Genomic DNA, 48,275 nt, shown 5'->3' on the forward strand with positions numbered 1-48,275 from the left:
GATCAGCTTTGGATGGTGCGTAATTGCACAAGCAATATTGAGCCTCCGCTTCATTCCTCCGGAGAAAGAGGCGGGCTTGTCGTGGCGCCGGTCAAGGAGCCCGACAAACTCCAGCGATTCTTCCACTCGCTCTTTCAGCAGTTTCCCGCGAAGCCCATAAAGTCTGGCAAAGAAAGCGATATTTTCTCCAGCCGTTAAATCCTCATAGATCGCCAGCTCCTGCGGGACAAGCCCAATCCGCCGCTTCACATCCAGGGTATGCTTCGAAACCTGCAAACCGTCGACCCATATTTCTCCCTGATCGATGGGGAGCAAACCGCTCAGCATCTTAATCAGCGTGCTCTTGCCCGCTCCATTCGGACCGAGAAGGCCGAACACCTCCCCCTCCGCAATCCGCAGGCTGACATGATCGATGGATACAAAGTTGTCGTACCTTTTCACTACTTGCTTGATTTCTACTGAACACATGTATATCACCCGTCTTTTCCTTGTTCCAGTTCCTGCATTATGTAATTTTATCTTATCGTCTATTTCGCTTGGGAAAAGGTATCTTATGTCATTGCTTCTCATGACGAAAGTCACAAGAAATTTGTGGTATAATCGATACGCCTGACGTTAACACAGAGAAGGAGCACCGGAATGGAAGCAGGATTACTGTCGTTACGCTTTATACTGCTGATCGCACCGGCCGTCGGCACGCTTTTTGTAGGAAGCGGCATTTTTTACCCCGAGTATACACTGTCGCTGCTCACTCTGATCGCCGTAGCCCAGCTTCGAATCAAATCGAGGCTTCCTGCGGCTGATGCGGCCACACTGGCCGAAACTGCACTTATCGCTTGGTTAAGTCATACCTATGGCGGACTTTACCCGCTTTGCATCTTTTCGACGTTATTTTCGCTTTATGTCCCAACCTCAACCATTACAAGCGGCATCCGGCTTCTGTTATGGAACCTGCTTCTCCCAGCTGCTTTGTTTTTTAGCGTCCTGCCTGCCCTGTCCGCTGTACATATCGCCTTGTTTATTTTGTATGGAGCATTTGCAGGGCTTCTCCTTTATTTGCAGCAAGCTGCAGGGCAAAAACGCCATACCGAAATACTTAACGACGAGCTAAGGCGCAAAGCCTACCAGCTGGAGGAAGCGCGTAAACGAACCGCCGAATTCGCCCGAGTCATTGAAGACGCCTCGCAGGCCGAGGAACGCAACCGGATTTCCCGCGATTTGCACGACGATCTGGGGCACCAGCTCATACGTACCAAGATGATGGCGGAGGCCGCCCTTCTTATCATGGACAAGCAGCCGGATAAGGGAATCGAGCTCTTGCGGGGCATCCGGGATCAGCTGACACAAAGCATGGATTCCCTGCGCAGCACGGTTCGGCGAATGAAGCCACGGGATGAGGAAATGAAATCGTATTCGATTCACCGCTTTTTCCAGGAAGCATCGATACAAACCGGGGTCGAATTCACCTACGAGATCAGCGGCACGCCTTATCCGTTATACCCCAGCCTTGAAATGGTGCTGTACCGCAACGCTCAGGAGTCCGTTACCAACGCAGTGCGCCACGGCGGTGCAACCGCAGTTCACGCTCACCTGCATTACGACAGTAAGCAGCTTATGTTGAGCGTAAGCAACAACGGCCGGATTCCCGACCCGAAACAAACCGCAGAAAGAGGGCTTGGACTATCCGGGATGGAGGAACGCGCCGAATTACTGGGGGGGAAGCTGCAGCTTGATTACGGGGAACGCTTCACTGTATCGACATGGCTTCCCAATTACGTCAACCGGGAGGAACAAAGATGATTCGAATACTGCTCGTCGATGACGACCCGCTTATACGGGAAAGCCTTCGTCTGCTGCTTGGCCATATGGAGCAGTTTGAAATTGCCGGTTCGGCCTCCGGCGGATATGAAGCGCTCGCTGTGCTGCAGCGCCTAGAGGAAGAAGGCCAGCCCGCCGACGTCGTGCTTCTAGATATTCGCATGCCTGAAGGCGACGGTGTGGAATGCACGAAACGCATTCGCGAGCGCTGGCCCCATGTCAAGGTGCTCATTCTGACTACCTTTGACGAGGACGAATATATCGTTGAGGCGCTAAAGAACGGCGCAGGCGGCTATATGCTGAAGAATACCTCGCCCGAGCGCATCGCCGAAGGAATTCGTACGGTTCATCAAGGCAGTATGCTCATCCACCCGGATGTGGCCAAAAAGGTATCCACCTTCTTCGCCCCGCAATCCCCGTCTTCCTCCTCAAATCCGGATGCGGTATTGGTGGAATACGGGTTAACCAAAGCGGAGCGGGCAATTGTTCACAAAATCGCCGAGGGACTTTCGAACCGTGAAATTGCACAGGAGCTGTTTTTAAGCGAGGGCACCGTAAAAAATTACTTAACGGAAATTCTAAGCAAGCTTTCCTTGCGCGATCGGACCCAGGTTGCTATCTTTTATTTAAAATTAAAATCATAACCTCATCATGAAAGGACAGAATCGCATGACTACGACATTCCAAGGATTTCACAACCAAGATTTCGAGGTGCTGGATTTGCCCGGATTAGACGCACGGATGGAGGGCATCCGCTCTGTCATTCAGCCGAAGTTCCAGCAGCTAGGAGAGCTGCTCAGCGGTGAGCTGAGCGCCATGGCCGGCGACGAAATGTTCGTCCACATCGCGAAACACGCACGCCGCACCGTTAACCCGCCTGCGGACACATGGATGGCGTTCTGTGGCAACAAGAGAGGCTACAAGCAGCATCCCCACTTCCAGATCGGTTTATGGAATGATCGGGTGTTTGCCTGGTTCGCCCTCATATACGAGCTGCCGGATAAGCGCCGCATGGCGGAAGCGCTGCTGGAGCAGGCCGACACCGTGCGCAGCCTGGTGCCTGAGCATTACTCCTTGTCGTTCGATCATATGAAAAAGGAAGATATCAAAGCGGGCACCCTCAGCAGCGAGGACTGGACCAAGGCGTTGGAGCGCTTCCGTGATGTGAAGAGCTGCGAGCTGCTCATCGGCCGCGTCTGGCCGGCAGACAGTGCAGAGCTTGCAAACGGCGAACAGCTTGCCGCTCAAATCCGCGCCACTTTCCAAACGCTGATGCCGCTGTACCAGATCACGCGCAGCATATAAAGATAAGTCAAGCTTATGGGCTTGGCCTCCTTATTTCCCATAAAAAAAAACCTGCCCCGCTCCGGCCATAAATAAAGCCAGATGCAAAAGGCAGGTTTTTTTGTGCAAGCAAACTAGCTCCTTATCCGCCGGCATTGCCGGTCCTTTGCAGCGAGCGGTCCAGCGTGACGAACCGCTGGAGAAGTATAATTGCGAGAAACGACACCATACCGCCAAATAGGAAAGGCAGTCCGATGTCCAAATGAAAAAGTGCGGTTCCCGTCAATGGGCCGGCAATACGGCCAAGGCTGTCCATCGACGAATTCAGTCCGCTTGCAACGCCTTGTCCAACGCTTGTTTTCTGTGTAATGAGCGATGTCACGCAGGGCCGGATCAGCGCATTGCCGATTCCGTATACCGATAGGAACAGCATCGCGGTCCACAAGTTATACGAAAATATAATGAGCAGGAAGCCGATCCCGGAAATAATTAGTCCGGCCAGTATGGCCTTCCACTCTCCGCCCTTTTTGACCATCCGTCGAACAACTCCGCCTTGAATTAACGCACCGACGATCCCGCTCGCTAAAAACATCCAGCCGATGTCAGTCGGTGTAGCTCCGAATCGTTTCGCTTGATAATATTGAAGCGTTGCTTCCATCGCCGCCAAAGAAAACGATACAAAAAACGATAATATGTACAAATACTTGAGCGAGCCTTCGAACGCCTTCCATCTCGAAACCTTCGGCTCATTAGCCCCCCGCCGCTTGTCCGGCGTGAGCGACTCCGGTAAATACGCGAAGGCAAACAGCAGCGTAAGGAACGCTAAGCCGGATGCCGCAAAAAATGGAACCTCGTTCCCGAATTGGCTCAGCAGCCCGCCGATCGCAGGGCCAAATATGAACCCCAGCCCGATCGACATCCCGACCAGCCCCATTCCTTTCGTGCGCTGATCTTCCGTGGTGATATCTGCTACATAAGCGACCGCGCAAGCGGTTGCCGCCCCGGAGAACAGGCCGCCCAATATGCGGGATACGTACATCAGCCAAAGCTGCCCTTCGGAAATACCGAATAAGAGAAAGCTGATGCTGAAACCGATTAAGCCCATCATAATAATCGGTCTTCTTCCGATCTTATCGGATAGTCCGCCCCAAAACGGCGAAAGCAAAAAGGATGCGAGCGAATATAACGAAAGCATCAATCCGAGATGCAGCGGTGCAGCTCCCGCGTCCTCGACCATAACCGGCACAACCGGAATGATGATCGCGAAGCCGATAAACAGCGTCATCAGCAGCACCATGATGACCCCGAGCTGTTTTCTCATGTGCGGCGAAGCCTCCCTATGGAATGAATTCGCTCTTATCTTACCACTACTTTTTTGTTATGGGAAATCATCCCGTGAAGCACAACGAGCACAGCCAGTACAGAGCCGCTCACAAGAAACGGCATGGCCGGTCCGAACACATCCCACAGCTTTCCCGAGACAATTGGACCGGTAATCATGCCCGCCCCTTCGATGGTCAAAATAAACCCCCACACCGTGCCTCGTTTCCGGTTTGGCACAACCGAGGCGATCATCGCGTTCCAGGACGGAATAATAAGCGCGTAGCCAAGCCCGATGAGCGCTACCGCTGCGTACAGCCATACCCCCATCCCTGCAAAAGGAAATGCCAGCATCGCAGCCGCAGCAAGCGGCAAGCCGACATGCAGAAAGCTTCTATGCCCATAACGGTCAACGAGCTTACCTACCGGAATTAATGCTCCCACCGTAATCGCACCGCCAAAAAGCAAAAATAAGCTGTACTGCTGCGGAGAAAGCTGCAGCACCTCTCTTGCATAAAGCGTAATAATCGGCGTTAAAATGCCCAGCGCAAACGTCTGCAGGAAAAGCGCCGGATAAAACCAGAAGCTCACCTGCAGCGACTTTGCCAGCTCTAAAAAGCCTTCCTTGCGGCCGCTCGCTTTCGCGCCTTCCGCTCCGGGATCCTGATGCCGCTGCACAATAGCAGGCTTGAAGAGCGGCAATCGTGCCGCAGATGAGCTTTTCCCGGCGTCTGCAGCGGTTTCCCGCTTCGGCAGGAACAAGGCGGCAAGCACCACCACCGTCATCATACCGATTAAGATTCGGAAAGCCTGCGTATAATCGTGTCCGTAAATAAAAAAATTAATGACAACGGGTCCCATTCCTGTACCAACCAGCCATGAAGTATAAATAACGCTCATGACGGTAGCCCTTGCCTTTTCCCCCGCTACCCCGGTAGCCCCTGCCATTACGCAAGGCCACAGCGGTGAAGTGCCTAGACCGAGGAGTGCCGACGCTGCAACCATCCAGACAATGTCGTCAAACAGCGCAAAAATCGCAACCGCTCCAAATGTCGCCACCACGCCAAGAAGCATAGTGAGCCGGTACCCCGCCTTATCGACCAGCCAGCCCGTCGGCGTACGCCCGACATTGTCGCCGATATACTGTAAAGACATGGCCCAACCGACCGCAAAGACGGACAGCCCGAGCACCGAGCTAAAATACACAGGCAGCACGGCGACCAGCAGTGCTCCCTTTACAAATTCCACCAAAAACATAATTAATAAGAGCAGCACCACAAACCGGGAAAACAGCACGTCTCTTAAACGAATCGCAGCTTTATTCAAGCTTCCCACCTCCCCTCCCCAGTATTGCCCGACATCATCCAAATTTTACTTGCATCGCCCTACTTTTTTCCCTATAATGTGTGAATTGTACGTTCATCAAAAACCAAAAGAAAGGCAGGGACACGCCGTGGATCAAACCCGCACACCTCTGTTTACCACATTAAAAGAGCATGCGAAGCGCAATCCGCTACAGTTTCACATTCCAGGTCATAAGAAGGGAGTCGGGATGGATCCAGAGTTCCGAGATTTTATCGGAGAAAAGGCGCTGTCTATCGACCTCATAAATATTGCTCCGCTGGACGATCTGCACCAGCCGACCGGCGTTATCGATGAGGCGCAGCGGCTTGCCGCAGAAGCCTTTGGCGCGGACTACACCTTCTTTTCCGTACAAGGAACGAGCGGCGCCATTCAGACAATGATCATGTCGGTTTGCGAGCCGGGAGACAAAATTCTCGTTCCGCGCAACGTGCACAAGTCGGTCATGTCCGCGATTATTTTTGCCGGCGCCAAGCCGATCTTTATTTCACCTGCGATGGACCCGAACCTGGGGATCGCCCACGGCATTACAACGAGATCCGTACGAAAGGCGCTTGAAAAGCATCCTGACGCCAAAGCTGTGCTCGTTATTAACCCAACGTATTTTGGCGTAAGCACCAATCTTCGTGAAATTGTTGAGCTTGCCCATGAGCATGATATTCCCGTGCTTGTCGACGAGGCGCATGGCGTGCACATTCATTTCCATGAGAAGCTTCCGGTATCGGCCATGCAAGCCGGAGCGGACATGGCCGCTACCAGCGTGCATAAGCTCGGAGGCTCGCTCACGCAAAGCTCCGTGCTGAACGTTCGCGCCGGCCGGGTCAATCCGAAGCGGGTGCAGTCGATTATCAGCATGCTGACGACGACTTCCACCTCCTATATTCTGCTGGCATCGCTTGACGCGGCCCGCCGCCAGCTTGCCCTGCACGGCAGAGAAATGGCGGAACGTGCGATCCAGCTTGCCCATTACGCGCGCAAAGAAATTAATGAAATCAATGGCTTGTACTGCTTCGGGGAAGATATTCTCGGTTCGGAGGCAACCTACGACTACGATCCGTCCAAACTGACCGTGCATGTGCGCAAACTTGGCTTAACGGGCTACGATGTCGAGAAGTATTTGCGCAAAGAACATAATATCGAAGTCGAAATGAGCGACTTGTATAACATTCTTTGTCTGATCACACCGGGTGACAATCAAGACACTGTAGACCGTCTGCTCGACGCACTGCGCCAGCTGTCATCCCTGCATTCCGGCAACGGAGATATTCCTGCGGTAAAGGTTAAAACTCCGAAAATCCCTTATTTATCCCTATATCCGCGCGATGCTTTTTACGCGGACACCGAGCTTATACCGTTAAAGCAGTCGGCGGGGCGCATCATCGCCGAATTTATTATGGTGTATCCTCCGGGTATTCCGATATTAATTCCTGGCGAAATCATCACGCAGGAAAACATCGATTACATTCAGGAGCATATTGACGTCGGCCTTCCGGTTCAAGGACCGGAGGATAAAACCATGCAGATGATTAAAGTCATTCAGGAAGAAGCGGCGATCTTCTAAACCCACAAACACAAAAAAACGCAGCGGCCAAATGGCTGCTGCGTTTTTAATTTCATAATCATCGCTTATTCGCTAAAGAAATCAATACAATTGGTTTATAGACATGGCACTATGGTGACGATCGTTAGTATTGCTCCTTCAAACCAAGATCGGGCAGCCTCTGCTGCATAAATACGGAAAGCTCTTGAGCCTCTTCTTTAGAAGAAATGGCAAATGACCGCTGCAAATGCTCCAAATCTACAACATCCTCCGCGGAAAGCAGTGAGGATCGACCGGTTTGCATGCAGACGACGAGAGGTTTGCCGAAAAAGTTGTCTGTGTGTACGATAGCGAAATCATATCGGGCCCGCTCGGAGATGTAGCCGATGAAGTTTACTTGCGTAGATTCTATTGTGTCATATAACCGTTCAAACATCGCGTCTACCTCCTATACGTAAATTTTCTGAAAATTTAAACTTAATACAATTACAACTATAACCGATTTCCATCTTTTTGACAACCTTCCCCCTTCGATTGTAAAACAAAATCTGAAATGTTATCATGATTTGTGGACCCGGATTCAGCTATTATTGATCCCCTAGGCAGGTGTATGTTATGAGTCAATCCGCATTTTTATATTTTGTTGAAGGCTCTTCCGTCGCTTCTCTGACCCTGGATGAGCTGAAAGACCAGCTGCTCCGCTATCAGGAGCAAACCCGTCTGACGGGCCAGCAGCTGGGTTGGGAATACGAGGATGCCGCTTTCCCCTACACGATCGAAACAAAGCCTGAGGCGGAAGGGCAATGGTTTTACTTGAAAGGTAAAAATCCGCTGTACAAATATATCGTTATGGGTGTAGGCACGAAGCAGGTAGACGAACAAGAGCGGAACTGCGTTCAGGTCGTTCTTCCGGCTGACAGCACACCGGGCGATAAGGCCAAAGCAAACGAGCTTTGTAAGTGGATGGCCCGGCATTTAAAATCCGAGCTGCACTTGTTTAACGGAAGAATTATGTACTTCAACCCCCGCAAATAAGGACGACCATATCCACAAAAAAATCCGATCCGCTTTCGCGGACCGGATTTTTTTACGCTTGCTCGCTTGCTAAAATTTCATCGTAGATCTTGGATACGCGATCCCATTCCTGATCGTCGTCGATCGAAACAAGATACGCATCACCGGCTTCTCCGTCTTCTTCAATCCGGAAAATCAAGCCGTCGGCCTCCGGGTCGTTACGGTCCAGCAGTACTGCGTACACCTTCTCCTCTGCTTCAAAGGTGTACACCATAATCATTTCACGGTCAACGCCCTCTTCGTCCGTGATGACAAAGACCTGCTCCTCGTCGCCGCACCCGCAATTCTCACCGTGCTCGTGATCGTGATCGTGCATCCTATACCCTCATTTCTTCAGTTTGGACTATTCGCCCATCGACATAATCGCTTTCTGCGATACAAGCGAATACGGTCCGTCTTTAGTTTGCTGCATGTAGAACTTAACCATGTACTTCCCCGTCTGTTTAAAGTCTAGACGAATCGTCGGAGTTGTATACCAGAAGTTGTCCTTCTGCTCCGTCAGCTCTTTACTCTTCGTCTCGACAACCTTGCCATTCGGGTCAACAATATCAACTTTAAAGGAATGAATGGAAGTTTTCAAGCTGTCTACTTGAGCAAAGACGACAAAATCGTATTTTCCAACCGAAACGTTGCCAAAGGGTCTCATGGAATCCTTAACAACCTCAAACAGTGACAAATGAACGTTAGGTTTATATACATGGACGGTGTTGTATGTAGGATCCATGTTTACAATGGCCTGTAAATAGTCCCGATTTGCGTTCATAGGCAGCATTGCGGTTCCATCGATATTTACGGCGGAAACACCCGCGTCCGTACCGTCAACAAAGAAGCCTAACCGTTTACCTGTAAACGTTTCTAGGGCATCATCTGCGAATACGGTTGCTGTACCGATGAAAGATAGTACAATGCCTGAAATCAGCAGCTTCTTGAGTTTCATCAGTCCATACCTCCAAATGTTGTATCGTATGGTTATACTCCTCACAAGAGGGATAGTTGCGCAGCCGGGGAAAAAAGTTAAAATAATTTTTGGCGTGAAATATTTCACCGCTAGATTGCTTTTGTTTTTCAAATAGAAATGGTAAATTTAATAGACCATGAAATGGAAGGACGTCGAAACCCCAGTGCGGATTGAAATGCTTGGTACAGGCAGCGCGTTTGCCAAACAATATGACAACAACAATGCTCTTGTTACCATAAACGGGTTCCGTCTTTTAGTTGATTGCGGCGTGACCGCTCCTCGTGTGCTCTATCAAATGAACATAGAATACCCTGAAATTGACGGGATCTTAATCACTCATTTGCATGCAGATCATGTTGGAGGACTTGAAGAGATCGCATTAAAAATGAAATATGTGCATCACCAAAAGCCGGTTCTGTTTATTACTAAACCGCTGGCTGAACAGCTATGGCAGTATACGCTTCGCGGCGGAATGGAAAATCCCGCAGAACAGTTATTTTCGCTGGATGATTTTTTTGAAATCCGTTATTTGGAAGAGGGCGTTGCAGCTGAGCTCTATCCTGGACTTACGGCTGAATTGATCCGAACCGAGCATATTGTCGGGAAGCTAAGCTATTCAATCTTGTTTAACAGCAAGCTTTTTTACAGCTCGGATACTTTGTTTAACCCCGAGCTCCTGCTTCATATGTACGAGGCGCGCGGATGTAAATACATTTTACATGATTGCCAATTATACGACCCGCCTGCTGTCCACTGTACATTAAGCCAGCTGCTTACACTGCCGGAAGAGCTGCAGCAAATCATATGGCTGTACCATTATGGGGACGTAAAGGATCAATTTATCGGTAAAACCGGCGCGATGCGCTTTATGGAGCAGCGTGTTCCATACCATTTTCCCTAAACACTTCTAAATGGCAATCATTCATCTTATAAATTTTAAAGCCTCGCCTCTCTTTCTTCCTGCAAAAAAAGAGCATGCATGTTTCTGCGAGATGAGAGACATACTAATGCTCGGGAGGCGATAAACTATGGATCAACAATTTAACCAACAGCAAATGCAAGCTGCTCAGAACGAGACACAAATGACTCAGCAGGAGCAGGTCGTGGCAGTCAGAAAAAATGGCGACGGCGATATTGTCGAGCTAAAGCTTACTTCCGGCAGAGTCGTTGACTACAAGACTGCACAAGCGATGGCTAAAAATAATGAAATTTACAATGTTCAGGTATTCCGCGGCCGTGACGATGAGGAACATCTTCGTTCCACTCCGGATGGACGTACGGACAATAACCTCGACAATCTGCCTACATTTTAAAATCAAAAGAATCCGGGTTCAGCACCCGGATTCTTTTTTTTATATTTTGTTATCCAAGCTTCTTCATCATTCGAACATGTGGAATCCCCGCATCCAAAAATGTCTCCGAAGATACCGTCTCGTAACCAAGACGCTTGTAGAATCCTTCCGCCTGAACCTGCGCATCCAATACACAAGCAGCAAAGCCGCGGCTCTTCGCTTCGTTTTCAAGCGCTTCGATGACTAAACGACCAAATCCCGCACCACGCTTGCTCCCAAGCACCGCGATCCGCTGCAGCTTCGCCGTCGATTCATCGTACGCCTTAAACCGGCCTGTGCCAACCGGTTCCCCCTCGCTCACAGCAAGCACATGAACGGCCGCTTCCGGCGATGCATCGTACTCGTCCATTTCCAGCTCCTCCGGAACCTGCTGCTCCTGTACAAAGACCTGCTTGCGAATCGCAAAGCACTGCTCCAGCTCATAAACTGTTGTTACCACCGATACCTTCACCGGCCACATTCCCCTTCCCGTCCCTTAGCCTTACTTGTATTTTTATCTATAACCCTCGACTATCCTCTTGAAGGCTCAGCAATATACCGTTCAATCCGGGCGGTTAACAGACTAATCCCGATTTCGTTTTGTCCGCCCTCCGGAATGATCAGGTCGGCAAAACGCTTCGACGGCTCAATAAATGCGTCATGCATCGGTTTGACCGTCGTGACATACTGCTGAAAAACCGAATCCAGCGTGCGTCCGCGTTCCCGAATATCCCTTACGATTCTGCGCAGCACACGAACGTCGGCATCCGTATCGACGAATACCTTAATGTCCATCAGTTCCCGCAATTGTGGATCGGCAAAAATTAAGATGCCTTCTATAATAATAACCGGCTTCGATTCCACCGTAACCGTTTCTTTCGTTCGAGTATGCTGTGAAAAATCGTATACAGGAACCTGCACCGTGCGCTTGTCCCTCAGCATACGAAGATGCTCGGCCAACAACAAATTATCGAAAGAATCCGGATGATCGTAATTGATTTTTTCCCGTTCCTCCATCGATAAGCCGGCATTGTCCCGATAATACGAATCCTGAGTAATAAACGAAACGTTGCTGGTGCCAAGCCGATTTACGATAGTATGGGCCACCGTCGTTTTCCCCGAACCGGTTCCCCCTGCGATGCCGATGACTAGCATGGTACCCCTCCGTTTTAATGTTCAATGCGGGCAAGACGAATTACGTCATCCCCCGTAATTGTGTAAAGCTTGTTCAAGAGCTCGATCTGAAAGCTTCCCGGACCGCGGGCAGCCGCTTCTGCAGCGGCAAGCTCCGCCGCGACACCATAGCATGCAATAGCCGCAGCAGCCGCTTCCACCGCCTTACCGTGCACCGCGCAAAAAGCACCGACAACCGAAGTGAGCAGGCAGCCCGCTCCGGTAACTCTGGTCAGCATTTCATGTCCGTTATGTATAAGAACGGTCTGCTCGCCATCGGAAATGATATCGGTTTTGCCCGTTAGCGCAATACAGGAGCCCGTAAGGCGGGCCGCCTTCTGTGCTAATTCCAGTACATTGGCAGAGCCGCCGTCCTCGGAATCTACGCCTTTAATGCTCCATGCTTCGCCGGACGCATTGGCGATTTCGGCAGCGTTGCCTCGGATCACCGCGACGGAAAGCTCCCGTGTCAGCTTCTGCGCTGTGCTTGTCCGGTAAGCTGTCGCCCCCGCTCCGACCGGGTCTAACACCACCGGAACGCCGTGCTCGTTCGCGGATTTCCCCGCGGTGATCATCGCAGCGACTTCCGTTTCGTTGAGCGTTCCGATGTTGAGGACGAGAGCCCCCGCGATTTTGGCCATATCCGCGACCTCTTCTTTGGCGTAAGCCATTACCGGAGACGCGCCTAAGGCGAGGAGCCCGTTTGCGGTAAAATTCGTAACGACAACATTCGTGATATTGTGTATTAAAGGACGTACGGAGCGTACCTGCTCAAGCAGCTCCGCAGCCTTGAACGCATTCACCATTCGACAATCTCCCCTTCATTGAACCTGCATACCGATTCATTTTACCGATTGCCCATCTGATTTTCAATGAAAAAAACCGTTTGTCGCCAAACGGTAAACCTTTCGTCACAAAGAATTCGGCTTTCGGTAAGCGGCGGCATACATCGCCTCCAGCTCCTCGATTCGCAGACAAATATCATGCAGCCATTCCGTGTCCCCGCTCATACTGGCCGTGAGGGACATATTATGGAGCTTCGCCATTTTCCACACATAATTCGCATTGGCTTCCATGCAAAGCGACAGCTCGTTAAGCTCTTCCTTCGTTAAGGCGCGGCGCTTCTGGATCGTCCAAAGCTCCGCCATACGTTGATGAATTCCCAGCATTGTCATTCCCCCGATGTCCTTCAATGATCGTATTACTTAGTAGTATTTACCATCTCCTTCATGTTCAACCCCGCCAATTTGATAAGGGACTAAAGACATAGTCCTTATTGATTATATTGGCGTTTACCCATATAATGGTGGTAAGACAAATAGGTAAAGGGGATTACCATCATGCTGCCGAAACTGAGCGTGGATCACTGTCCAAAGTGCGGAAGCATTTATCAATACAATCTTCGCCGCATGTGCACATCCTGCTCTGCGGAGTACGACCGGCAGCTGAACGCATGTATCGGTTATTTGCGGCGACACCGAAAGTCGGACAACGAACGTTTAAGTCTCGCAACAGGAGTTCCCGCAAAGCAGATCATTTCCTTTATTACGGAACGCAGGTTGTCGCTAAACGATTATCCGAATCTATCCTACCACTGCGAGCTTTGCGGCACATCGATCCGATCGGAAAAACTGTGCACAGCATGCCGCGTAAAGATTAATAATGAAATTTATCTCATGTTTCAAGAGGAACGCCGCAGACAGGAACGCAATGCCCCGGTACGTCATTCCTATATATGTAAAGATAGATAAAAAGCCCTGCATGCGCAGGGCTTTTTGTTTTAGATCAAAAGAACTATATAGTTATACGACTCTCACAATTTCTTTAATCGTCTTTAAAGGCACTCCCGTACCATGGTACACATCAATCATCGATGCCCGCGGGTTCGAGAGCATATACTGCTTTACCATACGGGCCCGCTCCAGATGAAGCGGTACACAGCCCTTGCAGCAGCTCGTGTACGATTCCACCAGCACAGCCCCGCAATATATACAATTCGTTAATGACATCCCCGTTCCCCCATCCTTTTCGAACTACTCATTTTTTTCGGGAACGCTCGTCCATTTGCGGGGGTAGAGTCCATCCTTGACCTAATAATTAATAGGAACCGCGGATATAAGGATGCACTTCCTCGCGGTAAAACACCGCTAACCGTTCCATTTCCTCTGGAGTAAACGAAGGAACCGATTGCGCCTTCAAATTGTCGACAACCTGAGCTTCGGACTTAAAGCCCGGAATAACACAGCTTACTTCCGGGCAATCGAGAAGCCAACGGAGTGCGGCATGCGTCATTTTCCCTCTGCTATCAGCAATCCAATCCAGCTTGCGGCTGAGCTCGACCCCTTTTTCAAACGGGAGACCGGCGAATGTTTCACCGACATTAAAATGCTCTCCGTTCCGGTTAAATTTCCGGTGATCATCCTCTTCAAACGAAGAAGTCTCCGAAAATTTCCCCGTTAACAATCCGCTGGCCAGCGGAAGGCGCGCCAAAATTCCGACTCCCCGCTTCTGCGCTTCAGGCAGCAGCTTCTCCAGAGGTTTTTGACGGAAAATATTTAAAATGACCTGCAGCGCTTTGACTCCAGGCACATCCAAGCAGACGAGACCTTCTTCAACAGACTCCACGCTCACGCCGTAATGTCGGATTTTGCCTTCCGATTGCAGCTTCTCCAGCACCTCAAACACGCTTCCATCCTTCAAAATAGCAAGCGGCGGGCAATGGATTTGATACAGGTCGATGCGCTCCCGGCCAAGGCGCGACAAGCTGGCCTCACAGTATGCGCGAACGGTTTCTTCAGAATAGGTTTTCGGGTCGTGAATATCTCCCGCGCGGCAAAACTTCGTGGCGATGTAGATTTCATCCTCTTTACCTTTCGTCGCCTGCGACAGGAGCCGTTCTGCCCGCCCGTCCCCATAAACATCGGCTGTATCAAAAAAGTTAACGCCGGACTCCATCGCCGTCGCTAAAGCACGCAGCGATTCTTCATCCTCCACCCGGCCCCAAGAGCCCCCTGCAGCCCAAGTCCCGAAGCTGATTTCACTGATTTGAATTCCGGTGTCTCCCAGCGGTCTATACTTCATCGTTTCCGTCCTCCTCAATCATGAATTACCGTTACCTCCCTATTATAGCCTTTCTCTCTGCTAAAGAAAAACGCTTACAACCTAGATTGGCTGAAGCTTCGCTATCATTCCGAAATCCCAGCAAGACTGCATCCCCCCGGCTACGAGGCATCGACATAAACCGGCGAAGCAGCCAAAATGCGTTCAAAGTTGAAGCTTCTCGGTCCCCGCTTCTGAGAGCAAAAACCGAGTAGATAGGAATCTTTCACCGCGACGACTTGAACCCGCCGCTGAGTAATAGCACCCTTCTTATCAAGATAGATCAGCTCTACAGTTCGGCCGACGTAGTTCGCCCATCGCATTCATACCCCTCCAATTCGAACATTCGTTCTCGTTTATCTATATTATATACAGAACATATGTTCTTTAATCAACATAAAAAAACTTGCCAGAAATTTTGTTCCGGCAAGTGCTTCACAATATTGTGACATCTGCTAAGGCCTATAGTTTAACCGATGGCGGACACGAGGCTCTTTGCTTTTTTCCTCTGCTCAAACATTTGACGATATTGTCCCGGGGTCATTCCCTCCTGCTTGCGAAACGAGCGAATGAAATTTTGCGGGTTCTTGAACGCCAGCCTCTCCGACAGCTCCTTGATTGTCCAATCTGTCTCGACCAGCCAGCGCTTCGCCATGCGAAAACGGTAATCCATTAAAAAATCGCGGAACGACATGCTCGTTTCCCTGCGAAACACCCTGCTTAAATAAGACACATTGTAGAAGAGCCGGGATGCGCAAGCCTCAAGCGTAAGATCTGTATGATATTCCTGCTCGATGATTGAAATGACGAGGGCGGAAAGCTGCTTCGTTTCGGTTGTCTTGTGATCGAGTCCGAGAGTATATGGCTTTATGAATGCGATTTTTTCGCTCCAGCGTTCCCTTGGCTGACCGTTCTGAAGATCGGGCACCACATCTTGCTCTTCTGAAACTGCATAAGAAACGGCGTGCATCTTCGTCTCCTCCCAAGCTGCGCCCCTTCCATCAGAGGCAATTGCTTATGGTTTGGTTGGATTTATTATAGTACAGATATCACTAAAAAAGTTTTGGAATCATGCGCAATTACAGCAGGTTTTTTATTATTTTTGTCCAACTAAAGAAGAGCATCGTTTTATCATTGAGAAAGGGAGGGGACTCTAATCAAACAGCCGGATGTAAAAATGGTTATTGGTGACGGGGAATTTTCAATTCATTATTGGTACTATACCGGCCATGCCGAAATGCGCGCACCCCATGCACACGCATCGTACGAGCTTTTTTACGTTTTGGATGGCGGACGGGTGTTTTTTATTAACGGCACCGTTTATACGGCGAACAAAGGCGATCTCATTTTTATTAATTCCAATGATGTTCACCGGACAACAAGCTCGGAGGCATTAAAATGTGAGCGGGTCTTAATTAATTTTACCGATGCCTTTCTTCAGCACGTCATTTCCCATTCGCCGTTTCCGCTGCTGCCCGTCGGCAGAAGCTCGCCCGTCTTCCACTTTCCGATTAATGAGCAGGCCGCGGTGGAGGAGCTGCTGCAAAAAATGCTGCAGGAATGCCGCCTGCAGGAGAGCGGTTACGAAATGTGCGTCCAATCGCTGCTGACGGAGCTGCTGATCCGAATGTACAGGCATGACCTGAAGGAATACGAAAGACAGGCCCCTCCGGCGCATCCGATGCATCAGAAAATTTCCGAAGTGGCCTCCTATATGAACGAGCACTTCAGCCAGCAAGTCACCCTGCAGGAGACTGCCCGCCGCTTCTTTATTAGTCCTTCTTATTTAAGTCGAACCTTCAAAAACGTGACTGGCTTCCAGTTCAGCGAGTATCTGCAAATTATCCGCATCCGCGAAGCACAGCGGCGTCTGCGTGAAACGGATGAGCCGATCGGCCGAATCGCAGAAGAGGTTGGCTTTGACCATACGGCAAACTTCAATGTCACCTTCAAAAAAATAACCGGCGTTACGCCGGGTTATTATCGTCGAAGCATGGGCAGTTGATAAGTATAAGTTTTATTTATAATGATACAATGGGAAGGTCGGGGTAAGGATGTACTCACGATCTCGATTCACCTCAAAAACGATGACCTGCTGAGTTGTACCATATTCCACCCGGGTACCATCGCACAAGATCGTACAGCCTGCATTCTCGCCCGTCAGCTTTCCCTGCGGCAGCCTTACGCGGCACAGACCGTCGCCATCGGCACGAATGGAGACCCGCTTCCATTTGGCCGCGGTCCACGTTATATCGACCTCAAAGCCGCCTCTTGCGCGAAGACCGTACACCTCTCCCTCAGGCCACTCCTCCGGCAGCGCTGGCAGGATGGACAGAAAGCCTTGATGCGACTGTAGCAGCATCTCCGCTACGCCTGCGGTAAAGCCGAAGTTCCCATCGATTTGAAATGGCGGATGCGCGTCAAACAAGTTTGGGTATACTCCTCCTCGCTGCTCGCTTTCCCGGCCCTCTTCTACAAGCTGAAGCAGATTGCCTATCAATCGATATGCCCGGTTCCCCTCGCCGAACCGTGCCCATAAGCCGATTTTCCAAGCGAGACTCCAGCCTGTTCCCCCATCGCCTCGTATTTCTAATGATTTCCTTGCCGCATCATAAAACTCAGGAAATCGATCCGAAGTAAGCATCGAACCGGGATATACACTGTAAAGATGCGATATATGGCGGTGCTGCTCCTCTTGGTCGTCGAAATCGGTGTTCCATTCCTGCAGACGGCCGCGCCGGCCCAGCTTTAGCGGCGGCAGCAGGCTGCATGCTTTGTCCAGCAACCCGCGGAACATTTCGTCCATTCCAAGCTGTTGAGCAGCGGTGATACAGCTCTCAAAGAGCTCGCGAATGAGCATCATATCCATCGTTGCGGTTTGGCTAACGGCGCAGGCTGCACCCTCGTAAATGAATTTATGCTCCGGTGATGTAGACGGGGCTGTGGCAAACGTACCGTCCTCTTCCTCAACCAGCCAATCCAAACAAAACAACGCAGCCGCCTTCATGACCGGATACGCCCGCTCTTTTAAAAACGCAGCGTCCTGCGTAAAAATGTAATGCTCCCATAAGTGCTGGCTCAGCCACGCACCGGCCATCGGCCATAACGCCCAAACCGGGTCGCCGTGGCCAAACGCCCCCACAGGCGCCGACTGCCGCCAAAGGTCGCTGTTATGATGCGCCGTCCAGCCTCTGCACCCGTAATTGATGCGTGCAGTTTCTGCCCCGTTGACAGCCAGCTCCTCGATAAAATGAAGAAACGGCTCATGGCATTCCGATAAATTACAGCTTTCAGCAAGCCAATAATTCATCTGTGCATTAATATTCAGCGTCCAGTTGGAGCTCCAAGGCGGACGAATCTCCCGGTTCCATATGCCTTGCAGGTTCGCCGGCTGCGTTCCCGGTCTGGAGCTTGCGATCAGCAAATAGCGGCCGTACTGAAACAACAGCTCCACCAAACGCGGATCGCCTGCGGAGAACTTAGCGATTCGGCGATCCGTAGTTAGATCTGCCGGGGCGCCCGATTGTCCAAGCTTCAGCTTCACGCGGTCGAACAGCACGCCGTAATCGGCAACATGCCTTTCCATGAGCTGCGCAAGTGTCCATTTCTCCAGCGCTGCCTGCATCGCTCTCGCGCCAGCGGATACCTGATCGCGATCCGTAATTGGCGGACGCTGGAAGCCTTGATACCCTGTAGCCGCCGTGAATAGCAGCACAGCTTGATCTGCGCCTTGAATATGAATACCGGCGGCATCAGCCCGCTTCACACCACCCTCATTCCTTACCCGCAGGCAGCCGGCAAACGCCATGCCCGACCCAACTGCCCCATATTGTACCGGCGTATCGGTATCGTAATAGTTGGGATCAACATGGCTCGGCGCCCTTCCCGCTACAACCAGCTCCTCCGGTCCGGCGGAAACTGTAAAGGGCATCTGGCTCTGAAGCCGGGCGGTGAAGCTGAGCATTCCGGGCTTGCTCGCTCTTAAGACGACTACAACGGCTTGATCCGGATAAGAGCAAAACATTTCCCGGCTGTACTCCACCTCTCCAATCCGGTACACGACATAGGCTCGGGATTCTGTAAGGTCAAGTCCGCGTTCGTAGCTTCTTGCGCAATCACCATGATAAAACTGGAGGTTAAGCTCGCCAAAAGGAAGGTACGACTGGGTGTAAGGCCCCATCATTTGCTTGGCAAGCAGGTCGGTTTCCGCATAACGCTTCTCTCGAATCAGCCGCCGGATTTCGGGCAGCACTTCCTTCGCTTTCGGATTGTTCGCCCCCCTGCTGGGGCCGCCGGACCAGAGTGTATCTTCATTCAGCAGCAGACGCTCGGCTTCAATGCCGCCATAAATCATCGCTCCGAGCCTTCCGTTACCGGCCGGAAGCGCCTCGGTCCATACTCGGGCCGGCCTCGAATAATGCAGCTTCATCGAGCCTGCCCCCCCTTAGCCGCTGCCGGAAGCAGGTCAAAAGGAAGATGACGCTGAATGATTTGAGAGAGCCGCGCTGAAATCGCCTCTTGACCATGCGCAGAAGGGTGGACGAGGTCCGCTGTAAGATCCTCATAAGAGGACAGCAGCTCTGTCCCAGGGATATATAGCTTGTTGCTCTGGCCAAGCCGCTCCACCTGCCGTTTCACGATGCTCCGATATTCCTCTATACGGGGAATTTGCTGCAAATCTCGATTGCAAAGGAACAAATCCGTACAAAACATCCATTGATCCGGGTGTTTTTCACTGATTGTGGACAAAAAATAGTCCACCTTGGCCTCAAACTCCGCCGGCTCCCAGTAGCTGATCACATTAATCCCCATCTCCACCGTAGCAAAATGCCAATCCTGACGCGCCGCGATGTAATCGGCAGCGGCTGCATCCATTTGAGCGCTGCCTGCGCTCCCGAAATTGAACAAATCAACTCCGAGGCGCTGTGCAACGCGCATCGCGTAGCTTCCCGTAGGGCGCAGCGCATCCCCTCCGTGAGTAATCGACGAGCCGTAGCTTATGTATTTGATCGGCGGTACTTGCTCCGGTCTTGGCGGCGATAACTCTCCCTCGATGCCCACAACATAAACCTTCCAATCATAAGGAAGAATAATGCGGATCAAACGCGGATCAAATGGCAGCGCTTCCAATTGTACGGCCTTTAGGATCGATTCATATTCCGGCTTGCGGACGGTAATACGCGTCGGCTCCGCACCGATCATGACAGGCGAAACCAAGTACGGCGCTTGAAACGGGCCATAATACACCTCGGCAACCGACATCGGAGAAATGCCTTCGCGGACATCCTTGCGAAGCGTAATTACCGCCTCATCCCCTTCCAGATTAAAACGCAGCTCGCAGCCGCATGGGTTAAACGCTCGTTCCTGCGCCGATGGATTCAGCCTCTCCCGAACTGCGGCCGGAACTCTGCTGAGCGCCATTCCGCTATCGGTATCCACGATTTCCTCTACATTATGAAACTCGACCTGACCGAAAATCACTTATAACACTCCCTTTTGAAAAAATATAAGATATATCCCAAACGAAAGAAAAACAAACAAAAGTAAAGAAATACAAATAATTCCAAGCACCCTTTTACCATATATCGGAAAAGGATTGTTGTAAACAACAAAATTCTGAGGAAAAACCAGATGATTTCATGCATTATCTCTTCATCCGTACCCATTCTGAGCTGTGAGCCATGAATAATCCAAATTTTACAGGTAAACAATGTAACCTAAGCTGATTTGAAGGGCGTGTCTTGCATGTTTGTCGTCTTATTTCTCATTTTTGCATGGTTTAATATCCTCATCATGGTCACCCTCCCGAGGAAGCTGCCGATGGTTGTCAATTTCCTGTTGTTTATGGTCATCGAAGTGGTTCTAACCAATAAGCTGACCATCATCGGATTCAACTACGAGCTGTTTGAGATCAACACAAGCATTCCGCATTTTTTGTCATTAATCCTTCATAATGATTTTACGATCACGTTTGTACTCCTCACCTTTGCCAACGTATTTCTTACGGCGCGAAGGGCTTGGATTCGTTGGGGCATTTCCCTGTATACCTTTTCGATGCAGCTCTTCCTAGGCTTGGAGCTTCGGTGGAATGAAGTGCTGTTCAACCGCGAGTGGAACACCTTCATGGAATCGGTCATGATTGTTGTGATTTTGGCCTATACCTTGTTCTGGGGATATGTATTTCAAAAAATGGCAGCAAAAGAGGGGTGGGTTCGGTGAATGATGATCTGATTTACGATACGCGCTTTAATGAAAATGAATGGTTTGTAATTGCTCTATTCGTCATTGGCACCGGTATCATCTGGCTGTTTCCCCGACGCTTTTCACCTACTCAAACGACATTTACCATGCTGTTTGGCATCACCGTCGGACTCATTGTCGATCATACCATCCAAGTACCGCCTTTTAAATTGTACGATATCGGGGATCGGGCTAAATATGAATGGTTCGATGTGTTTTCCTATGTGATGTATGCGCCCTTTGGTTATTGGTTTATATATTGGCATGAACGGTTCCGTCTGTCCGGCTTCTTGACTGTAGCCTATATCGCCTTTTGGACCGCGATTGCTATTGGAGTCGAGTGGTTGGGGTTGAAGGTTGGACTCTTCCATTATCGAAACGGATACCAGATATTGTACTCTATTCCGATTTATTTGTTTGTGCAAAGTCTTACGCTCGGACTCTACCGGCTTGTATTTGCGCCAAGCAGATATCAAAAGCCTCGTAAAAGTCTAGAAAAATAAAAAACCGGATCTGTGCAAAGATCCGGTTCATAATGTTTATTCGACCCTCGGCCTGCCCGGATCACAATTCGGAAGCTCCGTCTCTGCTACCTCAGCCAGCTTTGTTAAGTAATAGCATTCTTCGCGCAGCATGTGGTCGGCCAAAAGCGGAGTGAACGTGTTGAGCGCCGCCTCTCCCAGCTCCAGCTCCTCGATTTCGTTCAGAAATTGCATGAACATAACCATAACAACCTCTGCCTGCTTGTTGAATCGGCGTAAAGCCGGGAATAGATCAAGCTTGGTACGAAGGAAGCCGGCCATCTCCACTGCTTTTAAGTAAAACTCCGTGAACTGCTTCGCATACATGTCGCTCTTTTGGATAAGCTCTTTTTCCGACATATCGACCATCGATGCAATACCTTCCGCATGACCCTTCGCGTCCAGCAGCCATACAAGATGGTAGTGCACCGGGTTAAAAACCGGAGGAAGCTCGCCCCTCACCAGCGGACCCAGGTGGCGAAGCGCTTCGTCGGCTTCATTCACCATATGGTTTACGAACGTTTGCGTCAAATGCAGCTTAACCGCACCGAGGATATGACGCTCCAATAAGTTCAGCTTATACGCCCGGAGCTCCATCGTAAGCGTGTAGCTTTGTTCGGCGAGTGTCTTCCACTGCTCCGCTGTATGATTCTCTCTCGCTTCCTGAAGCAAAGCATCGAACTTTTCCACATAATCCTTAGCGGTTTCGATATCCTTCGTTTCACTCGGATATAAAGAATCGCGTAGAAAACGGGCGTGATCTCCAAAAACCTGCAGCCAAAACCGCAGCTCGAAAGCTGCCGATTTTTCGTAAGCTTGCGTTGTCATGTTTCCAGGTACCTCCTGAACAGCGTTTGCTCTACTGTATGTGCAGGAGCCCAGATCGGTGACGAAAAAATTATTTGATTCCTTTTAAAAAGTCGAAATTCGGATAAACGTACGGGCTTTCCAGCGGGTCGATCCGTTCGATTTTGGTTGCCTTAATCTGAATAATTTCGTTTCCGTTATAAACAGTCTTATCGATGGTTCCCGTTAATGTGAGCCATTCATCCTTTTGGTACACCTCTGCACGGGGGTATTGAATCATCACACCATATGGAGAGGCGTCCGCCGAGCAGCAGGACATTGCAAACCGGGACAAGACCAGCTGGTCGTTTTGCAAATCCTCCGGACGATACACAAGGCCTGTCAGCTCGATTTGCCTTCCTTGAAAGGCTTCCTTAAATAAATCGAGAGCAGTCATCATTTCCATAAAAATATCATCTCGAACCTTGATGACATCCTGTTTATACATATGCTTGCCAAGCACCGCAAAATCCGCGTTGTATTCATCCGTTGCGAACAGCGTATCCAGGTCCTCCGTTTTTTTACCGCCTTCCGACGCTAATCCCTTCTCGGAAGGAGGCTGAGGCTGCTCTAGCGGCACCGCTTTGGGGAGCTCGGCACCTCCGGCCCCGGCGCCCATCGTAGAAGATGCGCTTAGCTGAATGCCCTTCTTCTCAATCATGGAGCTGCCCATTACCTTATCCGGCGTCATAAAGCCAAACAGAAGCGGAAGCATGAATATCGCATAAAAACCGAATGTCCCCAAGCCTGTTTTCGGCTGCCCATGATCGTGTCCGCAGCCGCAAGCTTCATCGTGACCTGCTGTTTTCCCGCCCAAAACCTTTTGCAAAAATAAGAAAACCTGATAAACTGCTACCGCAAACAGGACAACGGCTGCCCCTTTCACCAGAGGAAGCATTTTCGGAGCGATATACAGCGATAAATTTCCCGATTTCGATAAAAACGCAATGTAGTAGGCAAATCCCGCCAGTACAACGGCCCTTAACAAGGGTTGTACGGTTTCCAGCCGTGACGAATGTACAAATGACCTTCCGCTCACTTGATTCAGCCCCCTTAGAACATTTTCCAAGCTTCAAATAGAAGTGAAAAACCCAATACAATGATTGCGGTTAATCCCGAAACTAGTATAACAAATTTTGTCCGGAAAGCCGACAGCAGCATGATGGTTCCTTTGAGGTCGATCATCGGCCCAAATACGAGGAAGGTCAACAGGGAGCCTGCGCTGAAGGTTCCTGCAAAGGAAACCGCAACGAATGCATCCGAGGTGGAGCATAGTGAAAGTAAATAGGCAAACCCCATCATAAACAAATGCGATTGCAGTCCGCTCTGTCCTAAAGAGACGAGCCATTCCCGGCTAATTCCAACTTGAATGAGTGCAGTAATCAAAGCGCCGAAAAGCAAATATTTTCCCATTTCAAAAAATTCATCTGATGCGTGACCCAGGGCTGTAAAGAAACGGTTTTCCGGTGCACGGCCGGCGGCAACAAATGGTTGTGCGGAAGTTCCATGATGATGATCATGCCCATGAGCCATCTGGAATCTCCCGGCTCCTCGAAGCGGGGACGTTCGCACGAATCGGTACAGCAGGAGACCGACTGCGACTGCGGCCGCAAAGGCAAGTCCGATCCGAGAATAGGCCATTTCCGGCTGGGAGCGGAACGCCATAAACGTAGAAGCAAATACAACCGGGTTGACGACCGGCCCCGCCAGTACGAAGGTCATCGCCGCGTAGACCGGCATCCCCTTCTGAATCAATCTTCTAACGACGGGAATCGCGCCGCATTCACAGATCGGCAGCAGAAGGCCGAGCAGCCCGGAAATCATAACTGCGATAACCGGGTGCCGCGGCATGAGCTTACGAATGGTATCCTCTTTAATAAACACTTGAAGTAAAGAGGAAAGAAGCACCCCGAGAAGTAGAAACGGAAATGCCTCTAATACGATACCGAAAAACAATGCTTTAAAATTTTGCAGTGTGTCTGAGCTCCAATACTCCATGGACGCAGCCCGCCTTTCCAAAGATTGCCAAGCCCCGTCTCGATGTCAAGGAATTCAATCATTGAACCTGCATGAGGTTACGGGTACAGGCCCTTTTTCAAGCTTTCTAAATTTTTCTCCATGATCGATACGTACGTCTCGCCTGCTTTTTGCTGCTCTTCCGTCAAACCTTCAAGCGGATTCAGCACGGCCGTGCCGATACCGATTTCATTGGCCAGCGTTTTCGCAAGCTTATCCGACACAAGCTCCTCGAAATAAATCACCTTCACCTGATGCTCACGCGCAAATTCAGCAATGCGCTTCATATCCTGCGCTGTCGGCTCTGCATCCGGGGCGAGGCCCATAATCGGCATTTGCGTCAAGCCGTAGTCGCGTGCGATGTAACCGAACGCTTGGTGGGAAACGACGATTTCCTTGCTTGGTGCTGCAGTGATCGTTTCTTTGTACTGCTGATGCAGCTGCCCCAGCTTCGCATTGAGTTTGTTAAAGTTCGCTTCGTAATCAGCTTTGTGAGCCGGATCGATTTCGATCAGCTTATCTTTAATCTTACCAGCCATTTGCTGAGCCATCAATGGACTTAACCAGGTGTGAGGATCGAAGCCTTCATGCTCGTCCTCGTGAGCCGCTTCGGCTGCATCATGCTCATGCCCGTGCTCGCCTTCCTTATGCTCCGTTTCACCTTCGGCGTGCCCATGCTCGTCTTCCTTGTGCTCTGTCTCACCTTGGGCGTGTCCATGCTCCTCTTCTTTATGCCCCGCCTCGCCGTGGCCGTGACCGTCGTCTTGTCCTGGCTGCGCTTTAATGAGCTGAAGTCCTTCCGTAACTTCCAGCACTGCTACCTTCTCATTCGCGTTTAGGCTGTTCAAAAAGTCATGCACCCAGGATTCAAACCCTGCTCCGTTATAAATAAACAGCTCAGCATTCCGAATATCCGCGAGCTCCCGGCTCTTCGGCTCCCAATCATGCGGCTCTACACCGGCGGGTACAAGATTCACGACATGGACATGCTCTCCTCCGATTTGCGAAGCAAAGTCATAAAGCGGGTAGAAGGAAGTGAAAATGTTGATTTTCCCCTCTTCCAGCTGGGCCCGGTTTCCGCAGGCCGCAAGAACGAATATGAACACAACAACGGTAAACGTCGATAAAACTCTTTTGTATAAATTCATGTTTACACTCCTTTATCCGTAACTATTACTATTATATTGGACAACATGGATTGTACCTTCTGCACCATTGTATGTCAACAGTAAATGTAAATATTACGATTAATATTGATGGCAGCTTTTTTGCGAATCTACTGACTGAAGCAGCTCTCGGCATGCTGCTCGTATCTGTTGGTGCTCCACCCTCAGATGCACGATCCAAACCGGCATGCTGCTTGGAGCATCGCCCCTCCCCTCAGATTCGCTATACAAATAATTTGTATAATTGGCCGAGAGAGGATGTTTCTAAGCTCTAGTAAACCAAGTAATTTGTATTACCTCACCACCTCACCGCTCTTTCGGAGCCTTATCGATAAAACAATACAAATTAGTTGTATACATCGCGTCGCGAAACGCCTGATCTGACTAAACAATACAAATTACTTGTATTGTTGTGAGGCACGTCCCTAAAGCAGTCATGAAGTGACTGATCTGACTGTTACGGGTCACGTCCATAATGGCAGTCATGAAGCTGCAACATCACTGACTACTCCCACTAGCACACCACCGACACAGCAGCCGCCATCCGTCGACTAACCTGTTCCGTTCAAGATCAAAACACAAGCCAATTTCCAAGCTGCTATGCAGCAAGAACACCGTTCCGCCGCCACCCTTTCCTTCGTTCAGCAGAATACGACAAAAAAAGAGGCGCAGCCCCTCATTTTCCAAGGAGCCGCACCTTATTTACTCACCAATATAATGATCGTACCCTCTTCAAGAACGTCCCTCTCCCTTTCCCCACTCCATCCTCGCACCCTCTTGCAGAATTGCCCATCTTCCGCGGTACGCGCCGCGGCTTCCGATCCCGCTACGTTTGGTTGCGAATCATGTAGACCAAATCGTTCACGACTTTGGCCAGCTCCGCACGCGATACAGGATCTTCCGGATGAAAGCTTCCATCCTCGTAACCAGTCATAATGCCTAGGTCGGATACGACCTTTACATATGGCTCATACCAGCTGCCCGCCGGCACGTCAGGGTAATTTGTCAGCTTCTCGTCCGCCACTTCAGATCCCTCCCGAATTAGGTTTTGTTCGTATTCCTGCTGAACATCAGCCAAAAACTGCTCAAACGTCCTGCCGATCGTTTGCAGCGCGTTCCTCGGGTCGGTTCTGCGCTGCGGATCAAGCAAATAATGACCGCTAATCTGAGTCGCAGGATCCAAGCCGTGAACAAAGCACGCATAAGCATGGACCCAGACATACTTACGGTACGCCTCTTCTGTATTAATCGACCCGCCGTAACACAGCTCGATGCCCCCGGCCGCGTCGTTTGCATCCGCGCCAAACCGCCGATTGTCCGTATCCACATCGTAAATGACATGATACGCAATTTCCGGGGATGCTGTTAAAAATGGGATGCATTCAATAATCTGAGTATCATCTACAAAAATGTGGGCGGAAGAATACTGCTCATTCCGGGTACGTTCGAAATAGCTGACATTAGCGCTTGCTGTCGAACCGGGATTCCCAGTATCATGGGCAACCAGAAACTGAACATCCGTGATCGCAGTTTGCGGACGCCGCTTGCTGGATCCGGTCAAATATCGAGGTGTTATCGTATATTTCATGTTGAAGGATGCCACTCATTTTCACCTCCCCACTGCTTACATCATACGCACCTATAAGAGGGATTGGGACGGTAGTCCGTAAAGAATACGGTAAAGATAGACTCCTGCCCAAGGCCATTTCCACCGAATCCTCTCGAACCCCATCGCACTTTTACACCACAACACCAAATGACACCTCGTACACGAAACACAGACCAACAACATCATGGATTAACCTTTTTGTATCCACTATTAATTCAAAGTATCCGAAGTAAAATAAACTTGACATAGTGAATACAGTTTATTACATTGTGTATATCAAACTACACTTGAGAAGTGGAGAGGTGGTGTAGAAAATGACCTATCAAGAAAAGAAAAGCCTCGTATCATTAATCAGCGCAATCGTAATTTTCGGTTCTTATTGTGCGTACATGTACCCCCAGTATCCCGGCGGCGGGCTGGAGTCTACGGAAACCTTTCGTTATTGGGGCACCTTCGTTCTGGTCTTAACTTTGGTTTCCATCGTCGCGCATATTTTGATCAGCATTATCTTTAACATCATTTTTCGATTAACAACCGGTGAAAAGGAACCGGCATTCGCGGACGAATTGGATAAACTCATTGAGTTAAAAGCATTCCGAAATTCTTTCTTTGTGTTTATCCTCGGCTTTCTTCTTGCCATGGGATCACTGGTGATCGATAAGCCGATTCAGGTGATGTTCATGGTCCTGATCACCTCCGGATTTATCTCTGATTTGACCGGATCGATGACTAGATTTTATCACTACAGGAAAGGAGTCTAATATGGGCAAGCATCTTGTCGGCAATCACATCCGCAAATTACGTTTCGACCACAATGAAATGACACAGCAGCAGCTGGCTGACAAGGCGGGCGTAACAAGACAAACCATCGTAGCCTTGGAAAAGGGGAACTACTCACCGTCACTGGAGTTGGCTTTCCGCATTGCTCACGCCTTCAATTTGCCCTTGGAAAAGGTATTCTTTTACGGGGATGACGCTAAGGAGTAAGGTACGCATTTTGTGATGGAGGAGAGATGAAGAATGTCTGCTAAAGCAGCTGCAAAAATTGTGGGGGTCTTGTTTATACTGGCTGCCGTTACGGCGGTGATAGGCAGCTTTGTTTTTTACGATCCGATCCTAAACAGTCCCGATTATTTGATAAAAGGTTCCGAGCAAGCCAACAAGTTAATACTGGGAGCTCTTATGGAGCTAATCCTTGTCGTCTCTGCGATCGGTACGGCCACCACAATGTTTCCTATATTAAGAAAATATAACGAAACCATAGCTCTATGGCATGTTTGCTTCAGGTTCCTGGAAGCCATCATTATCACTGTGGGTGTAATCAGTGTATTGTCCTTAGTCACCTTGAGCCGAGAATACGCTGCAACGGCCATGCCCGACCTCTCCTCTTTTCAAGCCTCAGGCACGGTTTTAAAAGCAATCCATGAATGGACATTTATGCTCGGCCCGCTTTTCATGCTGGGCATCAATACGATGATGTACAGCTATATATTTTATAAATCCAGGCTCGTACCCAGGTTTATTCCGGTGTTGGGTATGACAGGGTCAGTGCTTGTTTTTGTTTGTGCCTTATTCGTCATGTTCGGTGTTATTCAACAAGTTTCGTTTTGGGGCGGCATCTTGGCGCTTCCGATCGCAGCGAACGAGATGATCCTTGCGGTATGGCTGCTTACGAGGGGCTTCCATATATCCGCAGTCCATTCCAGCATACATCGGGGGAACGATATTCGCACAAATCCTCTGTAAGGCATAGAAGCCAACCTAAATCACGCGTTTACCCGACAAAACGAAAGAAGGCATACGGAGCATCCGCTGCCTTCTTTCGTTGTTGAATTGTTGAAGTTATCATATAGGAACAGAATGACGCCACAAATGTACCGGCCCTACCGGATCCGTTTCACCCAGAAGCCGCCTTTAAAGCTCTTCGGCTCATACGAAATGACAAACGCTTTCGGTGCAAGCAGCTCCAAATGACGGTATAGCTGCGCCTCATTGGAACGCTTCACAAGCACCTGCATAACCAATCTTCGCCCGTCTTTTCCGTCCGCTAACCACGACGTCACCCCATAGCCCAGCTCCCGAAGCTTTACAGGCAGGTCGGCTTGAAACTCGTCAATGATAACCTGCACCGTCGCATAGCCGAGCGCAAGCCATTCCTCGACCTTTCCGCCTAACAGAACACCGATGCCAAAGCCCAAGCAATACGCTGCCACATTGATCGGGTTATCCAAATTGTCCAGGACGATCGTCAGACCCATGAGGTAAATGAAAACCTCAACCATGGAAAGCCCCGATGCCAGCAGCTTCTTGCCTTTAATGACAAAGATCATCCTGAGCGTAAAAATCGAAACATAAGCGACGTTGATTCCGATGATCGTGAAGACAAGCGTCCACATTAAACCCTCTTAATCGCGCGTCGCGATATAATCAGGTCTCGGCTTCAAGCCGGAATAAGGCGCCTGCAGCTTATTTTCCACCGAATTGTATACGTAGAAAATGTTGCTGCGCGGGAACGGCGTAATGTTGCCGTTGGAGCCGTGCATGGTGTTGCAGTCGAACAAAATAATCGAGCCCGCCGGACCGGTCAACGACTCAATGCCGCCTTCACTCGCAAGGAATTCTAAGCTGTCATGATCCGGCACACCGATCTCCTGCTTGCGCAGCGAGTTTAGGAAGTTATCGTCCGGAGTTTCGCCAGGGCAAGAGATATAATGCTTTTGGGAGCCCGGAATTACCATGAGAGGACCGTTATGTACATAATTGTCCTCCAGCGCAATCGAGCAGCTCAGCGCCCGCATGCGCGGCATACCGTCTTCCACATGCCATGTCTCGAAATCCGAATGCCAGTAAAACTCCTTGCCGCTGAAGCCCGGCTTGTAATTGATGCGTGATTGATGAATGTACACATCGCTGGCAAGAATTTGCTGCATGATCGAGACAAGTCTCGTGTCCTCGGAAAGCCGCTTAAACACCTCGTTATCGCGATGCACCGCAAAAATGGAGCGTACCTCCCGGCTTTCCGGCTCGCGGATAATTTCGCGCGCTTCCTTCGTGCGGCCTTCAATCCAAAGGCGTTTCAGCTCATTGCGGTAGGCCTCAACCTCATCCGCCGAGAAGAAGCGGTCCAGCACCAGGTAGCCATTCTTGTCGTAAAACTCTAGCTGTTCTTTCGAGAGCGGACCACTGTCAACGGTTCCGTAAACGACAGGATCCTGACGCTTCATAATCGTCGTCTCTCCACCCGTTCTGGACGGATATACGTCTCCTTGTGGTTTGGGCTGCATTTGCAATGCCTCGCTCATAACTATCACTCCTATATAGAATTAGTGGGAATAAGCGGGATTCATAGCTGCCTGCTCGTGATGTTTGTCTTTAAGCGATGTTAGTCCTCAAGCAGCGGATATGCTCCGTCTTCGTCATGCGTCTCCCGTCCGGTGACGGGAGGATTAAAGACACAAACGACGCGAAGATCGGTGGTCGCACGCACACAGTGCTTTTCGTGCCCGTTAAGGGCATACAGAGTGCCGGGACGGATCGGGTACGTTTTCCCGTTATCGAAATCCTCGAGCTCTCCTTCGCCTTCAATACAGTAGACGGCTTCTACGTGGTTTTTATACCACATGTTCGTCACTGTGCCTGCACGCAGGACGGTGTCGTGCATGGAGAAGCCCATGCCTTCTTTTTTCAGCAGCAGCCTGCGGCTGTACCAAGTTTTTTCTTGTACGTCGCGGTCAGTGCCCACGATATCGCTCAGCTGTTTTACGATCATTTTCCTGTTTCCTCCTCTAACGCTGCTTTAATGCTTTGTTCTATGATGGCAAAGCCCTTTTCAAGGCCTGCATCGTCAATCGTAAGCGGCGGCATAATTTTCATAACCTCGCTGCTTGGGCCGGAGGTCTCCATAATAAGGCCTCTCGCGAACGCCTGCGCGCAGATCCGCTCGGATAATCCTTCCGGACTCGTCGCAATGCCCTGCATAAAGCCGCGTCCCTTTACTTTTGCCTCAAGCGCCGGATATTCGGCTGCCACCTTTTCCAAGAAAGCGCGGATAAGCCCCGATTTACGCTTCACTTCTTTCTCCAGGCCATCGGTTTCCCAATAGCTGAGCGCTTCCGCTGCCGCAACAAACGCGAGGTTATTGCCGCGGAACGTGCCGTTGTGCTCACCCGGATTCCACAGGTCAAGCTCCGGTTTAAAGAGTGTAATTGCCAGCGGAAGTCCGAAGCCGCCAATCGACTTCGACAAGCAGATGATGTCCGGCTGAATGCCCGCTTCCTCGAAGGAGAAGAACGTACCAGTCCGGCCGCAGCCCGCCTGAATGTCGTCGATGATCATCAAGATGTCTTTACGCTTGCACATGTCGGACAGATCCTTCAGCCATTCCATGCGCGATGCGTTCAAGCCGCCCTCGCCCTGCAGCGTTTCTACGATAACTGCCGCCGGGAGATCGATACCGCTGCCGCTGTCTTCGAGCATTTTTTCAAATACCTCAACGGTATTAACATCCTCGCCAAGATAGCCGTCAAACGGCATAACCACGCTGTGATGCAGCGGCACGCCCGCTCCGTCACGCTTTGCTTTATTTCCAGTTACGGCAAGCGCGCCAAGTGTCATGCCGTGGAAGCCGTTGGTGAAGCATACGATCTTTTCACGGCCCGTCGCTTTACGCGCCAGCTTCAGTGCGCTTTCCACGGAATTTGTGCCAGTCGGTCCCGGGAACATGACTTTATAGGTCAGTCCGCGAGGCTTGAGAATGACATCATTAAAACGGTTCAAAAAGGCTTCTTTGGCCGAAGTCGCCATATCAAGACTGTGCGCCACCCCGTCCGCCATAAGGTAATCAATAAGCTTTTGCTTCATCTTCGGGTCATTGTGTCCATAGTTTAAAGCGCCAGCTCCGGCGAAAAAATCTATATATTCACGGCCTTCAGCATCCCATAGCTTGTAGCCCTTTCCTTTCGTGAACACCGTCGGGAAGCTCCTTACATAACTGCGAACCTCCGACTCCAGCTTTTCAAAAGTAAACAAAGGATTCGTTGTATGTTCTAAAACAGGCATCAAAGATGTCCTCCTGTCAATTTTTTTTGGCAGTTAGGAAACTTGGCAAATCATCAATCCATCAAGAGATAAAGAAAGGTCCTACGCGAAAATGCAGCTCTTCTTCATGCGCATCCGGAAACAATTCCGGCTTGTAGCCGCCGCCAACGTCGCAAACGGTGTTGCGGTCGCGGGCAAGGCCGAAAAATAACGATTGGGAAGCGACATTATCGGGTGAAACGGTCGCTTCAACAAACATCGGATCCTTGCTGGTTGAACGCGCGAGCAGGTCATGCAGCATTTTTTTGGCCAGGCCCTGCCCTCTATGCTGCTTGCTCACGGCAACCTGCCAAATAAAAAACGTGTTCGCCTTGCTTGGCGTCTGGAAAGCGGACATAAAACCGGCTATCGCGCCGTCTGCCGCTTCCGCAACGACACATGTTTCCGCAAAATAATCGCAAAACATGATGTAACTATACGGTGTGTTTACATCCAGACCACCCGCTTCGTTAAGAAAGCGCCAAACGCGTTGTCCGTCCGAAGCCGAAGGCTTGCGGAACGTGTATACCGCCGAGTTAGGCATGCTGTTTGCTCCTCCTTTCCTAGAATCAAGCGCCGCTGCGAAACCTCGTTAAGAATGACTGCAGGCGCGGGCTTTCCGGATTGTTGAAGATTTGCTCCGGAGGCCCCTGCTCCACAATGACGCCGCCGTCCGTAAAGACGATCCGGTCAGCCACATCGCGGGCGAAATCCATCTCATGCGTGATAAGCAGCATCGCCATCTCACCTTCTTCGGCAATTTCCCGAATGACGCCAAGTACCTCACCGACAAGCTCCGGGTCAAGCGCCGACGTAACCTCGTCAAACAGCATTACCTTCGGCCGCATAACGAGCGCCCGGGCAATGGCCACACGCTGCTTCTGCCCGCCGGACAGCTGTGAAGGATAGGCATCGACCTTATCTTCAAGTCCGACCTTCGCGAGCATTTGACGCGCGCGCTCCTCCGCTTCTTCCTTCGGCACCTTCAGCACGTGAATCGGCGCCTCCGTTACATTGCGGAGAATACTCATATGAGGGAATAAGTTAAAATGCTGAAACACCATGCCGATATTTTTGCGCATCTGGTGAAGATGCTTTTCATCGGCGCGCACCAGCTTGCTGCCTACCTGCTTATGCCACAGGTGCTCGCCGTCCACCTCAATCGTGCCCGAGGTCGGTTCCTCCAAAGTCATGAGGATGCGGGCCAGCGTCGTTTTGCCGGAGCCGCTTGGGCCGATGACGGCCACCTTTTCCCCAGGAGCGATATCCAAATCAATCTCATTGAGAACCTTGACGTCTCCAAAACGTTTGCTCAGCTTACGGTATCTTACGATCGGCTGAACTGCTTCCAACGTTGCCACGTCCTTTCGTTTTTATCCCTTACCGTCTGTTCAGCTTCAGTTCAAGCCGGCGTATCAAGACAGCCGACAAGGTGCTGAGAATCAGGAACAGCAGGCCGACCAGCGTATACGGCTCCACGGCGCGGAAGGTTTGCGAGGTGATGATTTTTGCGGTTTGCAGCACCTCGACCAGAGCAATTGCCGATAAAATCGGCGTTTCTTTGAACATGACGATAAAATAGTTTCCGAATACAGGCACCATAGGCGGCAGCGCTTGCGGAAGTATAATTTTCGTCCAGGTTTGCACTCGGCTGAAGTTCAGCGCGGTTGCGGCCTCCCACTGTCCCTTCGGTATCGAATCGATCCCGGAGCGGTAAACCTCGGACAAATAGGTGCCATAGTGAAGACCTAGGGCGATCATCCCTGTCGCGAACGGGGAAATCCGAACCCCATACAAAGGCAGAACATAAAATAAGAAGAATACCTGAACGAGCAAAGGGGTATTGCGGATAAACTCAATCACGCCAAAAGCGGCCCATGAAACGATTTTGGACGAAGATCTGCGCAGCAGGGCAAATACGAGCCCGATGACCATCGCCAGCGCAAAGCCGCAAACCGTCGCCATGATCGTGATTTTTAACGCATCAAGCAGCTTCGGCAATATGTCTAAGGCAAATGTGTTATCCCACATCTGTTACGACCTCCCTACTGCCGCTTTGCGTTCCAGCCACCGCATCCCGGTATTGATCACAAAAGCAATCACAAAGTAAAGAACTAGCAGCATTCCTAAAATAATTGGCGTCATGTAAATCGCTTCGGTGCGAAGGAGAAGCGCTTCATACGTCATATCGTAAAGCCCGATCAAAGAAACGAGCGCCGTGCCTTTCAGCAGCTCAATAATTAAATTTCCAAACGGCGGAATCATCATGACGAAGGCCTGCGGAAAAATAATTCTTCTCATCCGCTGCCACGGTGTCATGTTGAGCGCGATCCCCGCTTCCGTTTGCCCCTTCGGCACGCTTTGAATCGCGCCGCGAACGACCTCCGCGCCATAAGCGCCGTAGTTTAATCCAAGCGCCAGCACACCCGCCATCATTTTGGATAAGGTAATTCCGAATAAAGGCAGTACGAAGAATATCCAGAACAATTGCACGAGCAGCGAGGTTCCCCGAAAAAATTCGATATACGCGATGATGGGGATCCGCACCAGCTTATACTTGGATAAACGCCCGATTCCCGCCGCTACGGCGACCACAAAAGCAAGCGCCGCCGAATATACTGTCAGTTGAATCGTGATTCCCGCCCCGTGCAGCAGAGGCGGAAGTAAATCCATGAAGCTCATGGAACGTCTCCCTTCCTGAGGCTCACTGTTTGAAATAAAACCGGCCCTTGGCGTCCTTCGGCAGGTCGGTGCAAGGGCCGGATGCTCGGCCGTTACTGTGCCGGCTTGCTGAGCTCTTCAGCGGTCATATCACCTGGCAGCTCCTGCTCTGTGAAACCGAACGGCTGAATAATCTTTAACAGTTCACCGGATTTTTTCATCTTGTTCAGCTCTTCCGTGAACGCATCGCGGAAAGCCTGATCTTCCTTGCGGAACGCTGTCGCGCCGTAGCCTCTTACACTTTTACCGTCAATCACCGGCTGCTTGAAGTCCATCACACGCTCGATGTTGTCGTCCTGTGCCGATTCAAGCATTGCCTGAAGCGAAGGGCCTGTCATCGTAATTGCATCGACACGACCGGACTGCAGTGCAGCAATTGCCGACGGCTGATCAGGCACGATGGAAATTTGGTCTTCTTTGACCCCGTTCTTCTTCAAATAGCCTTCTTCAGCGGCTCCCGCCATCACAGCGATTTTTACACTGCTGTCCTTCTTGATGTCCTCATAGCTGTGCAGCTTCTTCGGGTTGCCCTTCTTCACTGCAAGACCTTCCCCGATGCTGTATTCCGGATCGGCGAAAACGACTTCCTTCGCCCGCTCCGGATTAATGTACATGCCCGCTGTGATCATGTCGAAGCGCTTTGCCTTCAGGCCTCCGATCAAGGAACCGAATTCCGTCAGTTCGCCGCGCATTTCCTTCACTCCGAGCTTGGTCAGAATGTTGCGGGCAATTTCAACCGCTTCCCCTGTCAGCTTTCCATCCTTATCCTTGTACGCGTATGGCTTCTCGTTCGCAAAGCCTACCTTGATGTAGCCCTGCTCAATCGCTTTCTTCAGCGTTTCCGATTCGATGCTTGTTGCTGCAGCGCCTTTATTCTCTTCTGCTGCTGCCGAACCGCCGGATGCTGCTTTTGCAGGCTCACCGCCGCTTGCAGGTGCTGCTGTTTCCTTTGCTCCACAGCCGATTACACCGCCAAGTAACAGAACAGTTGCCATAAGACCCCATGCTTTTTTCACTGTATTACTCCTCTCCCTTATCATGCAGAATGGTGTATAGGCAAACCTCATTCGAGGTTCACTTTCATCACTAATTGCCCAATTATAAAAAAGGTTAATAACTTAAAGTTTCACCCATGCTCAATATGTATGGGTTTGTCGTGACCTGATTTATAACGTTTCTTTATACAAACAAAATCGTACCATGATTCAAACAAAAACTCACCCCTCATATCCTCCGATAATCTTGGGTAAGACCCGCTCAGCCGGAGTGACCTCCGCTCACTGGACCTATGCTCCTAAATCCTGCCATATCCTCCCGTATCCACACCGAAATGTCTAAAACACAACAAAAAAACTGCCCCTGTAATAGGACAGTTTGTACTCTCATTTTGGATGAAACGACGGGTTTTCTTGCGGTTTCATGCCGTGTAAAACGATAAATCGACAAGCACGCTCCGCGTTCCAACGAAAACTGTTACATAGCGGTCACCTTGCCGAAGCTCACCATGCGTAACCAAATTCGTGCATCGGCTCACTATTGTGTTTTGTTTCGCCCATAATCCTCCACATTCGAGCTCAGGAAGGAAACAGCGAGCTCTGCAGCGCCGTTACGATTTTGGCGGCAGACTCTTCAATCGCTTGATTCGTTACATTCAGCACAGAGCAGCCGAGCTGATTCATCAGCTGTCCGGCATAAGCCAGCTCCTCCTCAATACGCGGAAGCGAAGCATATTTCGCGCTCTCCGGCAGCCCGACCGCTTTCAAGCGCTCGGCGCGAATCGACGCCATATGCTCCGGCTCCATCGTGAGCCCGAAAATCCGGTGCTGCGGTACCATAAACAACTCCTTCGGCGGCTTCACCTCCGGCACAATCGGTATATTGGCCACTTTATAACCTTGGTGAGCCAAAAAGACACTTAGCGGTGTCTTCGATGTGCGCGACACCCCGATAAGAATTATCTCCGCGTTCACAATCGAGCCCGGATCTTTACCGTCGTCGCATTTGACCGCAAACTCAATCGCCTCTACCCTGCGAAAATATTCTTCGTCAAGCCGAGGCACTCGTCCGGGCTTGCGGCGGGGCTCATCGTGAAATGCGGAAACCACCGCCTCCATCATCGGCCCGATGACATCAACCGCATGAATGCCAAGACGCTCCGCCTCTTCCGCCATCGCCTGGCGCAATTCGGGCTGCACCAGCGTATAAGCGATAAAACCGCCGCCTGCCGCCGCTTCTTCAGCAAGCTGACGAATTTCCGCCTCGCTGCTGACTCGGCTGTATCGCTTCATATCCACATCCAACCCGTCAAACTGATGGAGGGCGGCTTTTGCAACACTCTCCGCCGTTTTCCCCAGTGCATCCGAGCATATGACGATGAGCTTCTTCTCCTTCATCACGGTGACACTCTCCCCTTTCCCCCGAGCTCAAGCAGTACATTCGTCATCGTGGTCTTGGAGATTCTGCCGACAAGCTCGCCTTCTCCCGATTCATTAGGCTGCAGTACAGGCAGACTGTCCACTTGATAACGGATCATTTTACGGGCTGCCTCCAGCACCGACTCATCCGGCGACGTACTGACAATATGTAAGTGTCTTGTCATTACAAGGCTGACCGGCATTAAAGCGGCCGCAGCGTTGCCTAGCGTAACTTTGAGTAAATCTTTACGGGAAATGACTCCGGCCAGCTGCCCCTGCTCATCGCATACGAACAAGCTGCCTACATTCTCCGTAAATAATGCAATGACGGCATCCTGAACCGAAGAGCTGGTGCGCACGACAACCGGCAGTGATAATACATCTTTAACCAATAGCTTTTCGAGCTTCGCTGCCGAATCGTCCTGGCGAACCGGTTCGCCTATAAAATATCCGACCTTCGGCTTCGCATCCAAATATCCTAGCATCACAAGTAAAGCCAAATCCGACCGGATCGTCGGACGGCTTAATCCGAGCTGCTCGGCAATTTGCTCAGCGGTAATGGGAGCATGGCTTCTTACTAATTCAATGATGTTGAGTTGACGCTCGGTCAGTTCGATCCGAACCGCCCCCTTTACTAGACGTAATAGTAGATTTACTTCTCACTGCCTTCAATGCTCAAACGCAAAAATAGAACGTATTAATAAAAAATTATAATATAAAACCTGGAAAAGACACAATCACCCCCTTGAATGTGACGTACTATATAATTTATAATCCGATTAATGATGTACTATATAAAAGGTTTCACGTGTATCTCTGTCGTATATATCATCGAACACGGTGTTAGGAATACGGAGAAACCAAAAAAGAAAAACCGGAAACGGGAAGGAGTCGAACGGTATGGAGAGAGGCTTAACGCTTGAACTGGTTCGTGTCACGGAAGCAGCTGCACTGGCTAGTGCGGAATGGGTTGGCAGAGGTTTAAAAATGGAAGCCGACGATGCGGCGACCGGCGCCATGAGAGCAATGCTTGACACCGTCCCGATGGATGGCACCGTCGTCATCGGAGAAGGGGAAATGGACGAGGCGCCGATGCTCTATATCGGCGAACAGGTTGGGGCAAAACGCGGACCGGCCGTCGACGTGGCTGTCGATCCGGTGGAGGGCACCGAGCTGGTTGCCAAAGGCTTGGACAGCGCACTGGCCGTCATTGCGATCGCCGACCGCGGACAATTTCTGCATGCGCCGGATATGTATATGGAGAAGCTTGCTGTAGGACCCGCTTTAGCAGGGAAGGTACGCTTGGAGGATCCGATTGAAATCACGGTGCGGATCGCATCTGAGGTGCTTCGCAAGCCGATCAGCCGCATGACCGTTTCACTGCTGGAGCGCGATCGCCACACTGAGCTTACGGAACGGCTGCGCAAGCTCGGCGTAAAGCTGAAGCTGCTGCCTGCTGGCGATGTAGCTGGAGCGATGGCTCCGGCATTCGAGGAATCCGGCGTTGATCTTTACGTCGGATCAGGCGGCGCGCCGGAGGGCGTATTGGCCGCGGCGGCGCTTGCCTGCATGGGCGGCGAGCTGCAGGGCCGGCTCATGTTCAGCGAGGACAGCGAGCGCGAGCGTCAGCGCTGTGTAGAGATGGGCATCGCCGACCCGACCAAAATACTCACCATGCAGGACCTGGTCGGTACCGGAGATGTAATCTTCGCTGCGACGGGAATTACGCATGGCAGCCTGCTCGAAGGCGTTAACTTTACGAGCGGCGACCGCGCATCCACTCATTCTATGGTTATGCGCGCGTCCACAAGGACGATTCGTTTTGTGAAGAGCGTCCATTACATGCCGGTAAAAACGAAAATTTTCGCATAACGTACGATCCCAAATCTACTAGACACCGAATTCATATAAAAGCACCCCGCGTTGATTACGGCAGCTTGAGCGCTGTTCATAACAAGCTTGGGGTGTTTTTGTTTTACGTTACGTTGTGTCTCAAAACACAGATGTAATCCAAACCCACGTTAAGCTAAAATGAATGAAGCGAAGTTATTGAGTAAACGGAAATTTATAGAGGAGGCACAGCATCAACATGGGGACAACCGCGAATACCTTTCGAATTTATAACGTCAAGCTGGTGAAGGAGGAGGCCGTCATCGACAATGGAGAGCTTCGGGTCGAGGATGGCATCATTGTATACGCCGGGCCCAAGCTGCCCACCCTCCCCCTCCATTTCGAATTATCCATTGACGGCGAAGGGCGCTGGCTGCTTCCCGGCTTTGTCGACGTGCATGTACATGGCGGGGCAGGCGCCGATTTTATGGATGCGACACCGGCAGCATTCCGTGCCATTATGCGTTTTCACGCATGCCGGGGCACTACGGCCATGCTCGCCACAACGATCACGGCTCCAAAAGCAAGATTGGAAGCAGTGCTGCATACAGCAAGCCGGTACAAGCCTATGGGCGGCGCCCGGTTATTGGGCATTCATCTGGAAGGGCCGTTTATTAGCCCCAAGCACCCGGGGGCGCAAAATCCGGCCCACATCGTTCCGCCCCGGCCGGATTGGCTTCGCGAGTGGCTCGCCCGGTTTCCCGGGCTGCTCCGCATCGTAACCTTGGCCCCAGAGACAGAGGGGGCCCTGGAGCTGATTCGGCTGCTTTGCAGCCATAGTGTTATCGCCGCCGCCGGGCATACGGACGCCGCCTACGAGCAAATGCTCGCGGCCGCGGATGCCGGATTAACGCATGCGGTGCATACGTATAACGCCATGCGCGGACTGCACCATCGCGAGCCGGGAGCCGTCGGCGCCGTACTCACCGATCAGCGCATTAGCGCAGAGCTGATCACCGACGGCCGCCACGTTCACGAAGCGGCGCTTCGCCTCGCGCTGCAGGCCAAGGGCACCGCCAAGACGCTGCTCGTCTCCGACGCGATGGCAGCGGCCGGCATGCCCGACGGCCGCTATGAGCTTGGCGGCCTCGGCGTAACCGTCAAGGCCGGCACGGCGCGGCTAACCGAAAGCGGCGCGCTCGCCGGCAGCACCATTACGCTGCTCGACGCTTATCGGTTCGCCGTAGGTCAGCTCGGCGTATCCCCGGTCGACGCCTGCCGGATGGCATGCCTAAACCCGGCCCGGCTGCTCGGGATGGACGGCATATGCGGATCGCTCGCAGAAGGCAAGCAAGCCGATGCCATCCTACTCGGCGAGGATGGCGAGCCGCGGCAGGTTTGGATCTCCGGCGAGCCGCTTCTTACTTAGCAAACTATTGGAGTGACCCGCTCCTCCGATTGTATGCATTCCATCCGGAAATCGATGAAATCTTATTGGCTGACATATAGATGAGAAAGTAGATAGGGAACGAAAAATAGTGCTCCCAATAATGAGAGTGGTAGACATTAATGTATTCAAGTATGGGCTCAAAAACAAAAGCTGCGCCAGCGGACAACACTAGGGTACCCCTCACAAAAACAGCATCTGATTTACAATATTGCCGGACAAGCATATAGGTAACTGGAATTAAGGTTAGATCGTAAGGAATCAAGGGAGGAACAGAAGGAACCGCTTTGATCCCATACCGCCATACTCCAAACTGGGATCCAATCAAATCAAGCACGAGTGCGATAAGCGCGGAGAACAGTCCCCCCAACAGCAAGCGGGCCTGGATGTCTTTCCTCCTAACCAAAAACCAAAGCAGCCAAGGCACAATGGTCAGTGCAATAAGAAACCACCATTGCCAAGTAAACAACTCATGTTCCCGATAATAGATTACCTGGCCCCTTACCAGCTCCATCTTCTGATAAAATAAATCAAGCTCCTCTTGATGCTGATTTTCCGACATAAAAAGCCCCCCTACATTTCATACTTTCTCCAATGTACGGGGGTGATAACCAATGTTTATTAAAAGAGTTGGATTACTTCTAACCAAATGACTCCCTACTTATCCACAATCACTATCTCGGCATAACCGCCACATCGTCCTATCCCTTGCCTGGAACCCAGTCCAGCATCTCTGCCCACGTATATTGCTGGCGCCAGCCCAGCAGCTGCTTCGCCTTTTCGTTGCATAGCAGGCTGGGGCGGCCTTTCAGGGACATACGGATGTCGGTAACCTCGGGCAAGTACCTGCGCATAAGCTCCTCCGTCGGCAAATCCGAGGAAGTGTCATCAGCTGCAAGAATGATCGACTGCGCGCCAAGTCCTTCCTTTTCAACGGCCAGACGGCAGGCAATCGCTACATCCCTCGCATCAATGTAGGACCAGAGAATCGTTTTTCGATCGATCGGGTTCTGAAATCCTTCCATTACCCTTGCATAGTCCTCCGGCTCCAAAATATTGCCGAGCCGGAACGATACCACCTGCATCCCTGTCCGGCGGTGGAACGTTTCTCCCGTTAGCTCATTCACTACCTTCGACAAGCCGTAGCTGTCCTCGGGGAGCTGTGGATGCTGTTCGTCCACAGGAACATACTTTGGATGAAAAAACGTCTTTGCAAACACCATTCCATAAGAGGATTCACTGGACGCCAGCACAACATTTCGGATGTTTACATTCGCACAGGCCTCCAGTATGTTATATGTCGTCATCACATTGTTGCGGAACGTTACATCGTTTGCATGTGTGTACGCCTGCGGAATCGCGGCAAAATGCACCACAGCTGCAACCGGAGCCCCCGAACGGGAATTGTAATTCGCCAATGCGCTGTGCACTTGTCCAAGGTCGTTTAAATCGATAATCAGCGTCGGACAAAGCTCCTCCGCGGGGCGCTTCGTATCTAGGTTGAGCACCTCATAGTCCCGCTGCAAAAACTCCTTAATGATCCATCTTCCTGCTTTCCCGCTGCCTCCAGTCACTATAACCCGTTTTCGCTCCATCCGGCTCGCTCCTTTTTGCATGCGTTTTCTTTTCAAGCTATTGTTATTGTAACGCCGTTACTATATGCTGGAAAGGAGTGAATTTATTTTCACATAATTACAATCTTTAAAGCTGCTCACCTATAGTATAGTTACTACCTCACAGAAGGAGGCTGCCAATGAGTACGAATGAAAAGGCTGCGGCCGTGCCGAACAGTTATATCCCCCGGGACCCGGTACATATCGAATGCTCGATCGAAAAGACGCTTTCTGTCGTCGGCGGAAAATGGTCGTTTCTTGTGCTGCGCGAATTATTCGGCGGTACCAAACGGTTTGGCGAGCTGCAGCGCAAAGTGAACGGCATCAGCCCCAAAGCGTTAACGGACACCCTGCGCCATCTTGAAGAGCAAGGCGTGCTGGAGCGTAAAGCTTATCCGACCGTACCCGTTACGGTAGAATACTCGTTAACGCCGAAAGGCGAGGATTTGCACGGTATTTTAAAACAAATGAAATTATGGGCAGCCAAGTGGACCTAGAGAGCCAGCCTGCCTTTTCATAGGAGACTACCATTATGATTGTACTAACAGCCGAAGGATTATCCAAAAGCTACGGGGTGAAAACCTTATTCAAAAATATAAGCCTGCATATCGAGGAAGGCAGCCGGATCGGTCTCATCGGTGTTAATGGATCCGGCAAATCCAGTCTACTGCAGGCACTCGCCGGAGTGGAGCCTGCCGATCAAGGCAGTGTGCTCGTTCCGGACCGCGTTCGCCTCGAATATGTCCCCCAAGAACCGCCGATTCTGGAAAATGCGACGGTACTGGAGCAGGTATTTTCCGGCGACTCGCCCGAATTCACTGTAGTACGGGAATACGAAATGGCGCAATTTGAGCTGGAGTCTGACCCGGCACATCCAGGAAAGCAGCAAGCACTACTCAGGGCCAGCACACGCATGGATGAGGTCGGCGGCTGGCAGCTGGAAGCCGAGGCGAAAAAAATATTAGGCAAGCTCGGCATTCACCGCTTCGATGAGAAGATGGGCGTTTTATCCGGCGGACAGCGCAAGCGCGTCGCCTTAGCGGCGGCCCTCATCCGTCCATGCGATCTGCTTATTCTGGACGAGCCGACCAACCATCTAGATCCGGATGCGGTCGAATGGCTGGAGCAGCTGCTTGCGCGCAGCCGGAATGCGCTCCTGATGATTACTCATGATCGATATTTTCTTGATCGCGTAACGAATCGTATTTTGGAGCTCGATGGCGGCTCCTTGTATGCTTACGAGGGCAATTACAGTGTATTTCTGGAGAAAAAAGCGGAGCGCATGCAGCTTCTTCAAGCCTCCGAGCGGAAGCGGCAAAACCTGTTTCGTTCGGAGCTTGCTTGGATTCGACGCGGCGCAAAAGCGCGGACAACGAAGCAGAAGGCGCGCATCGACCGCTTCGAAAAGCTGCAGAGCGAGCAGATCGTTCAGGAGCAGCAGGAGCTCACCGTCTCCTTGAGCGGGTCAAGACTTGGCAAAAAAGTCATCGAGCTTGAAAATGTAGGCAAAGAATTCGGCAGCCGTACGCTGTTCACCGGATTCAGCCGGATCATTCAGCGTGACGACCGCATCGGTATTATCGGCCCTAACGGAAGCGGAAAGTCGACGCTGCTGCGTATAATCGCCGGCCTGGCCGAACCCGACGAGGGCGCGGTCGAAACGGGAACCACCGTGCGCATCGGGTATTTCGGTCAAACGAACGATGCGATGAACGAATCGCTGCGTGTCATTGAATATGTGCGTGAAGGCGCCGAAACTGTCAAAACGGCCGAAGGCTCACTCTCTGCGGCTCAGATGCTAGAACGCTTTTTATTTCCTCCTCATATGCACGGAACGCGGGTAGATCAGCTTTCGGGGGGAGAAAAACGACGGCTTTACCTGCTAAGGCTGCTTATGTCCGGACCCAATGTACTGCTCCTTGATGAGCCGACGAATGATCTGGATATTGCCACGTTATCTGTGCTCGAGGATTACATCGAACACTTTGAAGGGGCCGTCATTACGGTATCCCATGACCGTTTTTTCCTGGATCGGACAGCCGACACCCTGCTTGCCTTCCAAGGAAACGGACGAATTGAAGCCTTCCTTGGCACCTACTCGGAATATCGGGAGCTTGAACAGCAGCTCTCGAACGGAGAACGGACGGAAAGCAGCTCCTCTGGACCTAAGGACAAAGAAAAAGCCGCTTCGCCCTCGAACGAAGCACGTCCAAGGGAAAAGCAACTTAAATTTTCATACAAAGAACAGAAGGAATACGAAGAAATTGACGAACGCATTGCTGCAGCCGAAGCTGCCCTGGCACAAGCAACAGCAGATTTGGATACCTGCGGCAGCGATTATGTAAAGCTTCAAGAAGTTACGGCACGACAGCAGGAGCTGCAGGCTCAGCTCGATGCGCTCATCGAACGATGGACGTATTTAAACGAGCTTGCCGAAGAAATTGAGCGAAACCGGGCAAATCGCTAACGCAAAGCGCAGCAGCCCGAAGGAAATCACCGGGCCTAGTCTTGTCCCATCCGGGGAAACACTCCCCATACGATAGGAAACACAGAGCTCCGCCTAACAGCGGCCTCTTCCTTCGTAACTTGGCGGCAGACCGGGCCCGCTTTGTTTCCTTCCTTGCCCGCTGCTGTTAACAGTGGCTCCCGCCCATGCCTCGGTTCACCCACGCTGTCACTGTCTGAAGCTCATTGCGCAGCGGTCCTAATAGCGTTCTCGCTTCAGCGTTTCGATCCGTACTTAACGCTTCCAATCGAGCGGCGATTTCCACCACGCGTCCCGCGCCAATATGCTCGGCAGATTGCTTCAGCGTTCGGGCAAGCCGTGAAACCGAATCCCATCGTTCCTCGGCAATCAAGGATTCCAAATGTGAAGGCACCGCATTGTATTCTCTCACGAACATGCTGCAAAATGCTGCGTAAACATTAGTCTTGCCGTTAAACCGACGAATCGCGTCTTCCACGTCGAGCGGCTTCCGTTGGACATCTTTAAAATCACGCATCACTCATCACCGGCCGTATCCATGAATTTACCTGCACATTCTCAGTATACTATTCTGTTATTTCCATCTATTCCAGTTCTATATACATCATATATGATTTTAACTAGTTTTGTGTGCAAATTTACGATGATTTTACAATAATCTTTTCAACGTTTCCTTATTGCATACGACAAACAAACGGGCATTCTGCGGAATCGTGTCATCCAGTCTCCGGTTAATGTCCAGACGTTCTCCGTCTGAAAGAAGCGTTGCCCCTTCTTTTAATAGTGCCATGAATGCATCACGGTATGTCTTCCATTCCGACCGGGTACGAATCGCAAACAGATCATCCCCGCTTTGGCTGGATAACAGCTGACCTAAAATTTTTGCCGCCCCCGGACTCATCGCCGCACGAACCGCCAAGTGGGAAATCGCTTCCGCACTTATAATAAATTCATCGACCTTAACATGGGCAAAATTCCCCACATTCGCTTTATCTTTAATCTCAACTACCGTGTAAATATGTGAAAAATACTGTTCGATTGCTGTCGCGACTAGAAGGGTTTTGCCATCAATAAAGGAAGTGTCCCGAATGACATTATCGTGATTCGTTACCTCGTTGGCAAATATAAATACCGCCCGCGCTTCCTGGAGATTCGCTTGCTCCAGCACGTTCTTTTGAATTGGATTTCCCTGTACGTAGTGAACTCTCTCATGCTGCACAGGCGTTTTGCCGATTTGGTCGATAATGACAATCTCCGCTGATTCGTCCGAGCTCATAATTTCTTGCAGCGCGTACTCCGCATGAGTGTTCCACCCGATCATCACAAAATGCTTTTTCCCGTAATAAGGCAGTTTCCCCTCCTCCTTTCTTTTCCGGAAGCCTAACAGACCATCAATTACCTTACTAATCACGATGGAAATCAAGCTGATTCCAAAAACATATAAAAATATTCCGAGGAATTTCCCCTTCACTGTTTCCGGATAAAAATCTCCGTATCCTACCGTTGTCACCGTTGTCATGACCCACCAGAAGCCGTTAAAAGCATTTTCATACTTTTCTGGCTCCAGCCAATAGATCAAAAAGGAGCTTGCGATGATTAACACAGCCGAATAAAGGAACAGCGTCCAATTGTTTACCTTCACTAATCTTTGAAAAAGCTTTATAAACGTTAGCATGCTCTCACCTCCGCTTCTCTAGAAATTAGTTTACCATAGGAAAAATATGGTGTGTACCCTGCCCACTCACACGGGCGCTTTTCCTACATACACTACAACATCATTATTTCTTACTATTTTTGTGAAGGAGGTGCAGCAATCTTGACCCTTTCCATGAATCGAAAGCAAGCCTTCACGCAGGCATATCAAGAAATTTGTCAGGCCGCACTCCCGTTTTACCAGCTTCTTGCTGAAAACTCACAGTTTGCCGAACAATTTACAGCCGCGGTGCGTAGTGCAAACCTGACCCTGCTAGATCTATTCTTTCTCCAAATTTCCGCAGGAAATCAAAATATGAGCTACGGGACGAACGGAATTGGGTATTTTCTAGAGTTTTCTTTTCCCGACCCGGTTGGCATTTATTCTAACGCGATATCCATACGGCCCGGACAGGTCCGTTTCTTTTATGAAACGAAGCCTGTCGTTCGCATTGCCAGAGCCGTTCTCCCTTTATACCGCAAGCTCGCCAAATCAGAAGCAACAGCCGCCTCGCTATATCAAGCTATTCAATCCAAGAGCCACTCCAAAGCAAGCAAACTTATAAAAAAATGGGTCCGTTCACGTTATTTATACAGAGTACGGGTTTCTTCAATGGGAGTAGACTTATATTTCCGCTTCCCAGATAGCCCGTATGTTTACCATAACACTTTATTCCAAGAATTCGGCGGATGAAAAAAGCCCGACTGCTAAGGTCGGGCTTCTTCGAACGATTAATTGTATGTGAATGGCTCTTGTTAAAAGGATTCGCGAATGACAAGCTCATCCAACGAAAAACGCCCGCTTGGATATCCTTCTTTTGCCGCATATCCTAAAGAAATCAACATGGAAGCAGAATAACGATCTGGGATGTTGAGAAGCTCCTTCAGCCCCTGCTGGTCGAATCCTCCCATCGCACACGAATCAATACCATGTGCTTTTGCTGCCAAAATCAGCTGCATTGCAGCTAACGAGGAGTTTTTGAACGCTTCGATTATTCCGATGTTCGGGACATTCGCATAAGCCCCTTCGATCTGCCCGATCAGCGTGTTTTTAACTTCTTCCGAGATCATGCCCTGCGCCTGCGCTTCAGAATAAATCTTCTCTGCATTTTTATTTGCTTCCAGATCCGCCAAAATAACAACTACTGCGGAGGAATCACTCACCTGCTGCTGGTTATAAGCGATCGGCAGTACTTTATCCTTCATCGCTTGATCCTGAATCAAAATAAATTTCCAATGCTGAAGATTCCAAGCAGAAGGTGCGGCGGCAGCCAGCTCCAAAATTTCCTGCATAACCTGCTCAGGAATTTGCTTCCCCTTCTCGTATTTCTTCACACTGCGACGCTCTCTCATGACATTCAAAATGCTGCTTGGATTTGTTACGCTCATGATTTGATCCCTCTCCTTTATTAGATATCCCTATCGTTCCCCGACTGCCGTCGTTTATGAAGACAGTCCAATTATGTATTTGTGTTGAGGTTCTCATTTATTATACCCCTCCAATTTAAAAAAGTCACTACATAAATAAAAGTAAGTATGTGCAAAACAAAAAAACCACACCAAAGTGTGGTCATTCCCTGAAAACCGGATGCGATGAACGAGTGTATTGCAAGCTGTTTCCCGATTGGTTACGGGGCCCC

At 50.6% G+C, this 48,275-nt stretch carries 56 protein-coding genes (1 of these 56 running past the window's edge); 19 read left to right on the forward strand and 37 right to left on the reverse strand.

Annotated features, from left to right (window positions below; genetic code table 11):
- Positions 1 to 468: the 5' portion of an ABC transporter ATP-binding protein gene (locus tag GQS10_RS01390; RefSeq protein WP_166238223.1), read on the reverse strand. 471 nt of this gene lie to the left of the window's left edge; 468 of the gene's 939 nt are visible here — the first part of the coding sequence; it begins with the start codon at positions 466 to 468; its stop codon lies off the left edge, out of view.
- A gap of 171 nt (positions 469 to 639) precedes the next feature.
- Here GQS10_RS01390 and GQS10_RS01395 point away from each other — a divergent pair, with 171 nt between their 5' ends.
- Genes GQS10_RS01395 through GQS10_RS01405 form a run of 3 tightly spaced genes read left to right on the forward strand, consistent with a single transcriptional unit; the run spans position 640 to position 3,123 of the window.
- Complete coding sequence (locus GQS10_RS01395) at positions 640 to 1,800, forward strand: sensor histidine kinase (protein WP_166238225.1); 1,161 nt, start codon at positions 640 to 642, stop codon at positions 1,798 to 1,800.
- Entirely contained in the window at positions 1,797 to 2,462 is a 666-nt protein-coding gene (locus GQS10_RS01400) for a response regulator transcription factor (protein ID WP_166238227.1), read from the forward strand. The genes GQS10_RS01395 and GQS10_RS01400 overlap by 4 nt, the downstream gene beginning before the upstream one ends.
- 7 nt (positions 2,463 to 2,469) lie before the next feature.
- Positions 2,470 to 3,123 carry a DUF1054 domain-containing protein gene (locus tag GQS10_RS01405; RefSeq protein ID WP_243734864.1) on the forward strand — a complete coding sequence of 218 codons (654 nt, stop codon included), beginning with the start codon at positions 2,470 to 2,472 and terminating at the stop codon, positions 3,121 to 3,123.
- A gap of 121 nt (positions 3,124 to 3,244) precedes the next feature.
- On the opposite strand, the gene GQS10_RS01410 is transcribed toward GQS10_RS01405, so the two are convergent.
- Complete coding sequence (locus tag GQS10_RS01410; protein WP_166238229.1) at positions 3,245 to 4,423, reverse strand: MFS transporter; 1,179 nt, start codon at positions 4,421 to 4,423, stop codon at positions 3,245 to 3,247.
- A 35-nt stretch (positions 4,424 to 4,458) separates the two neighbouring features.
- A complete protein-coding gene (locus tag GQS10_RS01415; protein WP_243734865.1) occupies positions 4,459 to 5,748 on the reverse strand; it encodes an MFS transporter in 1,290 nt (429 codons plus the stop codon).
- A 127-nt stretch (positions 5,749 to 5,875) separates the two neighbouring features.
- Between GQS10_RS01415 and GQS10_RS01420 the strand changes: the two genes are divergently transcribed.
- On the forward strand, positions 5,876 to 7,345 hold the full coding sequence (locus GQS10_RS01420; RefSeq protein ID WP_166238355.1) for an aminotransferase class I/II-fold pyridoxal phosphate-dependent enzyme: 1,470 nt from the start codon (positions 5,876 to 5,878) through the stop codon (positions 7,343 to 7,345).
- 124 nt (positions 7,346 to 7,469) lie between these two features.
- Here GQS10_RS01420 and GQS10_RS01425 read toward each other — a convergent pair whose 3' ends face one another.
- Entirely contained in the window at positions 7,470 to 7,760 is a 291-nt protein-coding gene (locus tag GQS10_RS01425) for a DUF3055 domain-containing protein (RefSeq protein WP_166238231.1), read from the reverse strand.
- A 179-nt stretch (positions 7,761 to 7,939) separates the two neighbouring features.
- Between GQS10_RS01425 and GQS10_RS01430 the strand changes: the two genes are divergently transcribed.
- Positions 7,940 to 8,359 carry a DUF1885 family protein gene (locus GQS10_RS01430; protein WP_166238233.1) on the forward strand — a complete coding sequence of 140 codons (420 nt, stop codon included), beginning with the start codon at positions 7,940 to 7,942 and terminating at the stop codon, positions 8,357 to 8,359.
- 52 nt (positions 8,360 to 8,411) lie between these two features.
- On the opposite strand, the gene GQS10_RS01435 is transcribed toward GQS10_RS01430, so the two are convergent.
- Positions 8,412 to 8,714 (reverse strand): DUF1292 domain-containing protein, encoded by a 303-nt coding sequence (locus GQS10_RS01435; protein ID WP_166238234.1) that lies wholly within the window; start codon positions 8,712 to 8,714, stop codon positions 8,412 to 8,414.
- A gap of 27 nt (positions 8,715 to 8,741) precedes the next feature.
- Positions 8,742 to 9,335: a hypothetical protein gene (locus GQS10_RS01440; RefSeq protein WP_166238236.1), complete on the reverse strand. Its 594-nt coding sequence runs from the start codon at positions 9,333 to 9,335 to the stop codon at positions 8,742 to 8,744.
- Positions 9,336 to 9,492: 157 nt separating this feature from the next.
- On the opposite strand from GQS10_RS01440, the gene GQS10_RS01445 reads away from it, so the two are divergent.
- Together GQS10_RS01445 and GQS10_RS01450 are read left to right on the forward strand one after the other, a co-directional pair.
- Complete coding sequence (locus GQS10_RS01445; protein ID WP_243734868.1) at positions 9,493 to 10,257, forward strand: MBL fold metallo-hydrolase; 765 nt, start codon at positions 9,493 to 9,495, stop codon at positions 10,255 to 10,257.
- A gap of 181 nt (positions 10,258 to 10,438) precedes the next feature.
- Positions 10,439 to 10,669 carry a DUF3892 domain-containing protein gene (locus GQS10_RS01450; RefSeq protein WP_166238357.1) on the forward strand — a complete coding sequence of 77 codons (231 nt, stop codon included), beginning with the start codon at positions 10,439 to 10,441 and terminating at the stop codon, positions 10,667 to 10,669.
- Positions 10,670 to 10,718: 49 nt separating this feature from the next.
- Here the strand turns inward: GQS10_RS01450 and GQS10_RS01455 are convergent, their stop codons facing one another.
- From GQS10_RS01455 to GQS10_RS01470, 4 genes are all read right to left on the reverse strand, one after another.
- Positions 10,719 to 11,168: a GNAT family N-acetyltransferase gene (locus tag GQS10_RS01455; protein ID WP_166238238.1), complete on the reverse strand. Its 450-nt coding sequence runs from the start codon at positions 11,166 to 11,168 to the stop codon at positions 10,719 to 10,721.
- 50 nt (positions 11,169 to 11,218) lie between these two features.
- A complete protein-coding gene (gene udk / locus GQS10_RS01460) occupies positions 11,219 to 11,842 on the reverse strand; it encodes a uridine kinase (RefSeq protein ID WP_166238240.1) in 624 nt (207 codons plus the stop codon).
- Between the two features lie 14 nt (positions 11,843 to 11,856).
- Positions 11,857 to 12,666 carry a hydroxyethylthiazole kinase gene (thiM, locus tag GQS10_RS01465; RefSeq protein WP_166238242.1) on the reverse strand — a complete coding sequence of 270 codons (810 nt, stop codon included), beginning with the start codon at positions 12,664 to 12,666 and terminating at the stop codon, positions 11,857 to 11,859.
- 105 nt (positions 12,667 to 12,771) lie between these two features.
- Positions 12,772 to 13,029, reverse strand: a complete 258-nt coding sequence (locus GQS10_RS01470; protein WP_166238244.1) for a DUF7667 family protein — start codon at positions 13,027 to 13,029, stop codon at positions 12,772 to 12,774.
- A 171-nt stretch (positions 13,030 to 13,200) separates the two neighbouring features.
- Here GQS10_RS01470 and GQS10_RS01475 point away from each other — a divergent pair, with 171 nt between their 5' ends.
- Positions 13,201 to 13,611 carry a flagellar protein gene (locus tag GQS10_RS01475; protein ID WP_166238246.1) on the forward strand — a complete coding sequence of 137 codons (411 nt, stop codon included), beginning with the start codon at positions 13,201 to 13,203 and terminating at the stop codon, positions 13,609 to 13,611.
- 51 nt (positions 13,612 to 13,662) lie between these two features.
- On the opposite strand, the gene GQS10_RS01480 is transcribed toward GQS10_RS01475, so the two are convergent.
- The 4 genes from GQS10_RS01480 to GQS10_RS01495 all read right to left on the reverse strand — a co-directional run bounded on the left by GQS10_RS01480 (position 13,663) and on the right by GQS10_RS01495 (position 15,929).
- Positions 13,663 to 13,869: a hypothetical protein gene (locus GQS10_RS01480; RefSeq protein WP_166238248.1), complete on the reverse strand. Its 207-nt coding sequence runs from the start codon at positions 13,867 to 13,869 to the stop codon at positions 13,663 to 13,665.
- Between the two features lie 88 nt (positions 13,870 to 13,957).
- Positions 13,958 to 14,941, reverse strand: a complete 984-nt coding sequence (locus GQS10_RS01485) for an aldo/keto reductase (protein WP_166238250.1) — start codon at positions 14,939 to 14,941, stop codon at positions 13,958 to 13,960.
- 140 nt (positions 14,942 to 15,081) lie between these two features.
- Positions 15,082 to 15,282: a WYL domain-containing protein gene (locus GQS10_RS01490; RefSeq protein ID WP_166238252.1), complete on the reverse strand. Its 201-nt coding sequence runs from the start codon at positions 15,280 to 15,282 to the stop codon at positions 15,082 to 15,084.
- Between the two features lie 146 nt (positions 15,283 to 15,428).
- Positions 15,429 to 15,929: a helix-turn-helix transcriptional regulator gene (locus GQS10_RS01495; protein WP_166238254.1), complete on the reverse strand. Its 501-nt coding sequence runs from the start codon at positions 15,927 to 15,929 to the stop codon at positions 15,429 to 15,431.
- A gap of 207 nt (positions 15,930 to 16,136) precedes the next feature.
- Between GQS10_RS01495 and GQS10_RS01500 the strand changes: the two genes are divergently transcribed.
- Positions 16,137 to 16,964, forward strand: a complete 828-nt coding sequence (locus tag GQS10_RS01500) for an AraC family transcriptional regulator (protein ID WP_166238256.1) — start codon at positions 16,137 to 16,139, stop codon at positions 16,962 to 16,964.
- A gap of 12 nt (positions 16,965 to 16,976) precedes the next feature.
- On the opposite strand, the gene GQS10_RS01505 is transcribed toward GQS10_RS01500, so the two are convergent.
- Positions 16,977 to 19,388 (reverse strand): glycoside hydrolase family 95 protein, encoded by a 2,412-nt coding sequence (locus tag GQS10_RS01505; RefSeq protein ID WP_166238258.1) that lies wholly within the window; start codon positions 19,386 to 19,388, stop codon positions 16,977 to 16,979.
- Positions 19,385 to 20,440, reverse strand: a complete 1,056-nt coding sequence (locus GQS10_RS01510) for a GDSL-type esterase/lipase family protein (RefSeq protein WP_341804984.1) — start codon at positions 20,438 to 20,440, stop codon at positions 19,385 to 19,387. The genes GQS10_RS01505 and GQS10_RS01510 overlap by 4 nt, the downstream gene beginning before the upstream one ends.
- Before the next feature lie 264 nt (positions 20,441 to 20,704).
- Between GQS10_RS01510 and GQS10_RS01515 the strand changes: the two genes are divergently transcribed.
- Together GQS10_RS01515 and GQS10_RS01520 are read left to right on the forward strand one after the other, a co-directional pair.
- Positions 20,705 to 21,178 (forward strand): hypothetical protein, encoded by a 474-nt coding sequence (locus tag GQS10_RS01515; protein ID WP_166238260.1) that lies wholly within the window; start codon positions 20,705 to 20,707, stop codon positions 21,176 to 21,178.
- Positions 21,175 to 21,702, forward strand: a complete 528-nt coding sequence (locus GQS10_RS01520; protein ID WP_166238262.1) for a hypothetical protein — start codon at positions 21,175 to 21,177, stop codon at positions 21,700 to 21,702. The genes GQS10_RS01515 and GQS10_RS01520 overlap by 4 nt, the downstream gene beginning before the upstream one ends.
- Positions 21,703 to 21,738: 36 nt before the next feature.
- Here GQS10_RS01520 and GQS10_RS01525 read toward each other — a convergent pair whose 3' ends face one another.
- From GQS10_RS01525 to GQS10_RS01545, 5 genes are all read right to left on the reverse strand, one after another.
- Positions 21,739 to 22,548, reverse strand: a complete 810-nt coding sequence (locus tag GQS10_RS01525) for a DUF2935 domain-containing protein (RefSeq protein WP_166238264.1) — start codon at positions 22,546 to 22,548, stop codon at positions 21,739 to 21,741.
- Between the two features lie 70 nt (positions 22,549 to 22,618).
- Positions 22,619 to 23,605 (reverse strand): TIGR03943 family putative permease subunit, encoded by a 987-nt coding sequence (locus GQS10_RS01530; protein WP_166238266.1) that lies wholly within the window; start codon positions 23,603 to 23,605, stop codon positions 22,619 to 22,621.
- 14 nt (positions 23,606 to 23,619) lie between these two features.
- Complete coding sequence (locus GQS10_RS01535; protein WP_166238268.1) at positions 23,620 to 24,564, reverse strand: permease; 945 nt, start codon at positions 24,562 to 24,564, stop codon at positions 23,620 to 23,622.
- 77 nt (positions 24,565 to 24,641) lie between these two features.
- A complete protein-coding gene (locus GQS10_RS01540) occupies positions 24,642 to 25,730 on the reverse strand; it encodes a metal ABC transporter solute-binding protein, Zn/Mn family (protein ID WP_166238270.1) in 1,089 nt (362 codons plus the stop codon).
- Positions 25,731 to 26,574: 844 nt separating this feature from the next.
- A complete protein-coding gene (locus tag GQS10_RS01545) occupies positions 26,575 to 27,351 on the reverse strand; it encodes an N-acetylmuramoyl-L-alanine amidase (RefSeq protein ID WP_166238272.1) in 777 nt (258 codons plus the stop codon).
- Positions 27,352 to 27,671: 320 nt separating this feature from the next.
- On the opposite strand from GQS10_RS01545, the gene GQS10_RS01550 reads away from it, so the two are divergent.
- The 3 genes from GQS10_RS01550 to GQS10_RS01560 are packed head-to-tail and all read left to right on the forward strand — an operon-like array spanning position 27,672 to position 29,103.
- Positions 27,672 to 28,118 (forward strand): hypothetical protein, encoded by a 447-nt coding sequence (locus GQS10_RS01550; protein WP_166238274.1) that lies wholly within the window; start codon positions 27,672 to 27,674, stop codon positions 28,116 to 28,118.
- Position 28,119: 1 nt separating this feature from the next.
- Positions 28,120 to 28,344 (forward strand): helix-turn-helix transcriptional regulator, encoded by a 225-nt coding sequence (locus tag GQS10_RS01555; RefSeq protein ID WP_166238276.1) that lies wholly within the window; start codon positions 28,120 to 28,122, stop codon positions 28,342 to 28,344.
- Positions 28,345 to 28,377: 33 nt separating this feature from the next.
- Complete coding sequence (locus GQS10_RS01560; protein ID WP_166238278.1) at positions 28,378 to 29,103, forward strand: DUF4386 domain-containing protein; 726 nt, start codon at positions 28,378 to 28,380, stop codon at positions 29,101 to 29,103.
- Between the two features lie 137 nt (positions 29,104 to 29,240).
- Here GQS10_RS01560 and GQS10_RS01565 read toward each other — a convergent pair whose 3' ends face one another.
- The 11 genes from GQS10_RS01565 to GQS10_RS01615 form a co-directional block, all read right to left on the reverse strand.
- On the reverse strand, positions 29,241 to 29,753 hold the full coding sequence (locus tag GQS10_RS01565) for a DUF2179 domain-containing protein (RefSeq protein ID WP_166238280.1): 513 nt from the start codon (positions 29,751 to 29,753) through the stop codon (positions 29,241 to 29,243).
- 9 nt (positions 29,754 to 29,762) lie between these two features.
- Positions 29,763 to 30,659, reverse strand: coding sequence for an ectoine hydroxylase (thpD, locus tag GQS10_RS01570; protein WP_166238281.1), 897 nt, complete (start codon positions 30,657 to 30,659; stop codon positions 29,763 to 29,765).
- An 80-nt stretch (positions 30,660 to 30,739) separates the two neighbouring features.
- Entirely contained in the window at positions 30,740 to 31,126 is a 387-nt protein-coding gene (locus tag GQS10_RS01575) for an ectoine synthase (RefSeq protein ID WP_166238283.1), read from the reverse strand.
- On the reverse strand, positions 31,123 to 32,415 hold the full coding sequence (gene ectB, locus GQS10_RS01580) for a diaminobutyrate--2-oxoglutarate transaminase (RefSeq protein WP_166238285.1): 1,293 nt from the start codon (positions 32,413 to 32,415) through the stop codon (positions 31,123 to 31,125). The genes GQS10_RS01575 and ectB overlap by 4 nt, the downstream gene beginning before the upstream one ends.
- 61 nt (positions 32,416 to 32,476) lie before the next feature.
- Positions 32,477 to 32,977, reverse strand: a complete 501-nt coding sequence (gene ectA / locus GQS10_RS01585; RefSeq protein WP_166238287.1) for a diaminobutyrate acetyltransferase — start codon at positions 32,975 to 32,977, stop codon at positions 32,477 to 32,479.
- 25 nt (positions 32,978 to 33,002) lie between these two features.
- Positions 33,003 to 33,785: an ectoine/hydroxyectoine ABC transporter ATP-binding protein EhuA gene (gene ehuA / locus GQS10_RS01590; RefSeq protein WP_207952074.1), complete on the reverse strand. Its 783-nt coding sequence runs from the start codon at positions 33,783 to 33,785 to the stop codon at positions 33,003 to 33,005.
- A 28-nt stretch (positions 33,786 to 33,813) separates the two neighbouring features.
- On the reverse strand, positions 33,814 to 34,464 hold the full coding sequence (ehuD, locus tag GQS10_RS01595; protein WP_166238289.1) for an ectoine/hydroxyectoine ABC transporter permease subunit EhuD: 651 nt from the start codon (positions 34,462 to 34,464) through the stop codon (positions 33,814 to 33,816).
- Between the two features lie 3 nt (positions 34,465 to 34,467).
- Complete coding sequence (ehuC, locus tag GQS10_RS01600; protein ID WP_166238291.1) at positions 34,468 to 35,115, reverse strand: ectoine/hydroxyectoine ABC transporter permease subunit EhuC; 648 nt, start codon at positions 35,113 to 35,115, stop codon at positions 34,468 to 34,470.
- A 92-nt stretch (positions 35,116 to 35,207) separates the two neighbouring features.
- Positions 35,208 to 36,170, reverse strand: a complete 963-nt coding sequence (gene ehuB / locus GQS10_RS01605) for an ectoine/hydroxyectoine ABC transporter substrate-binding protein EhuB (RefSeq protein ID WP_341804985.1) — start codon at positions 36,168 to 36,170, stop codon at positions 35,208 to 35,210.
- A 558-nt stretch (positions 36,171 to 36,728) separates the two neighbouring features.
- Entirely contained in the window at positions 36,729 to 37,547 is an 819-nt protein-coding gene (locus GQS10_RS01610) for a pyruvate, water dikinase regulatory protein (RefSeq protein ID WP_166238361.1), read from the reverse strand.
- Positions 37,547 to 38,185, reverse strand: a complete 639-nt coding sequence (locus GQS10_RS01615; protein ID WP_341804988.1) for a CBS domain-containing protein — start codon at positions 38,183 to 38,185, stop codon at positions 37,547 to 37,549. Before GQS10_RS01615 ends, GQS10_RS01610 begins: the two co-directional genes overlap by 1 nt.
- Positions 38,186 to 38,468: 283 nt before the next feature.
- Here GQS10_RS01615 and glpX point away from each other — a divergent pair, with 283 nt between their 5' ends.
- Positions 38,469 to 39,440 (forward strand): class II fructose-bisphosphatase, encoded by a 972-nt coding sequence (glpX, locus tag GQS10_RS01620; protein WP_166238293.1) that lies wholly within the window; start codon positions 38,469 to 38,471, stop codon positions 39,438 to 39,440.
- 217 nt (positions 39,441 to 39,657) lie between these two features.
- A complete protein-coding gene (gene nagA, locus GQS10_RS01625; protein WP_166238295.1) occupies positions 39,658 to 40,827 on the forward strand; it encodes an N-acetylglucosamine-6-phosphate deacetylase in 1,170 nt (389 codons plus the stop codon).
- A gap of 4 nt (positions 40,828 to 40,831) precedes the next feature.
- Here nagA and GQS10_RS01630 read toward each other — a convergent pair whose 3' ends face one another.
- Positions 40,832 to 41,407 (reverse strand): CBO0543 family protein, encoded by a 576-nt coding sequence (locus tag GQS10_RS01630; protein WP_166238297.1) that lies wholly within the window; start codon positions 41,405 to 41,407, stop codon positions 40,832 to 40,834.
- 139 nt (positions 41,408 to 41,546) lie between these two features.
- Positions 41,547 to 42,440 carry an NAD-dependent epimerase/dehydratase family protein gene (locus tag GQS10_RS01635; protein ID WP_166238299.1) on the reverse strand — a complete coding sequence of 298 codons (894 nt, stop codon included), beginning with the start codon at positions 42,438 to 42,440 and terminating at the stop codon, positions 41,547 to 41,549.
- A gap of 158 nt (positions 42,441 to 42,598) precedes the next feature.
- Between GQS10_RS01635 and GQS10_RS01640 the strand changes: the two genes are divergently transcribed.
- Positions 42,599 to 42,955, forward strand: coding sequence for a winged helix-turn-helix transcriptional regulator (locus GQS10_RS01640; protein ID WP_166238301.1), 357 nt, complete (start codon positions 42,599 to 42,601; stop codon positions 42,953 to 42,955).
- Positions 42,956 to 42,990: 35 nt separating this feature from the next.
- Positions 42,991 to 44,925, forward strand: coding sequence for an ABC-F family ATP-binding cassette domain-containing protein (locus GQS10_RS01645; protein ID WP_166238303.1), 1,935 nt, complete (start codon positions 42,991 to 42,993; stop codon positions 44,923 to 44,925).
- Positions 44,926 to 45,091: 166 nt separating this feature from the next.
- Here GQS10_RS01645 and GQS10_RS01650 read toward each other — a convergent pair whose 3' ends face one another.
- Together GQS10_RS01650 and GQS10_RS01655 are read right to left on the reverse strand one after the other, a co-directional pair.
- A complete protein-coding gene (locus tag GQS10_RS01650; RefSeq protein ID WP_166238305.1) occupies positions 45,092 to 45,460 on the reverse strand; it encodes an Hpt domain-containing protein in 369 nt (122 codons plus the stop codon).
- Between the two features lie 132 nt (positions 45,461 to 45,592).
- Complete coding sequence (locus GQS10_RS01655) at positions 45,593 to 46,618, reverse strand: potassium channel family protein (protein WP_166238307.1); 1,026 nt, start codon at positions 46,616 to 46,618, stop codon at positions 45,593 to 45,595.
- Positions 46,619 to 46,771: 153 nt separating this feature from the next.
- Between GQS10_RS01655 and GQS10_RS01660 the strand changes: the two genes are divergently transcribed.
- Positions 46,772 to 47,329, forward strand: a complete 558-nt coding sequence (locus GQS10_RS01660) for a hypothetical protein (protein ID WP_166238309.1) — start codon at positions 46,772 to 46,774, stop codon at positions 47,327 to 47,329.
- A gap of 62 nt (positions 47,330 to 47,391) precedes the next feature.
- On the opposite strand, the gene GQS10_RS01665 is transcribed toward GQS10_RS01660, so the two are convergent.
- A complete protein-coding gene (locus GQS10_RS01665) occupies positions 47,392 to 48,024 on the reverse strand; it encodes a nitroreductase family protein (RefSeq protein WP_166238311.1) in 633 nt (210 codons plus the stop codon).
- Positions 48,025 to 48,275 lie beyond the last annotated feature (251 nt).

The sequence above is a fragment of the Paenibacillus turpanensis genome (genome assembly GCF_011421635.1).
In the GTDB taxonomy this organism is placed as follows: Bacteria; Bacillota; Bacilli; order Paenibacillales; family YIM-B00363; genus Paenibacillus_AK; species Paenibacillus_AK turpanensis.

Coding starts and splice junctions, on each gene's coding strand:
- GQS10_RS01400 (WP_166238227.1), top strand. CDS start 1,797: ATGATTCGAATACTGCTCGTCGATGACGACCCGCTTATACGGGAAAGC.
- GQS10_RS01515 (WP_166238260.1), top strand. CDS start 20,705: ATGTTTGTCGTCTTATTTCTCATTTTTGCATGGTTTAATATCCTCATC.
- GQS10_RS01440 (WP_166238236.1), bottom strand. CDS start 9,335: ATGAAACTCAAGAAGCTGCTGATTTCAGGCATTGTACTATCTTTCATC.
- GQS10_RS01430 (WP_166238233.1), top strand. CDS start 7,940: ATGAGTCAATCCGCATTTTTATATTTTGTTGAAGGCTCTTCCGTCGCT.
- GQS10_RS01565 (WP_166238280.1), bottom strand. CDS start 29,753: ATGTGGACGCTTGTCTTCACGATCATCGGAATCAACGTCGCTTATGTT.
- thiM (WP_166238242.1), bottom strand. CDS start 12,666: ATGGTGAATGCGTTCAAGGCTGCGGAGCTGCTTGAGCAGGTACGCTCC.
- GQS10_RS01425 (WP_166238231.1), bottom strand. CDS start 7,760: ATGTTTGAACGGTTATATGACACAATAGAATCTACGCAAGTAAACTTC.
- glpX (WP_166238293.1), top strand. CDS start 38,469: ATGGAGAGAGGCTTAACGCTTGAACTGGTTCGTGTCACGGAAGCAGCT.
- GQS10_RS01535 (WP_166238268.1), bottom strand. CDS start 24,564: ATGGAGTATTGGAGCTCAGACACACTGCAAAATTTTAAAGCATTGTTT.
- GQS10_RS01550 (WP_166238274.1), top strand. CDS start 27,672: ATGACCTATCAAGAAAAGAAAAGCCTCGTATCATTAATCAGCGCAATC.
- GQS10_RS01645 (WP_166238303.1), top strand. CDS start 42,991: ATGATTGTACTAACAGCCGAAGGATTATCCAAAAGCTACGGGGTGAAA.
- GQS10_RS01560 (WP_166238278.1), top strand. CDS start 28,378: ATGTCTGCTAAAGCAGCTGCAAAAATTGTGGGGGTCTTGTTTATACTG.
- ehuD (WP_166238289.1), bottom strand. CDS start 34,464: ATGTGGGATAACACATTTGCCTTAGACATATTGCCGAAGCTGCTTGAT.
- GQS10_RS01540 (WP_166238270.1), bottom strand. CDS start 25,730: ATGAATTTATACAAAAGAGTTTTATCGACGTTTACCGTTGTTGTGTTC.
- ehuC (WP_166238291.1), bottom strand. CDS start 35,115: ATGAGCTTCATGGATTTACTTCCGCCTCTGCTGCACGGGGCGGGAATC.
- GQS10_RS01435 (WP_166238234.1), bottom strand. CDS start 8,714: ATGCACGATCACGATCACGAGCACGGTGAGAATTGCGGGTGCGGCGAC.
- GQS10_RS01475 (WP_166238246.1), top strand. CDS start 13,201: ATGCTGCCGAAACTGAGCGTGGATCACTGTCCAAAGTGCGGAAGCATT.
- GQS10_RS01410 (WP_166238229.1), bottom strand. CDS start 4,423: ATGAGAAAACAGCTCGGGGTCATCATGGTGCTGCTGATGACGCTGTTT.
- GQS10_RS01505 (WP_166238258.1), bottom strand. CDS start 19,388: ATGAAGCTGCATTATTCGAGGCCGGCCCGAGTATGGACCGAGGCGCTT.
- GQS10_RS01395 (WP_166238225.1), top strand. CDS start 640: ATGGAAGCAGGATTACTGTCGTTACGCTTTATACTGCTGATCGCACCG.
- GQS10_RS01405 (WP_243734864.1), top strand. CDS start 2,470: ATGAAAGGACAGAATCGCATGACTACGACATTCCAAGGATTTCACAAC.
- GQS10_RS01500 (WP_166238256.1), top strand. CDS start 16,137: ATGGTTATTGGTGACGGGGAATTTTCAATTCATTATTGGTACTATACC.
- ectB (WP_166238285.1), bottom strand. CDS start 32,415: ATGCCTGTTTTAGAACATACAACGAATCCTTTGTTTACTTTTGAAAAG.
- GQS10_RS01445 (WP_243734868.1), top strand. CDS start 9,493: ATGAAATGGAAGGACGTCGAAACCCCAGTGCGGATTGAAATGCTTGGT.
- GQS10_RS01610 (WP_166238361.1), bottom strand. CDS start 37,547: ATGAAGGAGAAGAAGCTCATCGTCATATGCTCGGATGCACTGGGGAAA.
- GQS10_RS01655 (WP_166238307.1), bottom strand. CDS start 46,618: ATGCTAACGTTTATAAAGCTTTTTCAAAGATTAGTGAAGGTAAACAAT.
- GQS10_RS01660 (WP_166238309.1), top strand. CDS start 46,772: ATGAATCGAAAGCAAGCCTTCACGCAGGCATATCAAGAAATTTGTCAG.
- GQS10_RS01480 (WP_166238248.1), bottom strand. CDS start 13,869: ATGTCATTAACGAATTGTATATATTGCGGGGCTGTGCTGGTGGAATCG.
- GQS10_RS01650 (WP_166238305.1), bottom strand. CDS start 45,460: ATGCGTGATTTTAAAGATGTCCAACGGAAGCCGCTCGACGTGGAAGAC.
- thpD (WP_166238281.1), bottom strand. CDS start 30,659: ATGAGCGAGGCATTGCAAATGCAGCCCAAACCACAAGGAGACGTATAT.
- nagA (WP_166238295.1), top strand. CDS start 39,658: ATGGGGACAACCGCGAATACCTTTCGAATTTATAACGTCAAGCTGGTG.
- ectA (WP_166238287.1), bottom strand. CDS start 32,977: ATGCCTAACTCGGCGGTATACACGTTCCGCAAGCCTTCGGCTTCGGAC.
- GQS10_RS01525 (WP_166238264.1), bottom strand. CDS start 22,548: ATGACAACGCAAGCTTACGAAAAATCGGCAGCTTTCGAGCTGCGGTTT.
- GQS10_RS01455 (WP_166238238.1), bottom strand. CDS start 11,168: ATGTGGCCGGTGAAGGTATCGGTGGTAACAACAGTTTATGAGCTGGAG.
- GQS10_RS01575 (WP_166238283.1), bottom strand. CDS start 31,126: ATGATCGTAAAACAGCTGAGCGATATCGTGGGCACTGACCGCGACGTA.
- GQS10_RS01665 (WP_166238311.1), bottom strand. CDS start 48,024: ATGAGCGTAACAAATCCAAGCAGCATTTTGAATGTCATGAGAGAGCGT.
- GQS10_RS01495 (WP_166238254.1), bottom strand. CDS start 15,929: ATGCACGCCGTTTCTTATGCAGTTTCAGAAGAGCAAGATGTGGTGCCC.
- GQS10_RS01490 (WP_166238252.1), bottom strand. CDS start 15,282: ATGCGATGGGCGAACTACGTCGGCCGAACTGTAGAGCTGATCTATCTT.
- GQS10_RS01470 (WP_166238244.1), bottom strand. CDS start 13,029: ATGCTGGGAATTCATCAACGTATGGCGGAGCTTTGGACGATCCAGAAG.
- GQS10_RS01555 (WP_166238276.1), top strand. CDS start 28,120: ATGGGCAAGCATCTTGTCGGCAATCACATCCGCAAATTACGTTTCGAC.
- udk (WP_166238240.1), bottom strand. CDS start 11,842: ATGCTAGTCATCGGCATCGCAGGGGGAACCGGTTCGGGGAAAACGACG.
- GQS10_RS01450 (WP_166238357.1), top strand. CDS start 10,439: ATGACTCAGCAGGAGCAGGTCGTGGCAGTCAGAAAAAATGGCGACGGC.
- GQS10_RS01640 (WP_166238301.1), top strand. CDS start 42,599: ATGAGTACGAATGAAAAGGCTGCGGCCGTGCCGAACAGTTATATCCCC.
- GQS10_RS01630 (WP_166238297.1), bottom strand. CDS start 41,407: ATGTCGGAAAATCAGCATCAAGAGGAGCTTGATTTATTTTATCAGAAG.
- GQS10_RS01485 (WP_166238250.1), bottom strand. CDS start 14,941: ATGAAGTATAGACCGCTGGGAGACACCGGAATTCAAATCAGTGAAATC.
- GQS10_RS01635 (WP_166238299.1), bottom strand. CDS start 42,440: ATGGAGCGAAAACGGGTTATAGTGACTGGAGGCAGCGGGAAAGCAGGA.